General features: G+C 71.0%; 51 protein-coding genes and 1 tRNA gene (1 of these 52 running past the window's edge). 33 read left to right on the top strand and 19 right to left on the bottom strand.

Annotated elements, in window-relative coordinates; genetic code table 11:
• The 7 genes from ACFWDI_RS31975 to lgt all read left to right on the top strand — a co-directional run.
• Window positions 1-431 carry the 3' portion of a DUF2752 domain-containing protein gene (locus ACFWDI_RS31975; RefSeq protein ID WP_385309408.1) on the top strand. 61 nt of this gene lie to the left of the window's left edge, so only the last 431 of its 492 coding nucleotides appear in the window; the start codon falls outside the window, past its left edge; it ends in the stop codon at window positions 429-431.
• Window positions 432-545: 114 nt separating this feature from the next.
• Complete coding sequence (gene trpC, locus ACFWDI_RS31970; protein ID WP_385309361.1) at window positions 546-1,355, top strand: indole-3-glycerol phosphate synthase TrpC; 810 nt, start codon at window positions 546-548, stop codon at window positions 1,353-1,355.
• A 166-nt stretch (window positions 1,356-1,521) separates the two neighbouring features.
• Complete coding sequence (gene trpM, locus ACFWDI_RS31965) at window positions 1,522-1,728, top strand: tryptophan biosynthesis modulator TrpM (protein WP_385309406.1); 207 nt, start codon at window positions 1,522-1,524, stop codon at window positions 1,726-1,728.
• Between the two features lie 302 nt (window positions 1,729-2,030).
• On the top strand, window positions 2,031-3,329 hold the full coding sequence (gene trpB / locus ACFWDI_RS31960; protein ID WP_385309360.1) for a tryptophan synthase subunit beta: 1,299 nt from the start codon (window positions 2,031-2,033) through the stop codon (window positions 3,327-3,329).
• Window positions 3,326-4,141 (top strand): tryptophan synthase subunit alpha, encoded by an 816-nt coding sequence (trpA, locus tag ACFWDI_RS31955; protein WP_385309358.1) that lies wholly within the window; start codon window positions 3,326-3,328, stop codon window positions 4,139-4,141. Before trpB ends, trpA begins: the two co-directional genes overlap by 4 nt.
• A 63-nt stretch (window positions 4,142-4,204) precedes the next feature.
• Window positions 4,205-5,041: a DsbA family protein gene (locus tag ACFWDI_RS31950; RefSeq protein ID WP_385309356.1), complete on the top strand. Its 837-nt coding sequence runs from the start codon at window positions 4,205-4,207 to the stop codon at window positions 5,039-5,041.
• 98 nt (window positions 5,042-5,139) lie between these two features.
• Window positions 5,140-6,156, top strand: coding sequence for a prolipoprotein diacylglyceryl transferase (gene lgt, locus ACFWDI_RS31945; RefSeq protein ID WP_385309355.1), 1,017 nt, complete (start codon window positions 5,140-5,142; stop codon window positions 6,154-6,156).
• 115 nt (window positions 6,157-6,271) lie between these two features.
• Here the strand turns inward: lgt and ACFWDI_RS31940 are convergent, their stop codons facing one another.
• From ACFWDI_RS31940 to ACFWDI_RS31910, 7 genes are all read right to left on the bottom strand, one after another.
• Window positions 6,272-7,072, bottom strand: a complete 801-nt coding sequence (locus tag ACFWDI_RS31940; RefSeq protein WP_385309353.1) for an HpcH/HpaI aldolase/citrate lyase family protein — start codon at window positions 7,070-7,072, stop codon at window positions 6,272-6,274.
• Window positions 7,069-8,259, bottom strand: coding sequence for a CaiB/BaiF CoA transferase family protein (locus ACFWDI_RS31935; RefSeq protein ID WP_385309351.1), 1,191 nt, complete (start codon window positions 8,257-8,259; stop codon window positions 7,069-7,071). Before ACFWDI_RS31935 ends, ACFWDI_RS31940 begins: the two co-directional genes overlap by 4 nt.
• Window positions 8,256-9,140: a ribokinase gene (rbsK, locus tag ACFWDI_RS31930; protein WP_385309349.1), complete on the bottom strand. Its 885-nt coding sequence runs from the start codon at window positions 9,138-9,140 to the stop codon at window positions 8,256-8,258. Before rbsK ends, ACFWDI_RS31935 begins: the two co-directional genes overlap by 4 nt.
• Entirely contained in the window at window positions 9,137-10,735 is a 1,599-nt protein-coding gene (locus ACFWDI_RS31925) for an ADP-ribosylglycohydrolase family protein (RefSeq protein ID WP_385309347.1), read from the bottom strand. The genes rbsK and ACFWDI_RS31925 overlap by 4 nt, the downstream gene beginning before the upstream one ends.
• Window positions 10,732-11,898, bottom strand: a complete 1,167-nt coding sequence (locus tag ACFWDI_RS31920; RefSeq protein ID WP_385309346.1) for an ADP-ribosylglycohydrolase family protein — start codon at window positions 11,896-11,898, stop codon at window positions 10,732-10,734. Before ACFWDI_RS31920 ends, ACFWDI_RS31925 begins: the two co-directional genes overlap by 4 nt.
• Window positions 11,861-13,060 carry an ADP-ribosylglycohydrolase family protein gene (locus ACFWDI_RS31915; RefSeq protein WP_385309404.1) on the bottom strand — a complete coding sequence of 400 codons (1,200 nt, stop codon included), beginning with the start codon at window positions 13,058-13,060 and terminating at the stop codon, window positions 11,861-11,863. Before ACFWDI_RS31915 ends, ACFWDI_RS31920 begins: the two co-directional genes overlap by 38 nt.
• 515 nt (window positions 13,061-13,575) lie before the next feature.
• Window positions 13,576-14,613 (bottom strand): ADP-ribosylglycohydrolase family protein, encoded by a 1,038-nt coding sequence (locus tag ACFWDI_RS31910; RefSeq protein ID WP_385309344.1) that lies wholly within the window; start codon window positions 14,611-14,613, stop codon window positions 13,576-13,578.
• A 291-nt stretch (window positions 14,614-14,904) separates the two neighbouring features.
• On the opposite strand from ACFWDI_RS31910, the gene ACFWDI_RS31905 reads away from it, so the two are divergent.
• From ACFWDI_RS31905 to ACFWDI_RS31880, 6 genes are all read left to right on the top strand, one after another.
• Window positions 14,905-15,633 carry a VIT1/CCC1 transporter family protein gene (locus ACFWDI_RS31905; protein ID WP_327322968.1) on the top strand — a complete coding sequence of 243 codons (729 nt, stop codon included), beginning with the start codon at window positions 14,905-14,907 and terminating at the stop codon, window positions 15,631-15,633.
• Between the two features lie 428 nt (window positions 15,634-16,061).
• Complete coding sequence (gltB, locus tag ACFWDI_RS31900; protein WP_385309341.1) at window positions 16,062-20,621, top strand: glutamate synthase large subunit; 4,560 nt, start codon at window positions 16,062-16,064, stop codon at window positions 20,619-20,621.
• Window positions 20,614-22,074, top strand: a complete 1,461-nt coding sequence (locus ACFWDI_RS31895) for a glutamate synthase subunit beta (protein ID WP_327322966.1) — start codon at window positions 20,614-20,616, stop codon at window positions 22,072-22,074. The genes gltB and ACFWDI_RS31895 overlap by 8 nt, the downstream gene beginning before the upstream one ends.
• A gap of 229 nt (window positions 22,075-22,303) precedes the next feature.
• Window positions 22,304-23,023 (top strand): vWA domain-containing protein, encoded by a 720-nt coding sequence (locus ACFWDI_RS31890; RefSeq protein WP_385309339.1) that lies wholly within the window; start codon window positions 22,304-22,306, stop codon window positions 23,021-23,023.
• On the top strand, window positions 23,020-23,580 hold the full coding sequence (locus tag ACFWDI_RS31885) for a HutD family protein (protein WP_385309337.1): 561 nt from the start codon (window positions 23,020-23,022) through the stop codon (window positions 23,578-23,580). The genes ACFWDI_RS31890 and ACFWDI_RS31885 overlap by 4 nt, the downstream gene beginning before the upstream one ends.
• Window positions 23,581-23,625: 45 nt before the next feature.
• Window positions 23,626-24,099, top strand: a complete 474-nt coding sequence (locus tag ACFWDI_RS31880; RefSeq protein ID WP_385309335.1) for a pyridoxamine 5'-phosphate oxidase family protein — start codon at window positions 23,626-23,628, stop codon at window positions 24,097-24,099.
• A 9-nt stretch (window positions 24,100-24,108) separates the two neighbouring features.
• Here the strand turns inward: ACFWDI_RS31880 and ACFWDI_RS31875 are convergent, their stop codons facing one another.
• Window positions 24,109-25,623 (bottom strand): acyl-CoA dehydrogenase family protein, encoded by a 1,515-nt coding sequence (locus ACFWDI_RS31875; protein WP_385309334.1) that lies wholly within the window; start codon window positions 25,621-25,623, stop codon window positions 24,109-24,111.
• Window positions 25,623-26,861: an acyl-CoA dehydrogenase family protein gene (locus tag ACFWDI_RS31870; protein ID WP_385309332.1), complete on the bottom strand. Its 1,239-nt coding sequence runs from the start codon at window positions 26,859-26,861 to the stop codon at window positions 25,623-25,625. Before ACFWDI_RS31870 ends, ACFWDI_RS31875 begins: the two co-directional genes overlap by 1 nt.
• Window positions 26,862-26,907: 46 nt before the next feature.
• Between ACFWDI_RS31870 and ACFWDI_RS31865 the strand changes: the two genes are divergently transcribed.
• The 5 genes from ACFWDI_RS31865 (at window position 26,908) to ACFWDI_RS31845 (ending at window position 31,571) form a co-directional block, all read left to right on the top strand.
• Window positions 26,908-27,696 carry an SDR family oxidoreductase gene (locus tag ACFWDI_RS31865; protein WP_362675286.1) on the top strand — a complete coding sequence of 263 codons (789 nt, stop codon included), beginning with the start codon at window positions 26,908-26,910 and terminating at the stop codon, window positions 27,694-27,696.
• A 15-nt stretch (window positions 27,697-27,711) separates the two neighbouring features.
• Window positions 27,712-28,329, top strand: a complete 618-nt coding sequence (locus tag ACFWDI_RS31860) for a TetR/AcrR family transcriptional regulator (RefSeq protein WP_385309330.1) — start codon at window positions 27,712-27,714, stop codon at window positions 28,327-28,329.
• A gap of 17 nt (window positions 28,330-28,346) precedes the next feature.
• Window positions 28,347-29,504: an acetyl-CoA C-acetyltransferase gene (locus ACFWDI_RS31855; protein WP_385309329.1), complete on the top strand. Its 1,158-nt coding sequence runs from the start codon at window positions 28,347-28,349 to the stop codon at window positions 29,502-29,504.
• 195 nt (window positions 29,505-29,699) lie between these two features.
• A complete protein-coding gene (locus ACFWDI_RS31850) occupies window positions 29,700-29,903 on the top strand; it encodes a cold-shock protein (protein WP_003969786.1) in 204 nt (67 codons plus the stop codon).
• A gap of 93 nt (window positions 29,904-29,996) precedes the next feature.
• Entirely contained in the window at window positions 29,997-31,571 is a 1,575-nt protein-coding gene (locus ACFWDI_RS31845) for a DEAD/DEAH box helicase (protein WP_385309327.1), read from the top strand.
• Window positions 31,572-31,757: 186 nt separating this feature from the next.
• Here ACFWDI_RS31845 and ACFWDI_RS31840 read toward each other — a convergent pair whose 3' ends face one another.
• Genes ACFWDI_RS31840 through ACFWDI_RS31825 form a run of 4 tightly spaced genes read right to left on the bottom strand, consistent with a single transcriptional unit; the run spans window position 31,758 to window position 35,168 of the window.
• Window positions 31,758-32,828, bottom strand: coding sequence for an NAD(P)H-dependent flavin oxidoreductase (locus ACFWDI_RS31840; RefSeq protein WP_385309325.1), 1,071 nt, complete (start codon window positions 32,826-32,828; stop codon window positions 31,758-31,760).
• Window positions 32,828-33,559, bottom strand: coding sequence for a CoA-transferase subunit beta (locus ACFWDI_RS31835; protein ID WP_385309323.1), 732 nt, complete (start codon window positions 33,557-33,559; stop codon window positions 32,828-32,830). The genes ACFWDI_RS31840 and ACFWDI_RS31835 overlap by 1 nt, the downstream gene beginning before the upstream one ends.
• Window positions 33,556-34,407 carry a CoA transferase subunit A gene (locus ACFWDI_RS31830; protein ID WP_385309321.1) on the bottom strand — a complete coding sequence of 284 codons (852 nt, stop codon included), beginning with the start codon at window positions 34,405-34,407 and terminating at the stop codon, window positions 33,556-33,558. Before ACFWDI_RS31830 ends, ACFWDI_RS31835 begins: the two co-directional genes overlap by 4 nt.
• Complete coding sequence (locus ACFWDI_RS31825) at window positions 34,404-35,168, bottom strand: enoyl-CoA hydratase family protein (protein ID WP_385309319.1); 765 nt, start codon at window positions 35,166-35,168, stop codon at window positions 34,404-34,406. Before ACFWDI_RS31825 ends, ACFWDI_RS31830 begins: the two co-directional genes overlap by 4 nt.
• 56 nt (window positions 35,169-35,224) lie before the next feature.
• On the opposite strand from ACFWDI_RS31825, the gene ACFWDI_RS31820 reads away from it, so the two are divergent.
• The 4 genes from ACFWDI_RS31820 (at window position 35,225) to ACFWDI_RS31805 (ending at window position 37,843) form a co-directional block, all read left to right on the top strand.
• A complete protein-coding gene (locus ACFWDI_RS31820; RefSeq protein WP_385309317.1) occupies window positions 35,225-35,989 on the top strand; it encodes an SDR family oxidoreductase in 765 nt (254 codons plus the stop codon).
• Between the two features lies 1 nt (window position 35,990).
• Window positions 35,991-36,881 carry an SDR family oxidoreductase gene (locus ACFWDI_RS31815; protein WP_385309316.1) on the top strand — a complete coding sequence of 297 codons (891 nt, stop codon included), beginning with the start codon at window positions 35,991-35,993 and terminating at the stop codon, window positions 36,879-36,881.
• A gap of 167 nt (window positions 36,882-37,048) precedes the next feature.
• On the top strand, window positions 37,049-37,438 hold the full coding sequence (locus tag ACFWDI_RS31810) for a ribonuclease (protein WP_385309315.1): 390 nt from the start codon (window positions 37,049-37,051) through the stop codon (window positions 37,436-37,438).
• Window positions 37,439-37,456: 18 nt separating this feature from the next.
• The gene (locus ACFWDI_RS31805) at window positions 37,457-37,843 is read left to right on the top strand and encodes a barstar family protein (RefSeq protein ID WP_385309313.1); all 387 of its coding nucleotides are present in this window, start codon (window positions 37,457-37,459) and stop codon (window positions 37,841-37,843) included.
• A 6-nt stretch (window positions 37,844-37,849) separates the two neighbouring features.
• Here the strand turns inward: ACFWDI_RS31805 and ACFWDI_RS31800 are convergent, their stop codons facing one another.
• Entirely contained in the window at window positions 37,850-39,379 is a 1,530-nt protein-coding gene (locus ACFWDI_RS31800; protein ID WP_385309311.1) for an ankyrin repeat domain-containing protein, read from the bottom strand.
• A 23-nt stretch (window positions 39,380-39,402) separates the two neighbouring features.
• On the bottom strand, window positions 39,403-40,302 hold the full coding sequence (locus tag ACFWDI_RS31795) for a hypothetical protein (RefSeq protein ID WP_385309309.1): 900 nt from the start codon (window positions 40,300-40,302) through the stop codon (window positions 39,403-39,405).
• A 236-nt stretch (window positions 40,303-40,538) separates the two neighbouring features.
• Here ACFWDI_RS31795 and ACFWDI_RS31790 point away from each other — a divergent pair, with 236 nt between their 5' ends.
• Window positions 40,539-41,297, top strand: a complete 759-nt coding sequence (locus ACFWDI_RS31790) for a S1 family peptidase (RefSeq protein ID WP_385309307.1) — start codon at window positions 40,539-40,541, stop codon at window positions 41,295-41,297.
• Between the two features lie 95 nt (window positions 41,298-41,392).
• Here the strand turns inward: ACFWDI_RS31790 and ACFWDI_RS31785 are convergent, their stop codons facing one another.
• Entirely contained in the window at window positions 41,393-43,141 is a 1,749-nt protein-coding gene (locus ACFWDI_RS31785; RefSeq protein ID WP_385309305.1) for a beta-galactosidase, read from the bottom strand.
• Between the two features lie 156 nt (window positions 43,142-43,297).
• Between ACFWDI_RS31785 and ACFWDI_RS31780 the strand changes: the two genes are divergently transcribed.
• From ACFWDI_RS31780 to ACFWDI_RS31750, 7 genes are all read left to right on the top strand, one after another.
• The gene (locus ACFWDI_RS31780; protein ID WP_327322945.1) at window positions 43,298-44,176 is read left to right on the top strand and encodes an AraC family transcriptional regulator; all 879 of its coding nucleotides are present in this window, start codon (window positions 43,298-43,300) and stop codon (window positions 44,174-44,176) included.
• A 20-nt stretch (window positions 44,177-44,196) separates the two neighbouring features.
• Window positions 44,197-44,502 (top strand): chorismate mutase, encoded by a 306-nt coding sequence (locus ACFWDI_RS31775; protein WP_385309402.1) that lies wholly within the window; start codon window positions 44,197-44,199, stop codon window positions 44,500-44,502.
• Window positions 44,503-44,586: 84 nt separating this feature from the next.
• Complete coding sequence (locus ACFWDI_RS31770; protein WP_327322943.1) at window positions 44,587-44,883, top strand: type II toxin-antitoxin system prevent-host-death family antitoxin; 297 nt, start codon at window positions 44,587-44,589, stop codon at window positions 44,881-44,883.
• The gene (locus ACFWDI_RS31765; protein ID WP_385309303.1) at window positions 44,880-45,281 is read left to right on the top strand and encodes a type II toxin-antitoxin system VapC family toxin; all 402 of its coding nucleotides are present in this window, start codon (window positions 44,880-44,882) and stop codon (window positions 45,279-45,281) included. Before ACFWDI_RS31770 ends, ACFWDI_RS31765 begins: the two co-directional genes overlap by 4 nt.
• A 70-nt stretch (window positions 45,282-45,351) precedes the next feature.
• Window positions 45,352-47,841 (top strand): aminopeptidase N, encoded by a 2,490-nt coding sequence (gene pepN / locus ACFWDI_RS31760; RefSeq protein ID WP_385309301.1) that lies wholly within the window; start codon window positions 45,352-45,354, stop codon window positions 47,839-47,841.
• Between the two features lie 315 nt (window positions 47,842-48,156).
• The gene (locus ACFWDI_RS31755) at window positions 48,157-49,557 is read left to right on the top strand and encodes a pyridoxal phosphate-dependent decarboxylase family protein (protein WP_385309299.1); all 1,401 of its coding nucleotides are present in this window, start codon (window positions 48,157-48,159) and stop codon (window positions 49,555-49,557) included.
• Window positions 49,554-50,966 (top strand): lysine N(6)-hydroxylase/L-ornithine N(5)-oxygenase family protein, encoded by a 1,413-nt coding sequence (locus tag ACFWDI_RS31750; RefSeq protein ID WP_385309297.1) that lies wholly within the window; start codon window positions 49,554-49,556, stop codon window positions 50,964-50,966. Before ACFWDI_RS31755 ends, ACFWDI_RS31750 begins: the two co-directional genes overlap by 4 nt.
• Before the next feature lie 19 nt (window positions 50,967-50,985).
• On the opposite strand, the gene ACFWDI_RS31745 is transcribed toward ACFWDI_RS31750, so the two are convergent.
• On the bottom strand, window positions 50,986-52,791 hold the full coding sequence (locus ACFWDI_RS31745; protein ID WP_385309295.1) for a bifunctional metallophosphatase/5'-nucleotidase: 1,806 nt from the start codon (window positions 52,789-52,791) through the stop codon (window positions 50,986-50,988).
• 168 nt (window positions 52,792-52,959) lie between these two features.
• Between ACFWDI_RS31745 and ACFWDI_RS31740 the strand changes: the two genes are divergently transcribed.
• Window positions 52,960-53,673 carry an SIMPL domain-containing protein gene (locus tag ACFWDI_RS31740; protein WP_327322937.1) on the top strand — a complete coding sequence of 238 codons (714 nt, stop codon included), beginning with the start codon at window positions 52,960-52,962 and terminating at the stop codon, window positions 53,671-53,673.
• 143 nt (window positions 53,674-53,816) lie between these two features.
• Window positions 53,817-55,250 carry a pyruvate kinase gene (pyk, locus tag ACFWDI_RS31735; RefSeq protein ID WP_385309293.1) on the top strand — a complete coding sequence of 478 codons (1,434 nt, stop codon included), beginning with the start codon at window positions 53,817-53,819 and terminating at the stop codon, window positions 55,248-55,250.
• Between the two features lie 31 nt (window positions 55,251-55,281).
• Here the strand turns inward: pyk and ACFWDI_RS31730 are convergent, their stop codons facing one another.
• Both ACFWDI_RS31730 and ACFWDI_RS31725 read right to left on the bottom strand, forming a co-directional pair.
• Complete coding sequence (locus ACFWDI_RS31730; protein ID WP_385309292.1) at window positions 55,282-56,070, bottom strand: helix-turn-helix domain-containing protein; 789 nt, start codon at window positions 56,068-56,070, stop codon at window positions 55,282-55,284.
• Window positions 56,071-56,157: 87 nt separating this feature from the next.
• Window positions 56,158-56,240 (bottom strand) — tRNA-Leu (locus ACFWDI_RS31725).
• Between the two features lie 93 nt (window positions 56,241-56,333).
• Here ACFWDI_RS31725 and ACFWDI_RS31720 point away from each other — a divergent pair.
• Window positions 56,334-56,987, top strand: coding sequence for a response regulator (locus ACFWDI_RS31720; protein ID WP_327322934.1), 654 nt, complete (start codon window positions 56,334-56,336; stop codon window positions 56,985-56,987).
• Window positions 56,988-57,029: the final 42 nt, after the last annotated feature.

Genomic DNA, 57,029 nt, shown 5'->3' with positions numbered 1-57,029 from the left:
GCGAGCCCGGCCCGGCACGCGAGCCCCGCCCGGCCCCGCTCGCGCGGCGCCTGGCCACTCCGCTGGCGACCCTCGCCGGGGTCGCGGCGGCCTTCGCGTACGTCGGCACGGTCGATCCCAATGAACCGGGCCACTACCCGGTCTGCCCGCTGTTCCGCTTCACCGGGATCTACTGCCCCGGCTGCGGCGGGCTGCGCAGCGCCCACGCGTTCATCCACGGGGATCTGGGGACTGCCCTCGGGTCCAACGCGGTGGCCGTCGTGGGCTACGGAATCTTCGCCGCGGTGTGGGTGATGTGGCTGATTCGGGCGGTACGGGGAGTGCCCCTGCGGATTACCCTCGGGCCCGCGTGGTGGTGGTCGCTCGGCGGTGTTCTGCTGATCTTCAGCGTGGTCCGGAATTTGCCATTCGGCTCCGCGCTGGCTCCGTAAAGTCCCAGGTAGTGGGACAGCCGTCCACCGGATGCGAGCCCGAGGCCATCCTGCGGATACCATCGACATGGCTGATCCTGATCCATCTCCACGTCCCGGAAGGGGGCCGCTCGCGTGAGTGTGCTCGACGAGATCATTGAAGGCGTACGCGCCGACCTCGCAGAGCGGCAGGCGCGTGTCAGCCTCGACGAGCTCAAGGAGCGTGCCGCCAAGGCTCCTGCGGCCAAGGACGGCGTCGCCGCGTTGCGCGGCGAAGGCGTCAATGTGATCTGCGAGGTCAAGCGCTCCAGCCCGTCGAAGGGCGCGCTCGCCGCGATCGCCGATCCGGCCGCGCTCGCCGCCGACTACGAGGCGGGCGGCGCGGCCGTCATCTCCGTGCTGACCGAGCAGCGCCGCTTCGGAGGATCGCTCGCCGACCTGGAAGCCGTTCGCGCCAAGGTCGACATCCCCGTGCTGCGCAAGGACTTCATCGTCACCGCGTACCAGCTGTGGGAGGCCAGGGCCTACGGCGCCGACCTCGTGCTGCTGATCGTGGCCGCCCTCGAGCAGGAGGCGCTGGTCTCGCTGATCGAGCGCGCCGAGTCGATCGGGCTCACCCCGCTGGTCGAGGTGCACGACGAGGACGAGGTCGAGCGCGCGGTCGAGGCCGGTGCGAAGATCATCGGCGTCAATGCCCGCGATCTGAAGACGCTCAAGGTCGACCGCTCGGTTTTCGAGCGGGTCGCCCCAGAGATCCCGGCGCATATCGTCAAGATCGCCGAGTCCGGTGTACGCGGTCCGCACGATCTGATCGCCTACGCCAACGTCGGTGCCGATGCGGTGCTCGTCGGCGAGTCCCTGGTCACCGGCCGCGACCCGAAGTCGGCCGTCGCCGACCTGGTCGCCGCGGGCGCCCACCCGGCTCTGCGGCACGGCCGGAGCTGACCGCCCCATGACCGCCGCCGCCCGCACCACTGTCGCACCGCCGTACCGGACACCCTCGCGTCCGGCGACGGCGGACGCGGCCCTGTGCGTATCGGCGGCAGACTTCGGCGCCCCTCGGGGCACGAGGACCGGCACGGTTTCCCGCGGCACGGCCTCCCGCGGCGCGGTGCTCGCCGCAGTGCCGGGGACGAGCCTGGCAGCGAGCGCCGCGCGCGACCCCTACGCCAGGCTCGCCCGTGGCTGCAAGCCCCGCGGCTGCCGGGCCCCGGCCCGCCGGGTGCACGGCCGCCGGGTGCGCTATGTCATCGGGTCCGAGCCGGGACAGGTCAACGGCATGCGATGGCGCGCGGTCCGCGCGTGCGACTGCCACTAGGCGGTCTCCGGCGGGTGCTTTCCCCTAACCCGCCCCCTTCCTGAACCGGCGCTCCGCTCCGGACCCGCGTACGCCCTTCGGGCGTGTCCTCAATCGCCGGACGGGCCTGAGTTTCCGCCCGTCCGGCGGAAACTCAAGCCTCGCCGGCGATTGAGGCGCGGGGTCCGGGGCGGCGGAGCCCCGGGTTACGGGACGGGGCGGGTAGGGGAGCAACGCCCCGCCAGTCAGCCGCGCACGCGCATACCGTGACCAATGTCAGCCAGACTTCTGGGGCATACGGCCCCGACAAGGAGCACGTCGCAATGTCGAGCGACTTCTTCATCCCGGACCCGGAGGGTCAGGTTCCCAGCGCCGAGGGCTACTTCGGCGCGTTCGGCGGCAAGTTCATCCCCGAGGCGCTCGTCGCCGCGGTCGACGAGGTAGCCGTCGAGTACGACAAGGCCAAGGCCGACCCCGCCTTCGCCGCCGAGCTCAACGACCTGATGGTCAACTACACGGGCCGCCCGAGCGCGCTCACCGAGGTGCCCAGGTTCGCCGAGCACGCCGGCGGTGCGCGGGTCTTCCTCAAGCGGGAGGACCTCAACCACACCGGATCGCACAAGATCAACAACGTGCTCGGCCAGGCGCTGCTCACCAAGCGGATGGGCAAGACCCGGGTCATCGCCGAGACCGGCGCCGGACAGCACGGCGTCGCGACCGCGACCGCCTGCGCCCTCTTCGGTCTCGAGTGCACGATCTACATGGGTGAGATCGACACCCAGCGCCAGGCCCTGAACGTGGCCCGGATGCGGATGCTCGGCGCCGAGGTCATCCCGGTGGCCTCCGGCAGCCGGACCCTGAAGGACGCCATCAACGAGGCGTTCCGCGACTGGGTCGCCAATGTGGACCGTACGCACTATCTCTTCGGCACGGTCGCCGGACCGCACCCCTTCCCCGCCATGGTCCGCGACTTCCACCGGGTCATCGGCGTCGAGGCCCGTCGCCAGATCCTGGAGCGGGCCGGCCGGCTGCCGGACGCGGCCGTCGCCTGCGTCGGCGGCGGATCCAACGCGATCGGGCTGTTCCACGCCTTCATCCCGGACGCGGATGTACGCCTCGTGGGCTGCGAGCCCGCGGGCCACGGCATCGAGACCGGCGAGCACGCGGCCACCCTGACCGCGGGCGAGCCCGGCATCCTGCACGGCTCGCGCTCGTACGTCCTGCAGGACGAGGAGGGCCAGATCACCGAGCCGTACTCGATCTCCGCAGGGCTCGACTACCCCGGCATCGGCCCCGAGCACTCGTACCTCAAGGACAGCGGCCGGGCCGAGTACCGCGCGGTGACCGACGACGAGGCCATGCAGGCGCTGCGCCTGCTGTCCCGCACCGAGGGCATCATCCCGGCGATCGAGTCCGCGCACGCGCTGGCCGGGGCCCTGGAGGTCGGCAAGGAGCTGGGCAAGGACGGACTGATGGTGGTCAATCTGTCCGGCCGCGGCGACAAGGACATGGACACAGCCGCCCGTTACTTCGGGCTGTACGACGGCGAGGGGGACGCGAAGGTCGCCGCCGACGCCTCCGCGGAGAACGGCTACGCCGAGATCAGGAGGGACGCGAAGTGAGCGGCAACATCCAGCTGTTGAGCGACACCCTGGCGCAGGCCAGGAACGATAACCGGGCCGCGCTCATCGCGTACCTCCCGGCCGGCTTCCCGACCGTCGACGGCGGGATCGAGGCCGTCAAGGCCGCCTTCGAGGGCGGCGCGGACGTGGTGGAGGTCGGGCTGCCGCACAGCGACCCCGTCCTCGACGGCCCCGTCATCCAGACGGCCGACGACATCGCGCTGCGCGGCGGCGTCAAGATCGCCGATGTGATGCGTACGGTCCGCGAGGCGCACGAGGCCACCGGCAAGCCGGTCCTCGTCATGACGTACTGGAATCCGATCGACCGGTACGGCATCGAGCGCTTCACCGCCGAGCTGGCCGAGGCGGGCGGCGCGGGCTGCATCCTGCCCGACCTGCCGGTCCAGGAGGCGGGCGGATGGCGCGAGCATGCCGAGAAGCACGGCCTCGCCACCGTCTTCGTCGTCGCGCCGAGCAGCCAGGACGCACGGCTGGCAAAGATCACTGAGGCCGGTTCCGGCTTTGTGTACGCGGCCTCGCTGATGGGTGTCACGGGCACCCGCGAGTCCGTGGGCGCGCAGGCTCAGGACCTGGTGCGGCGTACCCGGGCCACCACCGACTTGCCGGTCTGCGTGGGCCTCGGGGTGTCCAACGCCGAGCAGGCCGCGGAGGTCGCCTCGTTCGCGGACGGCGTGATCGTCGGCTCGGCGTTCGTGAAGCGGATGCTCGACGCACCGGACCGTGCCGCGGGCCTTGAGGCGGTACGGGAGCTGGCGGGCGACCTCGCCAAGGGTGTACGCAGGGTCGAGTAGCTCATACGGGTGGAAATGGGACCGGGGAGGCATGCACATGCCTCCCCGGTTCGTTTGCGGGATGTGAGCGAGAAGAACCAGGGACAGAAGCAGACCGCGCGCGAGCGGCTCCAGCAGGAACGTGAGCGGGACAAGGTGCGGGAGAAGCGCCGCCGGACCCTGATCGTGGCGGCGGCGGTGGTGGGCGTACTGGGCCTCGCCGCCGTGGTCGGCGTGGTCGCCGCCAACGCCGGCAAGAAGGGCAGCGGCTCCGATGCCGGTCCTCTCCTCGCGCCCGCCGGAGTGCAGGGCAAGGACCAGCTCGCGATCCCCGTGGGCGCGAGCGACGCCCCCTCCACGCTCACGGTGTGGGAGGACTTCCGCTGCCCGATCTGCGCGAAGTTCGAGAGCGTCGCCCGGGGCACCCTCCACGAGCTGGAGCAGACGGGTCAGGCCAAGATCGAGTACCACCTCGCCACCATCATCGACGGGAACATGAGCGGCACCGGCTCGCTTCGCGCCGCGAATGCCGCGGCATGCGCACAGGACGTCGGGAAGTTCGCCCCGTACCACGATGTCCTCTACCAGAACCAGCCTGCGGAGACGGACGACGCCTTCGGCAAGAACAGCAGGCTGATCGAGCTCGCGGGGAAGGTCGAGGGACTCGACACCCCGGAATTCCGCAGCTGCGTCGAGGACGGCAAGCACGACGCCTGGGTGGCGAAGTCGAACACCGCCTTCCGCAACAGCGGCTTCCGCGGTACACCGACCGTGCTGCTCAACGGGGAGTCGATCTTCCCGGACAAGGGCGGCGAGCCGATCACCACAGCCAATCTGAAGAAGTGGGTCGCAGAGGCGAACAAGGGCAAGAAGCCGGGCACCAAGCGGTCGACGCCGAGCCCGACTTCGCCGGCCTCCTGACGCGGCCCGACAGACTGCCTCGAGCCGCGGCTCGTTACCCAGCCGTTGCCGGGTGGGTTGCCGCACGTCCCACCCGGCAGGGTAGCGTCGGTCCTGCCATGGATATCGCCTACATTCCCAGCCCGTCGACCGGAGTGCTCCATCTCGGACCGCTCCCGCTGCGCGGCTACGCGTTCTGCATCATCATCGGTGTCTTTGTGGCCGTCTGGTACGGCAACAAGCGCTGGATCGCGCGGGGCGGCAAAGCCGGCACCGTGGCCGACATCGCCGTCTGGGCGGTGCCCTTCGGTCTCGTCGGCGGCCGGCTCTACCACGTGATCACCGATTACCAGCTGTACTTCAGCGAGGGTGAGAACTGGGTCGACGCCTTCAAGATCTGGGAGGGTGGCCTCGGTATCTGGGGGGCGATCGCGCTGGGCGCGGTCGGTGCCTGGATCGGCTGCCGCCGCCGCGGGATCCCACTGCCGGCCTGGGCGGACGCCCTGGCACCCGCCATCGCCTTCGCGCAGGCGATCGGCCGCTGGGGCAACTGGTTCAACCAGGAGCTGTACGGCAAGCCGACGGATCTGCCGTGGGCCCTCAAGATCACCGAGGGCACCAACCGCGAGGCCGGCCTCTACCACCCCACATTCCTGTACGAGTCGCTGTGGTGCGTCGGCGTCGCGGTGCTCGTCATCTGGGCCGACCGCCGCTTCAAGCTGGGACACGGCCGGGCGTTCGCGCTGTATGTCGCGTCGTACTGCGTGGGCCGGGGCTGGATCGAGTACATGCGCGTCGACGAGGCGCACCACGTACTGGGGCTGCGCCTCAATGTGTGGACCTCGATCGTCGTCTTTGTGCTGGCGGTGACCTACATCGTGATCTCGTCGCGGGTGCGGCCGGGGCGCGAGGAGATCGTCGAGCCGGAGACGGCGAAGTCGGAGGTGGCGAAGTCGGAGGTGGCGAAGCCCGCGGCGGACGCCGGAGGCGACGACTCTGCGGCAGACGGGTCGGAAGGCACGTCGGAAGGCGCGTCGGACGGGACGGCGGAAGGCGCGTCGGACGGGACGGCGCAGGACCCCGCCGACGGGGACGAGAAGACTGACGCGGACGCGGAGTCGGCCAAGAAGGGCTGACGGCACGAGCCGTACGCAGGGGCCGCCGGAATCGAAAGGATTCCGGCGGCCTTTGCATGTCGGGGGATGAACACGAGCCGGAGGCCGGACGACGAGTACGCCGAGCCGTACGGAATCAGGGTTCCTCGCGTCGTGCGAGGGCGAGGGTGCGCTGCGCCGCGGCCACGACCGCCGCGTCGACGAAGCGGCCGTCCGGCAGGGCCAGCGCGCCCTCGTCCGTGGCGGCCGCTTTGACGATCTCCTCCGCCGCCTCGATCTCCTCGGGCGTGGGGCGGAACGCCCGCTCGATGACCGGGAGCTGGTCGGGGTGGATGGCCGCCCGGCCCAGGAAGCCGAGCGAGCGGCCGTGGGTGCAGGAGGCGTAGAGGGCGTCCAGGTCGCGGATGTCGGGGAAGACGGACTGGGCGGGTGGCGGGAGTTGCGCGGCACGGGCGGCGATCACGATGCGGGTGCGTGGCCAGTCGAGGCCGGTGCCGTCCCGTACGCCGAGATCGGCCCGGAGATCGGACTCGCCGATGGCGATGCCGCGGACGGCGGGGTGGGCGGTGGCGATCGTGTACGCGTGCTCCACGGCGAGCGCGGATTCGAGGAGCGGGTAGAGCGGGACGCCCGGGGCCCGGGCCGCGATCCGCTGAATGTCAGAGGCGTGTGCGACCTTGGGGATACGCAGCGCACAGAGGCCCGGAAGTCCGGTGAGGGCCTCGATGTCATGGGGGGTGTTGATACGGACATGGACCGGGAGGGGATGGCGGGAGGCGAGGAGTTCGACGGTGGCGGCCAGTGCGTACTTCTTGCGGCCCGGGGACACCGCGTCCTCCAGATCGACGATCACGACGTCGGCGGCGGAGGCGAGGGCTTTGTGCACGACCTCGGGTCGGTCCCCGGGGGCGTACAGATAGGTGAGGGGGATGGTCATAGGGCGCCCTGGGTGCGGAGAGCGGTGATATCGGCCAGGGACAGACCGAGTTCGGTGAGCACCGCGTCCGTGTCGGCGCCGTGCGGGCGGCCTGCCCAGCGGATGGCGCCGGGGGTGTCGGAGAGGCGGAAGAGGACGTTCTGCATACGGAGGGGGCCGAGCTCGGGGTCGAGGACTTCGGTGATGGTGTCCAGCGCCCGGTACTGGGGGTCTTCCATGACATCGCGGATGTCGTAGATCGGAGCGATCGCCGCTTCGGCCTTCTCGAATGCGGACATGGCTTCGGAGCGGGTGCGGCGGGCGATCCAGTTGCCCACCGCGTCGTCGAGTTCGTCCGCGTGCTCCGCGCGGCCGCTGCCGGTGGCGAACCACGGCTCGTCGATCAGCTCGGGGCGGCCGACCAGATGCATGACGCGTTCGGCGATGGACTGGGCCGAGGTGGAGACGGCCAGCCAGCAGCCGTCGGCCGTGCGGTAGGTGTTGCGCGGTGCGTTGTTGCGGGAGCGGTTGCCGGTGCGCTGCTGCATGTAGCCGAGCTGGTCGTACCAGAGGGGCTGCGGGCCCAGCACGGTCAGGATCGGTTCGATGATCGCCATGTCGACGACCTGGCCGCGGCCCGTCGCGGTGCGGGCGGTGAGCGCGGTCATCACGGCGTAGGCGGTGGCGAGCGCCGCGATCGAGTCGGCGAGGCCGAACGGAGGGAGGGTCGGCGGACCTTCGGGCTCGCCGGTGATGGAGGCGAAGCCGCTCATCGCCTCGGCGAGGGTGCCGAAGCCGGGGCGGTGGGAGTACGGGCCGAACTGCCCGAAGCCGGTGACGCGGGTGAGGACGAGTCGGGGGTTGGCCGCGCTCAGTTCGTCCCAGCCGAGCTGCCACCTCTCCAGGGTGCCGGGGCGGAAGTTCTCGATGATCACGTCGGCGGTGCTCGCGAGGAGGAGGAGGGTCTCGCGGCCACCGGGGCTGGACAGATCGAGGGTGACGGTGCGTTTGTTGCGGCCGAGCAGCTTCCACCAGAGGCCGACGCCGTCCTTGGTGGGGCCGTGGCCGCGGGAGGGGTCGGGCCGGGTGGGGTGCTCGATCTTGATGACCTCCGCGCCGAAATCGCCGAGCATGGTGGCGGCGAGCGGGCCCGCGAAGAGAGTGGCCAGGTCGAGGACGCGCAGTCCCTGCAGGGGAGTGGGGGTCATGAGGCGTCGATCTCGGAGCGGTACGGCATGGAGGTGGATGCGCCCGCGCGCTGGACACAGAGGGCTGCGGCGGCCGAGGCCCAGCTGAGGGCCTGCTGTACGGGGCGGCCCTCGACGAGCGCGACGGCGAGAGTGCCGACGAAGGTGTCGCCCGCCGCCGTGGTGTCCACGGCGGTGACCCGGGGTGCCGGGACGGTGAGGGGCGCGGCCCCTCTCCGCGCGTACAGGCTGCCTGCCGCGCCGAGCGTGATCACGACCTCGGGGACCTGACGCAGCAGCGCCTCGGCCGCGGCGTGCGGGTCGGCGATGCCGGCGAGGGTGGCTGCCTCGTGCTCGTTGGGGACCAGCAGATCGGTGGCGGCGAGGAGTTCGGGAGGGAGGGGCTGGGCAGGGGCGGGGGTGAGCACGGTCCGTACACCGTGGCGGCGGGCGGCTTCGGCGCCGTCGAGCACGGCGCTCAGCGGGAGTTCGAGCTGGAGCAGCAGCGCGTCGGCGGTGGCGATGAGGGCTTCGTCCCCGGGGACGAGGTGGATGACGGTGCCGTTCGCGCCGGGGATCACGACGATCGAGTTGCCTCCTTCGTCGTCGACGACGATGTGCGCGGTGCCGGAGGGGCCGTCGGCGGTCCGCAGGAGGTCGGTGTCGACGCCGGAGGAGACGAGCGTCTGCCGCAGGCGTACGCCGAAGTCGTCCGAGCCGACCGCGCCGATCATCGCGACGTCGCCGCCGGCGCGGGCGGCGGCTACGGCCTGGTTGGCGCCCTTGCCGCCGGGGATCGTACGGAACTCACGTCCCGTGACGGTCTCTCCGCGTTTCGGCGCGTGCGCGACGTACGCGACGAGGTCCATGTTGGTGCTGCCGAGCACCACGATGCCGGTCATGGGCGGAGCGCCTCCTGGTGGGTGAGGTGGGCGAGGGTGTCGAAGCCGATGCCGTCGAAGCCGGCGACGGAGGTGGCGAGACGGTTCTTGAGCGGTGCGGTCCAGCGGTCGGGGATGGCGTCGGGGTGGCCGGCGAGCAGCCCGGCGATGGAGCCTGCGGTCGCACCGGTGGAGTCGGTGTCCCAGCCGCCGGACACGGCTCGGCAGATGGAGCCGGTGAAGTCGCCGTCGGCGTGGGTGAGAGCGGCGGCGAGAAGGGCGACGTTGGGGATGACATGGACCCAGTGGTGCTGGCCGTAGACGGTGTGGAGCCGGTCGACCGCTTGGTCGAAGTGCGGTTCCTTGTGGGCGGTGTCGATACCGAAGCGGACGGCTTGGGCGAGGCGGGAGCTCGGGGGGACGACGCGGAGGCCGGTCCGTAGGCACTGGTGGATGTCGCTCCGGCCGCCGGCCGCGGTGGCGATGGTGGCTGCGATGAACATCGCACCGTAGACGCCGTTGGCGGTGTGGGTGAGCACGGCATCGCGGTGGGCCTGCGCGGCGGCGGCCGCGGGGTCGCCGGGGTGCGTCCACCCGTGGATGTCGGCGCGGATGGCGGCGCCGATCCACTCCCGGAAGGGGTTGCGGTGGCGGGCGGTGAGCGGGGGCTCGATGCCGGAGAGGAGGTTGCGGTAGGCAACGCGCTCGGCGGTGAAGGTCCGGCCGGCCGGGAGCTCGTCGAGCCAGAGCCGGGCGACGTGGTCGGTGGTGAAGCTCCTTCCGTGGCGCTGGAGGAGGACCAGATTGAGGAGGGGGTAGTTGAGGTCGTCGTCCTCGGGCATGCCGTCGATGTTCTCGGCGAGGGAGGTGGCGGCGGACCGGCGGTTCCAGGGGTGGGCGGCGGCGAGCTCGGCGGGGAGGCCTTTGGCGGTGAACCAGGTGTTGAGGGGCCAGTTGCCGGTGGCGCGGGCGAGGTCGCGGATGGCGGTGAGGGGGAGCTTCTCGACGGGCTTGCCGAGAAGACACCCGACGGCACGGCCGAGCCAGGCGGCCTGCAGGGCGTGGGGGTGGGGATGGGCATGGGCAGGGGCATGGGGGTGGCTTTCCCCCGACCCGCCCGTTCCCGGAGTGGGGGGCGGGCCCCCGGACCCCGTCCAGGCTGCTTCGCGCGAGCCGTGCGGGGGTGGGCTGCCTTCGGGCTCGGGCGCACTCCGTGCCTCGAACGAGTCCTGTGGGGGCGGGCCGTCGGACAGCTGCGCCGGCTCATGGGGTGGGCCGGTCGGCGCCGGGCCGGCAAGGCTTCCCGCTGCGTGCGGGTCCGGCGGTGTCGGCCAGGTGGGGCAGGCCGTGGCGATCGTTGGCAGGTCCGTTGGTTCCGCGTCCTTCAACGGGGAAGGCAGCCGGGCCAGTTCGGCCAGGAGCTCGACCGCCAAGGCGCGGAGATGCGGCGGGGCCGGGGTCGGGGAGGCTCCCGCGTGAGGTGGGGTTTCGGGGCCGCCCGCCGTCTGCCAGCGGGTGCGGATCTCCATCGCGTCGCGGCCGTCCTCCTCCGCCTGGCGCAGTTCGTGGCCCAGCAGGTCCTCCGGCTGGACCCAGGTGAGGCGCAGGCTCGTCATCGTGCCTCCATCAGGCGCGCGAACGCCGACTCGTGGGATCGGTGTCGTTCCGTGTCGCGGGTGAAGACCTCGCGGGTGACCGCCGCCAGTTCCCGCGCCGGCGCGTGCAGGTCGATGCGGCTCGCCTCGGCCACCGTCTTCGCCCAGTCGCTCGGGACCGCGGACTCGCCGTGGAGCGCCCCCGCGATCGCTCCGGCCATTGTCGCGATCGAGTCGCAGTCGCGGCCGTAGTTGACGGCGCCCAGGACCGTACGGCGGTAGTCGCCCCCGCCCACCAGCAGCATTCCGAGCGCGATGGGGAGTTCCTCGATGGAGTGCAGCCGAGAGGGCCGGCGGGCCGCCAGGGACGGGGTGCGGTAGTCCGGACCGACCGTGTCGAAGGGAGCGACCGCCGTACGAAGAGAAGCGAGGGCCGATTCGAAGTCCGAGTAGCCGGCCGCGGCTTCGGCCACCGCCTCGATCGCCGACTCCGTGCCGTCCTTGGCCAGTGAGAGCGCCGTGTCGACGACCGAGGTGGGGGTGGCGTCGGGCAGACAGGCCGCGGAGACCGCCGCCGCGAAGACGCCCGCCGCCTCTCGCCCGTACGAGGACTGGTGCGCGCCCGCGATGTCGATGGCCTCGGCATAAGCGGCCTCGGGATGCGCCGCGTTGACCAGGCCCACCGGCGCCATGTACATCGCCGCGCCACAGTTGACGATGTTCCCCGCGCCTGCCTCGCGCGGATCGTTGTGCCCGTAGTGGAGGCGGGTCACCATCCACTTCTCGGCGAGGAAGACGCGTTGCAGGGGCAGCGCCTCCGCCTCGAGCTCCGGGATCCAGCGGGGGGTCGACATGAGGTCGGGGACCAGGTGGTCGGCGACGGCGTACGCGTCGAGATGGTCGCGTACGGTCGCGTACACGCGGATCAGCGCGTGCGTCATGAGGGTGTCGTCGGTGATGTGGCCGTCGCCCTTGTGGTACGGCGCGATGGGGCGGGCGGTGCGCCAGGCCCCGCCGTTCCACGGGCCGACGATGCCGTGGACGCGGCCGCCGTGCCGTTCCACGATCTGCTCCGGGCTGTAGCCCTCGACCGGGCCGCCGAGCGCGTCACCGACAGCCGCTCCGATGAGGCTGCCGGCGATCCGGTCATCGAGTGCGAGCGTCGTCTCGAGTGTCGTCGTCATGTCGGAATTGTCCACCCGGGGCGGTCAGTTCCGTGTGTGCGAGCAGCCCGGCGAGTTCGACCAGATCCGTGCCGGCGAGCCGGGGGAGCGCGCAGCCCGCGAGGGTGCGGCAGGCGTCGCGCCAGGTGGCGGGGACGGAATCGCCGCCGCCGAGCGCGCCGGTCAGCGCGCCGGCGAGGGCGGGGGCGGAGTCGGCGACGCGGGAGAGGCAGGCGGCCGCGGGCACGGCCTCGGCGACCCGGCCGCGGGCGGCGGTGGCGAGGGCGAGGGCGACCGGGACGGTTTCGGCGGCGGCGATGCCGTAGCTGTAGACGTGGTCGACGATCTGGTGCTCGAGGAGCGGTACGAGTTCGAAGGCGCCGTTCGCGTCGCGGGCGAGTTTCACGGCGTGCTGGGCGTTGCGGCCGATCTCGGTGGCGTCGGGGAGCTCGGCGAGGGCGGCGTCGACCGCGTCGTCGACGGACGCGCCGCCGAGCGCCGCGGCCACGGCGGCGGCCATGGCGCGTGCGCCGTGCACTCCGTCGCCGTCCTGGGTGTAGCGCGCGTCGAACTCGGCGAGCGTGGCGGCGGCGAGCGGGTCGCCGGGGTGGACGACGGCGAGAACGGCGGCGCGTACGCAGGCGGCGTCGTCGAAGTAGTGCGGGTTGTCGTGGCCGGTGGCGGGCGGGCGGAGGCCGGTGGCGAGATTGCCGAGTCCGGCACGTACGGAGATCCGGGCGCGGAGTTGGAGTACGGCGGACTCGACCTCGGGGGCGCGCTCGGCGGCTGCGGCGATCTCGCTGGCGAGGGAGTTCCAGGCGAGGTCGACGGCGGCGCGCATACGGCGGCCGGGGGGCAGGCCGGAGAGGAGGTCACCGGCGGCGGTGAGCACGGTCTCGGCGGCGAAGGCGGCCCACTCGGCGTCGTCGGAGGGGCCGAGGAGGAGGGGTTCGGGGGGCTGGTTGAGGGCGATGGGGACGGGGAGGGTGGTGGTGGCGTTCTGCTCGGCGAAGGTGTCGAGCTCACGGGTGAGACGGCGGGTCCACTCGGGCATCCGGGCGGCGCGATGCCGGGCGGCGGGCCACCCGGCGGCGTCACCGGCGGCGAGGCCGAGGAGGAGACCTTCGATGGGGCGGGGCGGGTGGTCTTCCCCGGCCCCGCCCCTTCCCGAAACCGGGGGCAGGCCCCCGGCCCCCCGCCGGGCCCTCGGCGCTCCGCGCGAGCCCCGGGTTTCGTCGGGTGCGGGTTCGTGCGGTCGTGCGGGGGTCGGTGCTTCGCGCGAGCCCGGGCGCCCGTCGGGTGCGGGGCCCTGCAGCGCTCCGGGGGTCGGGGCTTCGCGCGTGCCGAGGGTTTCGTCGGGTGCGGGTTCGTGCGGTCGTGCGGGGCTGGGCGGTTCGGGCGTGCCGAGGCGCCCGTCGGGTGCGGGTTCGTGCGGTCGTGCGGGGGTCGGTGCTTCGCGTGTGCCCGGGCGCCCGTCGGGCGCGAGGCCCTGCAGCGCTCCGGGGGTCGGGGCTTCGCGCAGGCCGAGGGCTTTGTCGGGCGCGGGGTCGTGCGGTCGCGCGGGGCTCAGGGCGTCGCGCGAGGGCAGGGGGCTGTCGGGGCCTCCGGGGCTCTGCGCTTCGGGCCCGGCCCGGGTGGGCTCCCGGCGGCTCGTCGCGGGTTGGCCTTCAGGCCCGGCCGCCGCCTGGTGCTCGGGTGTCATGACGCCGCCTGCGGGTCGTCGTCCGGGGTCAGGAGTTCCGCGATGTCCAGCACGTGGTAGCCGCTCATCGACGGAAGGCAGCTCCCGCGGACCGGGCCGATCACCGACGACCATTCGGCGGGGATCGCCGTGGCGCCGGACACCGCTCCCGCCAGCGCGCCCGCCACCGCCGCCGTCGTGTCCGCGTCGCGGCCCATGTTGACCGCCGTCAGGACCGACGTACGGAAGTCTCCGCGGGCCGCCGCGAACGCGCCGAACGCCAGACCCACCGCCTCCGGGGCCAGGTCCGTCCACGGGTAGCCGCCGATGACGACCGCCGAGCGGACCGCCCGTTCCTTGGAGAGCGCGTCCGCGTAGGTGTGCTGGGCCGCGACGACCGCGCGGCGCAGGGAGCGGGCCGTCCAGGAGTCCATGGGGACCACGGACAGGGCCGCGCCGATCACCCCGGCCGGGCCCGCTCCCGCCATCGCCGCGGCCACGCCCGCCGCCACCGCCTGGCCGCCGTAGATGCCCTCGCCGTCGTGGCTGACGCTGCCGTCGATCGCGACCAGCCGCGCCGCCTCCGCCGGGTGGCCCGCCGCGAAGACGCCGAACGGCGCCGCGCGCATCGCCAGGCCGTCGCTCCAGGCGTGCCGGTGCTGCGCCGAGATGGGGGCGGCGAGCCCGCGCCGCAGGTTCTCGAGCGTGCCGCGTTCGCTGAACCCCGCGCCCCGGAACGGGCCTTCGTCGAGGTCCGCGATCCATTGGTGCCACGCCTTCTCCACATGGGCCACGGTCAGGGCCGAGCCGTGCCGGGCGAGGAGGAGGCCGGAGAAGATGGCGTACTCCGTGTCGTCCGTGCCCGCCGGATGCTCGCTCACAAAGCCCTCGATACGGCCCCACCGGCGGCGGATCTCGGACGGCCGCATGTTCTCGGCGGGAGCGCCGAGCGCGTCGCCCACCGCGAGACCGAGCATTGCGCCGCAGGCCCGCTCGCGGATATCGGCGGAGGAGGGGCCGGCCGGATCAGCGGGATTGCATGCAATCAACTCCATGGGGCGGGCCCCTTTCGCGCGCACCGAGCCTGTTCCTCCATCTGTGCCACATGTGACGCGCGAGGAGTCTGAGAAACGTGTCTGTCACCCGGACCGCCCTCCGGTTCCGGAACCCCGACCGCCCTCCAGCTCCGGCACCGGACCATCTCCCGCCCGGCGGCCGGACCGTCTCCCGCCCGGCAGCCAGGTAAGTACGGCCTGCCTTGCTGGCGGACCCCTTACATCGTGCGTATTTTCGAGGGTGAAGGGGGAGCGGGACCACCGGGCCCGCTGCAGGAAAAGGGGAGAGCTGTGTCCATCATCGAAACCGAAGCGACGCTCCACGAGGCGCACCGCGACAATCACACGCACCGTGATGTGAACGGCGGCTGGCTGCGCCCCGCGGTCTTCGGCGCGATGGACGGACTCGTCTCCAACCTGGCGCTGATGACCGGTGTCGCGGGCGGCTCGGTCTCCCAGCAGACCATCGTCATCACCGGCCTGGCCGGCCTCGCGGCGGGCGCCTTCTCCATGGCGGCCGGCGAGTACACCTCCGTCGCCTCCCAGCGCGAGCTCGTACAGGCCGAACTGGACGTCGAGCGGCGGGAGTTGCGCAAGCACCCCATCGACGAGATGGAGGAGCTGGCGGCGCTGTACGTCGCGCGCGGCGTGGAGCCCGCGCTCGCCCGCGAGGTGGCGATGCAGCTCTCCAGGGACCCCGAGCAGGCGCTGGAGATCCATGCCCGCGAGGAGCTCGGCATCGACCCGGACGACCTGCCGTCGCCGACCGTCGCCGCGATCTCGTCCTTCGGTTCGTTCGCGCTGGGCGCGCTGCTGCCCGTACTGCCGTATCTGCTCGGCGCGACCGCTCTGTGGCCGGCGGTGCTGCTGGCGCTCGTCGGACTCTTCGCCTGCGGTGCGCTCGTCGCCCGCGTGACGGCACGCAGCTGGTGGTACAGCGGGCTGCGTCAGCTGGTCCTCGGTGGCGCGGCCGCGGCCCTCACCTACGGGCTCGGAGCGCTGTTCGGCGCCGCGGTCTGACACTTTCCGGCAGTCACCCCGCCCCCTCCTCCGACACCTGCGCACCGGCCCCTCGCCAGGGGCCGGTGCGCGGTCGCATGCGCGCCGGTCCCGCAAGTTGTGACGTACATCCTCTCTGCGGATCCGGCGAGGAGTGAGACACTATGCGAGACGCTACATAAGTAGCCGTTTACTCGACGGTTTCGAGTCCTTAACCACCGGGCATGAGCCGTACACACTGCGGGCAATGAGGCCTGCTCTGCGACGGGCTTGCGGACATCGATCTGTCCGACTTGACCCACCTCCACCGCTTCGCGCGGTGTCCGCATGCTGGAACCAGCTATCCACTTTTCGAGAAGCACTCCATCATGTAATCTGCACGAAATTTCGCGGAGGGCCAACGTCGTCCCTCGGTAGCTGTATTTGCCACGACGACGACGGGAGAGCCGATGCGTTCCGACGCCTGGTCGCCCATGGACGGTCGCCCCACCCCCCAGGGGATGTACGACCCCCGTAACGAACACGACGCCTGCGGCGTCGGGTTTGTGGCCACCCTCACCGGTGTTCCCAGCTATGAGCTGGTCGAGCAGGCGCTGACCGTACTGCGGAATCTGGAGCACCGCGGTGCCACCGGTTCCGAGCCCGACTCGGGTGACGGCGCCGGCATCCTGCTTCAGGTCCCGGACGCCTTCCTGCGCGAGGTCAGCGGTTTCGACCTCCCCGAGGCCGGTGCGTACGCCGTCGGAATCGCCTTCCTGCCGGCCGACGACAGCACCAACGCCGTCTCACGCATTGAGACGATCGCCGCCGAGGAAGGCCTGAACGTCCTCGGCTGGCGCGAGGTCCCGGTCACCCCGGATCTGCTCGGCAGCGGCGCCCGCGCCACCATGCCGGCCTTCTCGCAGCTCTTCGTCTCGGACGGTACGAGCACGGGTATCGCGCTGGACCGCAAGGCCTTCGTGCTGCGCAAGCGCGCCGAGCGTGAGGCCGGGGTCTACTTCCCGTCGCTCTCCGCCCGCACGATCGTCTACAAGGGCATGCTGACCACCGGGCAGCTGGAGCCCTTCTTCCCGGACCTCTCCGACCGGCGCTGCGCCACGGCCGTCGCGCTCGTCCACTCGCGGTTCTCCACGAACACCTTCCCGAGCTGGCCGCTGGCCCACCCGTACCGCTTCGTCGCGCACAACGGCGAGATCAACACGGTCAAGGGCAACCGCAACTGGATGCGCGCCCGCGAGTCGCAGCTCGTGTCCGACCTCTTCGGAGCCGAGAAGCTGGAGCGGATCTTCCCGGTCTGCACGCCGGACGCCTCCGACTCCGCCTCCTTCGACGAGGTCCTCGAGCTCCTCCACCTCGGTGGCCGCTCGCTGCCGCACTCCGTGCTGATGATGGTCCCCGAGGCGTGGGAGAACCACGACTCCATGGACCCGGCCCGGCGCGGCTTCTACCAGTACCACTCCACGATGATGGAGCCCTGGGACGGTCCGGCCTGCGTCACCTTCACCGACGGCACCCAGGTCGGCGCGGTCCTCGACCGCAACGGTCTGCGACCCGGCCGCTACTGGGTGACCGACGACGGACTCGTCGTCCTCTCCTCCGAGGTCGGCGTCCTCGACATCGACCCCGCGAAGGTCGTCCGCAAGGGCCGCCTCCAGCCCGGCAGGATGTTCCTCGTCGACACCGCCGAGCACCGCATCATCGAGGACGACGAGATCAAGTCCTCCCTCGCCGCCGAGCAGCCGTACCAGGAGTGGCTGGAAGCCGGCGAGATCGAGCTCGAGGACCTTCCCGAGCGCGAGCACATCGTCCACACCCACGCCTCGGTCACTCGCCGCCAGCAGACCTTCGGGTACACCGAGGAGGAGCTGCGCGTCATCCTCGCGCCGATGGCCCGTACCGCCGGTGAGCCGCTCGGCTCCATGGGTACGGACTCGCCGATCGCGGCCCTGTCCCAGCGCCCCCGGCTGCTCTTCGACTACTTCACCCAGCTCTTCGCGCAGGTCACCAACCCGCCGCTGGACGCCATCCGCGAGGAGCTCGTCACCTCGCTGCGCTCCTCGCTCGGCCCGCAGGGCAACATCCTGGAGCCGACCGCCGCGACCTGCCGCAGCGTCACCCTGCCCTTCCCGGTGATCGACAACGACGAGCTGGCCAAGCTCATCCACATCAACGCCGACGGCGACATGCCGGGCATGACCGCCGCGACGCTCTCCGGTCTCTACCGGGTCAGCGGCGGCGGTGACGCCCTCGCCGCCCGTCTCGAGGAGATCTGCGCCGAGGTCGACGCGGCCATAGAGGACGGCGCCCGACTGATCGTCCTCTCCGACCGGCACTCGGACGCCGAGCACGCGCCGATCCCGTCGCTGCTGCTCACCTCCGCCGTGCACCACCACCTCATCCGCACCAAGCAGCGCACCCAGGTCGGTCTGCTGGTCGAGGCCGGCGATGTCCGCGAGGTGCACCATGTCGCGCTCCTCATCGGCTACGGCGCCGCCGCCGTCAACCCGTACCTGGCGATGGAGTCCGTCGAGGACCTGGTCCGCGCCGGTACGTTCATCCAGGGCCTGGAGCCCGAGCAGGCCATCCGCAACCTCATCTACGCCCTCGGCAAGGGCGTCCTGAAGGTCATGTCCAAGATGGGCATCTCGACGGTCGCCTCCTACCGCGGCGCGCAGGTCTTCGAGGCCGTCGGTCTCGACGACGCCTTCGTGGAGAAGTACTTCAACGGCACCGCCACGAAGATCGGCGGAGCCGGTCTCGAGGTCGTCGCCAAGGAGGTCGCCGCCCGCCACGCCAAGGCCTACCCCGCCTCCGGCATCTCCGCCACGCACCGTGCGCTGGACATCGGGGGCGAGTACCAGTGGCGCCGCGAGGGCGAGCCGCACCTCTTCGACCCGGAGACGGTCTTCCGGCTGCAGCACGCCACGCGCTCGCGCAGCTACGACATCTTCAAGAAGTACACGGACCGGGTCAACGAGCAGTCCGAGCGCCTGATGACGCTGCGCGGTCTCTTCGGCTTCAGGTCCGAGCGGGAAGCGATCTCCATCGACGAGGTCGAGCCCGTCTCCGAGATCGTCAAGCGCTTCTCCACCGGCGCCATGTCGTACGGCTCCATCTCCCGCGAGGCGCACGAGACCCTCGCCATCGCCATGAACCGGCTGGGTGGCAAGTCCAACACCGGTGAGGGCGGCGAGGACGCGGACCGGCTGTACGACCCGGAGCGCCGTTCCTCCATCAAGCAGGTCGCCTCCGGCCGCTTCGGTGTGACGAGCGAGTACCTGGTCAACGCGGACGACATCCAGATCAAGATGGCGCAGGGCGCGAAGCCCGGCGAGGGCGGCCAGCTGCCCGGTCACAAGGTCTACCCGTGGATCGCCAGCACCCGGCACTCCACCCCGGGTGTCGGTCTGATCTCGCCGCCGCCGCACCACGACATCTACTCCATCGAGGATCTGGCTCAGCTGATCCACGACCTCAAGAACGCCAACCCGGCCGCGCGTATCCACGTGAAGCTGGTCTCCGAGGTCGGTGTCGGCACGGTGGCCGCGGGTGTCTCCAAGGCGCACGCGGACGTCGTCCTCATCTCCGGCCACGACGGCGGTACCGGCGCCTCGCCGCTCACCTCGCTGAAGCACGCGGGCGGCCCGTGGGAGCTCGGCCTCGCCGAGACCCAGCAGACCCTGCTGCTCAACGGGCTGCGCGACCGCATCGTCGTACAGACCGACGGCCAGCTGAAGACCGGCCGCGATGTCGTCATCGCCGCGCTGCTGGGCGCCGAGGAGTTCGGTTTCGCGACCGCGCCGCTCGTCGTCTCCGGCTGCGTCATGATGCGCGTCTGCCACCTGGACACCTGCCCGGTCGGCATCGCCACACAGAACCCGGTGCTGCGCGACCGGTTCTCCGGCAAGGCCGAACACGTCGTCAACTTCTTCGAGTTCATCGCCGAGGAGGTCCGCGAGCTCCTCGCCGAGCTGGGCTTCCGTACGATCGAAGAGGCCGTCGGCCACGCCGAGCTGCTGGACACCGAGCGGGCCGTGGACCACTGGAAGGCACAGGGCCTCAACCTCGAGCCCCTCTTCTACGTCCCCGAGCTGCCGGACGGCGCCGTACGCCACCAGCTGGTCGAGCAGGACCACGGTCTGGAGAAGGCGCTCGACAACGAGCTGATCGAGCTCGCCGCCGAGGCTCTGAACGCCGCCTCCGCCGAGGACGCCCAGCCGGTGCGTGCGCAGGTCGCGATCCGCAACATCAACCGCACCGTCGGCACGATGCTCGGCCACGAGGTGACCAGGAAGTTCGGCGGTGCGGGCCTGCCCGACGACACCATCGACATCACCTTCACCGGATCGGCCGGCCAGTCCTTCGGCGCGTTCGTGCCGCGCGGTGTGACGCTGCGGCTGGAGGGCGACGCCAACGACTACGTCGGCAAGGGCCTCTCCGGCGGCCGCGTCATCGTCCGCCCGGACCGGGGCGCCGACCACCTCGCCGAGTACTCCACCATCGCGGGCAACACCATCGCCTACGGTGCGACCGGCGGCGAGCTGTTCCTGCGCGGCCGGACCGGCGAGCGGTTCTGCGTCCGAAACTCCGGTGCCACGGTCGTCTCGGAGGGCGTGGGCGACCACGGCTGCGAGTACATGACCGGCGGTCACGCGGTGGTGCTCGGCGAGACCGGACGTAACTTCGCGGCCGGTATGTCCGGCGGCGTCGCGTACGTCATCGACCTCGACCGCGACAACGTCAACGTGGGCAACCTCGGCGCTGTCGAGGCCCTCGACGACTCCGACAAGCAGTGGCTGCACGATGTCGTGCGCCGCCACCAGGAGGAGACGGGCTCGACCGTCGCGTCGAAGCTGCTGGCCGAGTGGTCCATTGCGGTGGACCGCTTCAGCAAGATCATCCCGACCACGTACAAGGCAGTGCTCGCCGCCAAGGACGCCGCTGAGCTCGCCGGTCTCTCCGAGCAGGAGACCACCGAGAAGATGATGGAGGCGGCGACCAATGGCTGACCCCAAGGGCTTCCTGACCACCGGCCGAGAGGTCGCCGAGACCCGCCCCGTCGCGGATCGCGTCAAGGACTGGAACGAGGTCTACGTTCCCGGTTCGCTGCTGCCGATCATCAGCAAGCAGGCCGGGCGCTGCATGGACTGCGGTATTCCGTTCTGCCACAACGGCTGTCCGCTGGGGAACCTCATCCCCGAGTGGAACGACTATGCGTACCGCGAGGACTGGTCGGCGGCGAGCGAGCGGCTGCACGCGACCAACAACTTCCCGGAGTTCACCGGGCGGCTGTGCCCGGCGCCCTGCGAGTCGGCCTGCGTCCTCGGCATCAACCAGCCGGCCGTCACCATCAAGAACGTCGAAGTCTCGATCATCGACAAGGCGTGGGACACCGGCGACGTCAAGCCGCAGCCGCCGGAGCGTCTGTCCGGCAAGACAGTCGCGGTCATCGGCTCGGGCCCGGCGGGCCTCGCCGCCGCCCAGCAGCTGACCCGGGCGGGTCACACGGTCGCCGTCTACGAGCGCGCGGACCGTATCGGAGGCCTTCTCCGGTACGGCATCCCCGAGTTCAAGATGGAGAAGGTGCACATCAACCGCCGTATCGAGCAGATGCGCGCGGAGGGCACCAAGTTCCGCACCGAGATCGAGATCGGCCGTGACATCGACGCCGCGAAGCTGCGCAAGCGGTACGACGCGGTGGTCATCGCGGCCGGCGCGACCGTCTCGCGCGATCTGCCGGTCCCGGGCCGTGAGCTGAACGGCATCCACTTCGCCATGGAGTACCTGCCGCTCGCCAACAAGGTGCAGGAGGGCGACTTCGTCGCTCCTCCGATCACCGCGGAGGGCAAGCACGTCGTGGTCATCGGCGGCGGTGACACGGGCGCGGACTGTGTCGGTACGGCCCACCGCCAGGGCGCGGCCTCCGTCACACAGCTGGAAATCATGCCGCGACCGGGCGACGACCGTCCGGCGGGTCAGCCGTGGCCGACCTTCCCGATGCTCTACAAGGTCACCTCGGCGCACGCGGAGGGCGGCGAGCGGGTCTACTCCGTCTCCACCACCCACTTCGAGGGCGACGAGGACGGCAACGTCCAGTTCCTCCACCTCGTGGAGGTGGAGTTCAAGGGCGGCAAGCTGGAGCAGAAGCCGGGCACGGAGCGGAAGATCCCGGCGCAGCTGGTCACGCTGGCGATGGGCTTCACGGGCACGGACCAGGAGAACGGGCTGGTCCAGCAGTTCGGCCTGGCGCTGGACGAGCGCGGCAACATCGCGCGGGACGCGGACTTCGCGACCAGCGTGGGCGGCGTGTACGTCGCCGGTGACGCGGGCCGCGGCCAGTCGCTGATCGTGTGGGCGATCGCCGAGGGCCGCTCGGCGGCGCGCGGTGTGGACCGCTTCCTGACCGGTGTCAGTGAGCTGCCGGCCCCGATCCGCCCGACGGACCGTTCGCTGACGGTCTGATCACCGCTTCAACCCCTCATACGGTCCCGTACAACGGCGTACGGAACTCAACGCGGCGCCTGCCCTGTCCCCGACCGGACACTGGGTGGGCGCCGCGGCACGTTCAGCCGGGGGCGGCATACGAGACGAAGTCGCCCCGTGCGGCGGGGCACGCTGCCGAGCGCGAAGGGTCCCCGTACGGGTGACGTAACCTCAACTCTCCCGTCCCGGTGAACGAATGGAGCCCCGCATGGCGGCCATCAGTCTCCGCAAGATCGAGGAGACCGCGCCCGCGCTCGTCAGCCTCTACAAGAGCGCCGGTGTCTCCTTGGAGAAGCACCGGTTGAACGAGGAGCGCGCCGCCGTCTACCTGGTGCTCGACTACTCCGGCTCCATGAAGGAGTACTACAAGGACGGCAGCGTGCAGGCCCTCGCCGACCGGGTGCTCGGTCTGTCCGCCCATCTCGACGACGACGGCCGGGTGCCCGTCGTCTTCTTCTCGACGGACGTCGACGCAGTCACGGACATCGCCCTGGACAACCACCACGGGCGGGTCGACCGGATCGTGGCGGGCCTCGGGCACATGGGCAGGACGAGCTACCACCTGGCCATGGACGCTGTCATCGACCACTACCTCGACAGCGGCTCGACCGCGCCCGCGCTCGTCGTCTTCCAGACGGACGGCGGTCCGATCAGCAAGCACGCCGCGGAACGCTATCTGTGCAAGGCGGCGAAGCTCCCGCTGTTCTGGCAGTTCATCGGCTTCGGCAACAAGCGCAGCTCGCAGTTCGACTTCCTGCACAAGCTCGACGAGCTGGCCGTACCCGCCAAGCGGGCCGTCGACAACGCCGGCTTCTTCCACGCCGGACTCGATCCGCGCCAGGTCCCGGACGCCGAGCTGTACGACCGGCTGGTCGCCGAGTTCCCGCTCTGGCTGGCCGCGGCGCGTGCGCAGGGCATCGTGCGATGACGGTACGGGTGCTGCGCGCGGCCGACCGTACGGCCGTGCCCTGGAAGAACGGCGGCGGCGTCACCCGCGAGATCACCGCCTCGCCCGAAGGCGCGCCCATGGACGCCTTCGACTGGCGGATCAGCCTCGCGGACGTCGGCGCGGACGGACCGTTCTCCGCGTTCCCGGACGTGGACCGGACCCTGACCGTGGTCGAGGGCGCGGGGATGGACCTCACGGTCGGCGGGAAACGCACGCTCGCGGACGAGCGGTACCGGCCCTACGACTTCCCCGGCGATGCGGAGACCGACGGCCGGCTGCTCGCCGGGCCCGTCGTCAACTTCAACGTCATGCGCCGCAGGAGCCGTACGGCGTGCCTGACCTCGGTGGTACGGGGAGGACTGCTGGTCGTGGTCCCGTCCGGCTCGACAGTGGTGATCGTCGCGCTGGACGGGACGACCGTCCTCAAGGAGGCGCGCGTGACGCTCGCGCAGTACGACGCCGCGGTGCTGGACGCCTCGCCCGGCTCGCTGCACACGGAGGGGCACGCGGCGGTCGTCACACTGTCCGAGCCATAGAGAATCCCGACAGGAGATGTCGGGATTTCGCGGTTCGATAGCGTCATGACATCAAGCACATGGGCAGATTTCCGGGCGGCGGAGCCGGACTTCGCCGAGACCGTTCAGCGGCGGTTCCAGCAGTACAAGCACCATGTCCTGGCCACCCTGCGCAAGGACGGATCCCCGCGGGTGACCGGACTCGAAGTGGACTTCCGCTTCGGCGAGCTGTGGCTCGGCATGATGCCGAACTCCCGCAAGGCGCAGGACCTCCAGCGCGATCCACGCTTCGCGGTACAGGCGAATCCCGGCCCCGACGACTCCATGGCCGGCGGCGACGTCCGGATCGGCGGGCGTGCGGTGGAGGTGACGGATCCTGAGGTGCTCGGGCGATTCGTGGCCGAGGTCAAGCCGCCGGAGCCGTTCCATCTGTTCCGGGTCGAGCTGGGCGAGGTGGTGCAGACGTCCGTCGACGGAGATGAGCTGGTCGTACGGTCCTGGCGGCCGGGCGGAGCCGTACGCACCGTCCGGCGTCGCTGAGCCCTCCGCTCATGCCGCCAGCACCCGCGCCCGGCACTGGGCGGGTGTGCCCCAGGCGTCCCGCAGCGGTCGTGCCTTGCGCAGCCAGAGCGAGAGGTCGAGCTCATCGGTGTAACCGACCGCGCCGTGCAGCTGCAGAGCGGTGCGGGCGGCGGCGTACGCGGCCTCGCCCGCGGTGGCCTTGGCCGCGGCGATATCGGCGGCAGCCATCGAGAGGGCGGCTCCGTAGAGGAGCGGCCGGGCGAATTCGAGACCGATCAGAGTGTCGGCCAGCCGGTGCTTGACCGCCTGGAAGGAGCCGATGGCCGCGCCGAACTGATGGCGCCGCTTGGCATGGGCAACGGTCCGGTCGAGCAGCGCGAGCCCGACGCCGAGGGCCTGCGCGGCGGTGGCCAAGGCGGCGACATCCGCCGCATACGCGGCGGCGGCGGCCACATGGGGCCCTTCGGCAAGAACCTCGCCCCCGGCGCCGGGTCTCGCCAGCCGCCGCGCGGGGTCGGCGGACGTGTGTACGGGGCCGTGCCCGGGGGCGATGAGCAGCTGCGCGTACGGAGAGCCGTCTGTCGCGTCCGCGCGGGGAGTGGCCGGCCCGGTGCGGGCGCTCATGCCCGCACCGGTGCGGGCACCTGTACCGGCGCCGACGGCGGCTGTCGCGTCCGCGCGGGGAGTGGCCGGCCCGGGGGCGGTGCCCCTGCCCGTACCGGTGCCCTCGGCGGCGGCTGGCTTCGTGCCTGTGCGGGCTGTCGTCCGGCCGGGGACGGTGGCCGGGTCGCCGAACACGCCCGTCGCGTCCGCGAGGGGGGTGGCCGGCCCGGGGGCGGCGCGCCTGCCCGTACCGGTGTCCGCGGCGGCTGGCGTCGCGGCTGTGCGGGCTGTCGTCCGGCCGGGGACGGTGGCCGGGTCGCCGAACACGCCCGTCGCGTCCGCGCGGGGAGTGGCCGGCCCGGGGGCGGTGCCCCTGCCCGTACCGGTGTCCGCGGCGGCAGGCGTCGCGCCCGCGCCGGCTGTCGCCAGGCCGGGGACGGTCGCCGTGTCGCCCAACACGCCCGACGGGTCCGCCGCGTCCCCTCCCGACACCACCAAAGTCACCGTCGCCGCGTCCGCGTCCAGCGCGTACGGACCGCACCCCGTCAGCGGCAGCGTCATCGCCAGCGTCGCCGTCGACTCACCCGTCGCCAGCCCCGGCAGCAGCCGCTTCGCCGGTGACGCGTCGCCGTGCTCGGCCAGACGCGTCAGCAGCGCCGCCGTCGCGACCGTCTCGACCACCGGGCCCGGCACCGCGTGGCGGCCCAACTCCACGAAGGCAGCCGCCAGTTCCACCGGTAGCAGCCCCACGCCCTCGTACGCCTCCGGGGCCGCAAGCGCGAAGACCCCCGCCTCCGCGAGGCGCGACCACAGCGCCCGGCCCGGGGCGTGGTCGCCCGCCGACCACGCCCGTACCGCCGACGGTGTGTCCGCGGCGGTCAGCATCGCGTCCAGCGAGCGCGCGAACGCCTGTTGCTCATTGGTGAGCAGAAAACGCATCAGCGGCGGCCCTTCGGGAGGCCGAGCAGCCGCTCGGCGATGATGTCGCGCTGGATCTCGTTCGTACCGGCATAGATGGGGCCCGCCAGCGAGAAGACATAGCCCTCGGACCAGTCGGAGTCGGCCAACTCCCCCTCCGCGCCCAGCAGATCGAGCGCGGTCTCGTGCAGCGCGATGTCGTACTCGGACCAGAAGACCTTGTTCAGGCTGGACTCGGCGCCGATGCTCTCGCCCGCCGCGAAGCGCGACGCGTTGGCGTAGGTGAAAAGCTGATAGGCACGCGCGCCGATCACCGCGTCCGCCACCCGGTCGCGCAGCGCGGTGTCGTGGCCTTCCGGCCGGTCGGCCGACGCGTGCCACTGCCGTACGAGACGCTCCGCCGCAGCCAGGAAACGGCCGGGCGACCTCAAGGTCAGCCCTCGTTCGTTGCCGGTCGTGGACATCGCGATCCGCCAGCCCTGGCCCGGCTCGCCGATCACGTCCTCGTCGGGGACGAAGACATCGTCGAGGAAGAGCTCGGCGAAGGCGGGCTTGCCGTCGAGCCTGCCGATCGGCCGGACCGTCACACCCGGCGCCGACAGGTCGAACATCAGATACGTCAGACCCTGATGCGGCCGCGACGCCTTTGGACCGGCGACCCCCGCCCCCGGACCGGCGACCCCCGCCCCCGGACCGGCGACCCCCGCCCCCGGACCGGCGACCCGCGCCTCCGAACCGGTGCGGAAGATGCCGAACGCGCGGTCGGCGAAGGCGGCCCGCGAGGACCAGGTCTTCTGGCCGCTGAGCAGCCAGCCGCCGTCCGTCCGTACGGCCCGCGACGTCAGCGACGCGAGGTCCGAGCCGGACTCCGGCTCGGACCAGGCCTGTGCCCAGACGACCTCGCCGCTCGCCATCGCGGGCAGCACCCGGGCGCGCTGCTCCTCGGTGGCGTGGTCGAAGAGCGTCGGGGCGAGGAGGTTGATGCCGTTCTGCGAGACCCGTCCCGGCGCGCCCGCCGCGTAGTACTCCTCCTCGAAGGCCAGCCAGCCGAAGATGTCGACGCCCCGCCCGCCGTACTCCCGCGGCCAGGAGACGACCGACCAGCGGTCCGCGTACAGCCGCGCCTCCCACGCGCGGTGGGCCGCGAAGCCCTCCTCGGTCTCCAGGGAGGGGAGGGGCTCGGCGGGCACGTTCGCGGCGAGCCAGGCGCGGGCCTCGGCCCGGAAGGCTTCCTCGTCGGCGGAGTGGTCCAGGTCCATTCGCGCATCCTTCCCTAACAAGTGTTTGGTAGGTTAACGTGCCGCTGTGACGAACAACAGGGCGCAGTACGTACCCGGTCACGGCCTTCTGAAGGGCCGTACCGCCGTCATCACCGCCGCGGCCGGAGCCGGGATCGGCGGAGCGACCGCCCGGAAATTCCTGGAGGAGGGCGCGCGCATCCTCATCAGCGACGCGCACGCCCGCCGCCTGAAGGAGTCGCAGGAGGCGCTCGCCGAGGAGTTCGGCGCGGCGGCCGTGACCTCACTGCCCTGCGACGTCACCGACGAGGCCCGGGTCCAGGCGCTGTTCGACACGGCCGTACGGCAGCACGGCGGCCTCGACATCGTCGTCAACAACGCCGGCCTGGGCGGCACCGCGGCCCTCGTCGACATGAGCGACGACCAGTGGGGCAAGGTCCTCGACGTCACCCTGAACGGCACCTTCCGCTGCACCCGCGCCGCCCTGCGCTCCTTCCGGGCAACCGGACGCGGCGGAGTGATCGTCAACAACTCCTCCGTCGTCGGCTGGCGCGCCCAGGCCGGTCAGGCCCACTACGCCGCCGCCAAGGCCGGAGTCATGGCGCTCACCCGGTGCGCGGCGGTCGAGGCGGCCGAGTACGGCGTACGCGTCAACGCCGTCGCCCCCAGCCTCGCCATGCACCCGCACCTGGTGAAGGTCACCTCGGCCGAACTGCTGACAGAGCTGACCGCCAAGGAGGCCTTCGGGCGGTACGCCGAACCCTGGGAGATCGCCAACGCCATCGTCTTCCTCGCCAGCGGCTACTCCTCGTATCTCACCGGCGAGGTCGTCTCCATCAGCAGCCAGCATGCGTAGGACGAGAATGGTCCCGTGCCGACCAACAGCAAGAAGAAGACCCAGGTGAGCGCCACGCCCGAGCGCCGCCGCGAGCTCCTCGACACCGCCGCCGAGGTGTTCGCCGCGCAGGGTTACAACGCCACCACCGTCCGCAAGATCGCGGACCAGGCCGGAATGCTCGCCGGCAGCCTCTACTACCACTTCGATTCCAAGGAATCGATGCTCGACGAGATCCTCTCCACCTTCCTGGACGAGCTCTGGCAGGGCTACGACGCCGTGCTCGCCGCCGTGCTCGGGCCCAGGGAGACCATCGAGGCGCTCGTCACCGAGTCCTTCCGGGAGATCGACCGGCACCGCGCCGCCGTCGCCATCTACCAGAAGGAGTCCAGGCATCTGGCGGCTCAGCCGCGCTTCCACTACCTCACGGACTCGCAGCAGAAGTTCGAGAAGGCGTGGCTGGGGACGCTGGAGCGCGGGGTCGCGGGCCACGTCTTCCGCGCCGACCTGGACATCCGCCTCACGTACCGGTTCGTCCGCGACACGGTGTGGGTCGCGGCGTCCTGGTACCGGCCGGGTGGGCAGCACAGCCCGGAGGAGATCGCCCGTCAGTACCTGTCGATGGTGCTGGACGGTATCGCCGTACGCAGCTGACCGATCGAGGAGCCGTCATGGCCGAGGCATACATAGTCGAAGCGGTACGCACGCCGGTGGGCAGGCGCGGAGGGGGACTGGCCGGTGTCCACCCGGCCGACCTCGGCGCGCATGTCCTCAAGGCCCTGGTCGCACGGACCGGTGTGGACCCCGCGGCGGTCGAGGACGTCGTCTTCGGCTGCCTGGACACGGTGGGCCCGCAGGCCGGCGACATCGCCCGTACGGCATGGCTGGCGGCCGGTCTGCCCGAGGAGGTGCCGGGCGTGACGGTCGACCGGCAGTGCGGCTCCTCGCAGCAGGCGGTCCACTTCGCCGCACAGGGAGTGCTCTCCGGCACCCAGGACCTGGTGGTCGCCGGCGGCACCCAGAACATGACGCAGATCCCTATCGCCTTCGCGTCCCGGCAGGCGGCCGAACCGCTCGGGCTGACGGTGGGTCCCTTTGCGGGCAGCGAGGGCTGGCGGGCCCGCTACGGCGACCTGCCGGTCAACCAGTTCCACGGCGCGCAGCTGATCGCCGAGAAGTGGGGGATCTCGCGGCGCGCCATGGAGGAGTTCGCCCTCCGTTCCCACCGGCGGGCGGTCCGCGCCGCCGACGAGGGCCGCTTCGAACGGGAGCTGGTGGCGTACGGCGAGGTCACGGCGGACGAAGGGCCGCGCCGCGACACAACGCCGGAGAAGATGGCGGGCCTGAAGCCCGTCATGGAGGGCGGCACCATCACGGCGGCCTGCTCCTCCCAGGTCTCGGACGGCGCGGCGGCGATGCTGATCGCGAGCGAACGGGCCGTCGCCGAGCACGGCCTTGTGCCGCGCGCCCGCATCCACCACCTCTCGGTGCGCGGCGAGGATCCGATCCGGATGCTGTCGGCCCCGATCCCGGCGACGGCGTACGCGCTGAAGAAGACCGGCATGTCGATCGGCGACATCGACCTGGTCGAGATCAACGAGGCCTTCGCGCCCGTGGTACTCGCCTGGCTGAAGGAGACCGGCGCGGACCCGGACAAGGTCAATGTGAACGGTGGAGCGATCGCGCTGGGACATCCGCTGGGCGCGACGGGCGTGAAGCTGATGACGACGCTGCTGCATGAACTCGAGCGCACCGGTGGGCGATACGGACTGCAGACGATGTGTGAAGGCGGAGGTCAGGCGAACGTGACGATCATCGAGCGACTGTGATCACGGGCCTTTCCGGCCGGGTCGTGCTACGGTAGCGGCGTTGCAGTTTTGGTACCCATGAACTTCGTGTGCGCCTGACGGGAATGCTTCCTCAGGCGCACATTTTGTTTCCGGTTCTCCGGATGGGGCTCAATGCAGCGACGGGAAACTCACGAGGTGTGAGTTTCCGGCTTGCCCCTGTTTTAGGAGAATGACATGGCTACTGGAACCGTGAAGTGGTTCAACTCGGAAAAGGGCTTCGGCTTCATTGAGCAGGACGGCGGCGGCGCCGACGTCTTCGCCCACTACTCGAACATCGCCACCTCGGGCTTCCGTGAGCTCCAGGAAGGCCAGAAGGTTTCCTTCGACGTCACGCAGGGCCAGAAGGGCCCGCAGGCGGAGAACATCGTCCCGGCCTAATATCCGGACGCGAACCTCGCAGCCGGGGCCCGCACCGTCAAGGTGCGGGCCCCGGCTTGTGCTGTCTCACATGCCCAGGAGGGCAATATCCGCATGACTCGCTCCGAACGCCCGGCCCGCCCGACCCGAAAGCGCCCGGTCAATTCCCGCGCCCAGGGCCCTGCTAAGGGCTCCGGCAAGGCTCCCGCCCGCAAGGTGGCGGCCCCGCAGGAATTCACGCTGCCGGAATCCACCACCCCCGCGCTGCCTGTCGTCGAGGCGTTCGACGAGCTGGACATGCCGGCCGCCCTGCTGAAGACCCTCGTGGCCCAGGGCGTGACCGAGCCCTTCCCGATCCAGGCCGCCACGCTGCCGAACTCTCTCGCCGGCCGCGACATCCTCGGCCGCGGGCGCACCGGCTCGGGCAAGACCCTGGCCTTCGGGCTTGCGCTGCTCGCCCGCACCGCCGGCCGGCGGGCCGAGCCGCGGGCACCGCTCGCGCTCGTTCTCGTACCGACCCGTGAGCTGGCGCAGCAGGTCACCGACGCACTCTCGCCGTACGCGACCTCGGTGCAGCTGCGGCTGGCCACGGTCGTCGGCGGTCTGTCGATAAGCAAGCAGGCGGGCACGTTGCGGCGTGGCGCCGAGGTGCTCGTGGCCACGCCCGGGCGGCTCAAGGACCTCATTGAGCGCGGCGACTGCGCGCTCGACCGGGTGTCGATCACCGTCCTCGACGAGGCCGACCAGATGGCTGACATGGGCTTCATGCCGCAGGTCACGGCGCTGCTCAAGCAGGTCGAGCCGGACGGTCAGCGGATGCTCTTCTCGGCGACGCTGGACAAGAACATCGACCGGCTCGTACGGATGTTCCTGACCGACCCCGTCGTGCACTCCGTCGACCCGTCCGCGGGCGCGGTCACCACGATGGAGCACCATGTGCTGCACGTCGCGGACGAGACCGACAAGAAGGCCGTGGCCACGCGTATCGCGGCCCGTGACGGCCGGGTGATCCTCTTCGTGGACACCAAGCGCGCGGCGGACCGTTTCGCCAAGCGGCTGCTGTCCAGCGGCGTACGGGCGGCGGCGCTGCACGGCGGCCGTTCGCAGCCGCAGCGCAACCGCACCCTCGACCAGTTCAAGAACGGGCAGGTCACCGCGCTGGTCGCCACCAATGTGGCGGCCCGCGGCATCCATGTCGACGATCTCGACCTGGTCGTGAACGTCGACCCGCCCGTCGACCACAAGGACTATCTGCACCGAGGCGGGCGCACCGCCCGGGCCGGAGAGTCCGGCAGCGTCGTGACGCTGGTGCTGCCCGAGCAGCGCCGCGAGATGACCCGGCTGATGTCGGACGCGGGCATCAGCCCGCGCACGGCCAGGGTCAAGTCCAGCGACGAGGAGCTCAGCCGCATCACCGGGGCGCGCGAGCCCTCCGGTGTCGCCATCACCATCGAGGTGCCGCAGCCGGTCGTGCAGCAGCAGCGGCCGCAGCGACGTCGTGCGCAGGTTCCGGCCCAAGGGGGCCGGTCCGCGCAGGGCGGTGGCAGTGGCAGCGGCCGCAGCCGTGGCCGGCGTGGTGGACAGGGCGGGCAGGGCGGGCAGGGCGCTCAGGGCGGACAGGGCGGACAGGCTCGTCAGGGCGGTCGTCCGGCGCGGGGCGGTCAGGGCGGTCGCCGCACCGCGGCGTAGCGCCGGCCTTGTCGGGGCTCCGCCCGAACCCCGCGCCTCAATCGCCGGCGGGGCTCTTGTTGGGGCTCCGCCCCAAACCCCGCTCCTCAAACGCCCGAGGGGCTGGGATGTCCGGGAAACCCAGCCCGTCCGGCGATTGAGGACACGGCCGAAGGCCGTACGGGGGGCTGGGGGCTTGGCCCCCGGTCACGGGACGGGGCGGGGTGGGGGAGCAGTCCGCGGCAGCGCGTCGAGTACCCGCGCCGCCTCGGTCACCACACGCCTGACCAGCTCCTCGCAGCTCGGAAGGTCCTCGATCAGCCCCGCCACCTGCCCCGATGCCATCACGCCGAGGTCCGTGCGGCCGTCGACCATCGAAGCCTTCAGCAGCATCGGGGTGTTGGCGGCCAGCAGGACCTGGCTCCAGCTGAGCTCCCTGCCGTGCCTCATCGCCAGACCGTCGCGGATCATCTGCGACCAGGACAGACCCGAGAGCTTCTTGAAGCCGGCGGCACGGCGTACGGCCTGCGTCAGCGCTCTTGTACGGCCTGCCCCCTCGATCGAATCGACCAGCTCCGTACGGAGCATGCGGTGCGGGAGCCCGTCGACGGCCGTGGTCACCGTGATGTCCTTGACGGTCGCTGCGAGGTAGCGGGCCTTGACCGCGTCCGGCACCGTCGAGTCCGAGGTGAGCAGGAACCGGGTGCCCATGGCGATGCCCGCCGCTCCGTAGGCGAGCGCCGCGATCAGTCCCCGCCCGTCGTGGAAGCCGCCCGCCGCGATCACCGGAATATCGACCGCGTCGACAACTTGCGGCAGCAGCACGGTCGTTGCGACATCGCCGGTATGGCCGCCGCCCTCACCGCCCTGGACGATCACCGCGTCCGCGCCCCAGGCCGCCACCTTCTCCGCGTGCCGGCGGGCCCCGATGGACGGGATCACGACCACGCCCGCGTCCTTCAGCTCGGCGATCAGCTCGCGGGACGGCGCGAGAGCGAAGGAAGCGACTTTCACGCCCTCGTCGATGATGATCCGGACCCGGTCGTGGGCATCCCCGGCGTCGGCGCGGAGATTGACCCCGAAGGGCGCGTCCGTACGGGACATGACCTCGCGGACGGCCTGGCGCAGCTGGTCGGTGGTCATTGTCGCGGAGGCGAGGATGCCGAGTGCGCCGGCGTTGGCGGTGGCGGAGACCAGGCGGGGCCCCGCGACCCAGCCCATGCCGGTCTGCACGATGGGATACCGGACACCGGTGAGTCCGGTGAGGGCCGTCTCCACTATGCCGGGACCTCGCGCTCGCGCCTGCCCTTCGGGTCGATCACCTCGCGGATCAGCCGCAGCTCCGCAGCGGTGGGCTCGCGGGTGCAGGGGACGTCGGCGGGGATCGTGAGCGCGAAACCGGTCGCCTGCCGGACCTGCTCGACCGTGACACCCGGGTGCAGGGACGCGAGCCGCATCGAGCGGTCGGGGGTCGCGAAGTCGAAGACGCCCAGATTGGAGACGACGCGCGGGATGCGGTGGTAGCGGGCCGCGGACGGGCCCGCGGCGGCCGCGTTGTCGTAACCTACGCCGCTGACCATGTCGACGCGCTCGACGAAGACGCGGGCGGAGTGCCTGGGCACCCAGTAACTGACCGGATTGTTGAGGGTGTTGACGGGTGCCCCGCGTACGCCGAGCAGCTGGCGGGCGGGCCGCTCCCAGTCGCCGATGCAGGAGATGTTCTGGTTGCCGAAGCGGTCGATCTGGCTCGCGCCCATCATGACGTGCCGCTTTCCGCCGGTGACCATGGCCAGGTGCCGGCGGTACGGCAGCCAGCCCTCCGTCGCGCCGTCGAGGTCGACGAGCATCGCCTCGCCGTCCGTGAGAAGGAGGTCGGGGGAGAAGGTGCGCTTGGCCAGCCGGGCGCCGAAGGAGGAGACGGGGGCCATGGTGGCGGCCAGTACTTCGCCGTTCTCCCGCCAGGCCTCGGCGCAGGCGACGACGCAGTACTCGGAACGGCTGACGGTCACTGCTGCTCCTTGTGCCAGGTCCGGACGGCGGACTGGTAGTCACGCTCGGTCGTGCCGGAGAGGAAACGCTCGGCGAACTCCGGCCAGGGGGTGGACGCGTACAGCTTCTGGAAGGCCTCGTCGCGGCCGTAGTCGGGGTCGCAGGAGGTGAAGTGCGCGCCGTTCGGTGTCTCGACCACGCCGGTCACCGAGTGACGTCCGACCAGCAGGGTCTGCGGTACGGCGTCCTTGGTGAGCTCGGCGGTCTCGACGAGCTGCTCGCAGCAGACGTACGCGGAGTCGGCGGCCTCGCAGAACAGATCGTCGAAGTACGGATCGGGGCCCAGATACTGGCCGTTGCCGAGCCGGTCGGCGCGGTTGAGGTGGACGAGCGCCGCGTCCATCCGCAGGGCCGGTACGGCGACGAATTCCTCGCCGTCGTCGTACGGTGAAGTGACCGTCCGCAGCCCGGGGTTGACCCGCATGACATCGGATCCGATACCGGCCCGGACCGGGAGGAACGGCAGCCGGTTGGCGGCCGCGTGCAGCCCCCACATGAACATCGCCTCGTCGATCTCGGTGAGCGCGAAGTCGCCGCGCTCGCGGGCGGCGCGGAAATGCGGTTCGAGCGGGATCGAGTCGAGGGTGACGAACGCCGTGACCAGTCTGCGGATCCGGCCGGCGGCGGCGAGGAGGCCGATGTCGGGGCCGCCGTAGGACACGACGGTGAGATCAGTGATCTCGGTACGGAGCAGTGCCCGCACCAGCGCCATCGGCTTGCGGCGCGAGCCCCAGCCGCCGATGCCGATCGTCATTCCGCTGCGGAACCCGGACACCGCCTCGTCGGGCGTCATGGTCTTGTCGGTCACGCTCGGTCCTCCTCGCCGAAGGTGTCCTTGCCGAAGGTGTCGCGGATGCGGTCGGCGACACCGCTGAGGTTGGCCTCGAAGGTGAAGCCCTGCTCGAAGCGGTAGCTGCGGCGTACGTCGACGGGGTCGATGCCGTTGATGGCGGCCTTGGCCAGCCGGATCAGAGAACCGTCCTTCCGGGCGATCTCCCGCGCCAACTCCAGGGCCGCGGCCGCCAGTTCCTCGCGCGGGACGACCTTCCAGACCGAGCCGTGGGCGTGCAGCTCCCGCGCGGTGGCGGTGCGCGAGGTGTAGTAGAGGGCGCGCATCAGATGCTGGGGGACGAGACGGGCGAGATGGGTGGCCGCGCCGAGCGCGCCCCGGTCCAGCTCCGGCAGGCCGAAGGTGGCGTCGTCGGAGGCGACGATCGCGTCCGCGTTGCCGACAAGGCCGATACCGCCGCCCAGGCAGAAGCCGTTCACCGCCGCGACGACCGGCACCTCGCACTCGTAGACGGCGGCGAAGGCCTCGTAACAGCCGCGGTTGGCGCCGACGAGCGCGGTGTGTCCGGTGTCGCGCTGCATCTCCTTGATGTCGACGCCCGCGTTGAAGCCGCGGCCCGCGGCGGCCAGGACGACACAGCGGATCCCGGGGTCGCGGCCCGCCGCGCGGAGGGCGTCGGCGAGGTCGTACCAGCCCTGTACGGGAAGGGCGTTGACGGGTGGGAAGTCGGCCGTGACGACACAGATGCCCTTCTCGGGGCGTGCGGTGGAGACACCCATGAGCGGATCAGCTACCTTTCCACCAAACATTTGTTAGGTGAGGAAGGTAGCAGCCGATGGAGCTGGACGGGAGGGTCGCCGTCGTCACCGGCGGCACGCGGGGCGTGGGCGCGGGCATCGCGCGGGCCTTCCTGCGGGCGGGCGCCGAGGTGGTGGTCTGTGCGCGCAGACCACCGGAAGTCCCCGTCGCCGGAGCCGAGTTCGTACCGGTCGATCTGCGCGATCCCGCCGCGGTGGGGGAGTTCTTCGACTTGGTCGTGGCGCGGCACGGCCGGCTCGACGCTCTCGTCAACAACGCGGGCGGGACACCGTACCGGCTGCTCGGCGACGGCGACGGCGACGGCGACGCGGCCCGCCATGCCCGCGTGATCGAGCTCAATCTCACCGCGCCACTGACCGCCTCGCTCGCGGCGTACGGACATCTCAAAGCGGCCCGCGGATCGATCGTCATGATCGGCAGCGTCAGCGGCGGCCGGCCGTCCCCGGGCACGGCGGCGTACGGGGCGGCGAAGGCGGGACTGGAGAACCTGGCCCGGTCCATGGCCGTGGAGTGGGCACCCGAGGTACGCGTGAACACGCTCGTCCTCGGGATGGTGCGTACCGAACTCTCCCATCTGCACTACGGGGACGAGGAGGGCATCGCGGCCGTCGGCCGCACCGTGCCGCTGGGGCGGCTGGCCGAGCCGTCGGAGGTCGGTGACGCGGCGGTCTTCCTCGCCTCGGAGCGGGCGGCGTACGTGAGCGGAGCCTCGCTGCTGGTGCACGGGGGCGGGGAGCGTCCCGCCTTCCTCGATGCCGCAACTGTCAACAAGGAGACGTGAGATGACTGGGACAGCCGGAATCTGCGAAGGACGCGTCGTCATCGTCACGGGTGCCGGGCGCGGTCTCGGACGGGCCCATGCGCTCGCCTTCGCCGCCGAGGGGGCGAAGGTCGTCGTCAACGACCTCGGCGTCGGACCGGACGGGGCGGGCTCCTCCGCGGACCCGGCCCAGCAGGTCGTCGACGAGATCACGGCGGCGGGCGGTGCCGCGGTGGCGCACGGAGGCGACATCGCCACGACCGACGGTGCCGCTTCTCTCGTCGCCGCCGCGCTGGAGTCGTACGGCCGCCTCGACACCCTCGTCAACAACGCCGGGTTTCTGCGCGACCGGATGCTCGTCAACCTCGACGAGGACGACTGGGACGCCGTCATGCGGGTGCATGTGAAGGGCCACTTCCTGCCGCTCAAGCATGCCGCCGCGCACTGGCGTTCCGAGGCCAAGGCGGGTCGGCCGGTGGCGGCCCGGGTGGTCAACACCACCTCCGGAGCCGGGCTGTTGGGCAGTGTCGGCCAGGGCAACTACGCGGCCGCCAAGGCCGGGATCATCGGCCTGACGCTGGTCGCCTCGGCGGAGATGGGCCGGTACGGAGTCCAGGTCAACGCCATCGCGCCGGCGGCCCGTACCCGTATGACCGAGGAGACCTTCGCCGGCCTCTCCGCCCTGCCCGAGGATGTCTCGCCGCTCGTCGTCTGGCTCGGCTCCGCCGCCAGTACGGGTGTGACCGGCCGGGTCTTCGAGGCCGAGGCGGGCCGTATCACTGTCATGGAGGGCTGGCGGCCGGGACCCACCGCGGACAAGGGGACGCGCTGGACTCCCTCCGAAGCGGGCCGGGCCGCGCTGAAGCTGCTGGCGGACGCCGAGACTCCGCAACCGGTCTACGGGGCTCGGTGACGGTGCGGGCAGGAGCGGTGACGATGCCACCGGCCCGGGGGGCTTGGCCGTGCCGCGCGCCAGGTCCTTCACAGCCCCGGAGTCTGGAGTCCACCCAGGTTAACTTGTAGAAAACTCAAGGACGTTGGGGTTGACGCGTTCATGTCTACGCGCGTCATGATGTCGGTATGCGAATCCCCCCACGTATCGCCACTCTCGGCGGCATCGTCGCCCTCGCCTCCACCCTCCTCATCGGCGGACAGGCCACGGCCGCGCCCACGACCGTGGCCACGGTCGGTGACATCTGCTACTCCGACCTCCCCTCCCAGGCGCACGACACGCTCGACCTGATCGAGTCCGGCGGGCCGTTCCCGTACAGCCAGGACGGCACCGTCTTCTCGAACCGCGAAGGCGTCCTGCCGTCACACTCGTCCGGCTACTACCACGAGTACACCGTCAAGACGCCGGGCTCCTCCACCCGCGGCGCCCGCCGTATCGTCACGGGCGACGCGGCCCAGGAGGACTACTACACCGCCGACCACTACGCCTCGTTCGACCTCGTCGACTACGGCTGCTGAGCCGGTATCCTCCGCCCCGTGACGAAGACCTATGTGATCGACGGGGCGGAGGTCACCGGCCTGGAGAGCTTCTGGCGGGTGATCGGCGAAGCCGTGAACGGGACCGGCGGATACTTCGGCCGCAATCTGGACGCCTTCGCCGACTGCCTCAGCGGCGGCTTCGGCACGCCGGACGACGGCGACTTCGTCATCGAATGGCGCGACCACGAGCTCTCCCGCCGGGCGCTCGGGCGCGACGAGACCGTACGCCAGCTGCGGCTGCGGCTGGAGCGTGGCCATCCGCTGAACAGGGCCGCCATCCAGGCGGAGTTGGACGAGGCGGAGGCCGGTCGTGGCGCGACCGTATTCGACTGGCTGGCGCAGATCATCGAGGAGCGGGTACCCGGCGGGCTGCGGCTGCGCTGAACCGGGTCAGCGGCAGCGCGGTGACGTCTGTTCCAGCCGACGCCTGAGCTGCATGTCCTGCAGATGCCGCACCGCGTCCACCGCCGTGTCCCGGGCATACCCGTCCGGATCCTCGTCCGCGAGAATCCTGGCCAACGCCGCAGCCGCACGCGGATCCTGACGCATCGCCAGGCCCCGGGCCGCCTCCGCGGCCGTGTCCGCGTCCGGGTCGTTGAGCCGTGCCGCCAGTGCCTCGCGGATCTCGTGCGTATCGGCCTCAACGCCCGCCAGCGCCATCGTCGCCCAGTCCCTGACATGGGTGTCCGCGTCCCGGCTCAGCGCGATCACCGCCTCGATGCCCTCCGCATGGCCACCGGGAACCAGCCCGCACAGCGCCAGCGCCACCCGGTGGCGCACCTCCGCGTCCGGATGCCCGGCATGCCGCAGGATCTCGGGCAGCGCGGCCGGATCCCCGTGGTGCCCGAGACCGAGGACGACCGCCTGGATCAGCTCTGGATCCCGCGCCTCCCGGGACAGCTCGCGCAGCAGCGGCAACGCCCGCGCGGCGAACGGCCGCCAGGCGTCCACGTCCGGCCCCGGACCCACGAACCCCAGTTGCGCCAGCACATCCGCCGCGAACGCCTGCCGCAACGGATCGTCGCTCGCGCACCACGCGGCCGCCGCCTGGAAGGTCTCCTCGTCTCCCCGGCTCCACAGCGCCGTCACCGACTCGACCCAGTCGTCCTGATCGGGATCCCCGCAGCGCAGGGCCCGTTCGGCCAGTTCCGCATACGGAGTCAGGATCCCCAGCTCGCCTTCCAGCACCGTCGCGATCGCACCGTGGCCGGTCTGCTGCTCGGTGCCGGCCAGCGGCCTGCCGTCCTTCAGCAGCTCGACGACGACGGTCACCCCGCCGTCCTCCTCGACCCGGCGCGCGAAGGTCTCGTACTCCTCGCCGTCCCGCACCCCGTACGCCTGCAGCAGTCCCTCCCGCAGCTCCCGCTCCACATCCCGTACGAGCCACTGCCTGGCCTCCGCCAGCGCCGCCTCCGTCGCGTCGGCGCCGTGCCGCAGCAGGGCCCGCACCGTCGAAGGAGAGCCGCGCCGGGCGGCAAGCACCAGCGGCGGCTCGCCGCTCGGGCCCGGCAGATCGGGGTCGGCGCCGTACTCCAGCAGCACCTCCACCGTCCCGGCGTGCCCCTGCCCGACCGCCCAGACCATGGCCGTGAAGCCGTACGCCTCCGGAAGATCGGGCCTGGCGCCCGCGGCGAGCAGCGCCCGTACCACTTCGGTGTGTCCGCCGACCGCGGCCCCGCACAGCGGCAGATCCCCGGCCTCGGGGCCGCCCGCGCGCTCGGGCGCGGCTCCCGCGGCCAGCAGCAGCCGCACGATGCCCACCTCGTCGCTCACCGCCGCCAGATAGAGCGGCGTCTGCCCGTCCTCGTCGGTCACATCGGCGGGGGTCCCGGCCCTCAGCAGCCCTACGACAGCGTCGTCCGCGCCGCCGTGCACCGCCTCGAACAGTTCGCGGGCGCCCGCTGTCGGCTCTTTCGTCATGGTTCGACACTACGGAAGATCGGTCAGGTGTCGCATTCCAGAATCGTGCGGCACAGCCCGCAGCGGACCCGCACCCGTCCCCGTACGGGAACGCGGATGCGCTGATGGCAGGTGGGGCACGAGAAGGAGACGAGCAGCCCGTCCGGCCCGTGCTCGAAGGCGTACGGGGACGATGTGGCAGCCGGGTGGGCGGGGCCCGGGTGCTCCCGGGCGTAGCGCCGGTCCTTGGCGTAGCGATGGCGGCCCGTCCAGCCCGCGGTCGTGAGCGGCGGCTGCTGTGCGTCGCGCAGTGCCTGGGCGCGGCCCTTGGTGTAGGCGGTGTATCCCTGCGGGCTGGTGAACCAGGGGGAGGGGTCCTCGTCGAAGGCGATCGCCCGCTTGGCGAGGACGTAGCCGAACTCCTCCGGGGTGAGGTAGCCGAGCTTCTGGCTGGAGACGCTGTCCTCCCGGAACGCGTCGAGGAGCAGCCAGCCCGCGCCGAGATACGTGGTCGCGGTGTCGGTGAGGATCTCGTTGTCGCGGGTGCCGGGGAAGGACAGGTCGATCCGGTGCAGCAGCACATGCATGATCTCGTGGGCGAGGGCCGCCCCGATGTCCCTGCGATGAGCGCGGAAGCGGTCGTTGAGCTCGATGAAGTACTCCGGTCCCGCGGCCAGTTCGACGCTCGCGGCATGGTGCATCTCGCGGAAACTCACAATCATCCGGGCCTCCGGCAGCCGCAGATGCTGGACCAGGGCGCGGGCGACGCGTTGCGCGCCGAGATGCAGATCGTCCTGGTCGGAGAAGGCCACATCGGCCGGGACGACGCTCGGGGCGTAGGAGAGCACGGTCTCCCGCGAGAGGCGTCGGTAGAGCGCGGTGATCGCCGCCCGCACGGTGTCGAGGTGCGGAAAGCCGTGTACGACCTCGTTGCCGTTCGCCACCACTGCCCGTACCCCCCATGCACGACGGTCGGCCCGATTCAACTGTACGGGGAGGCGAGGTCGAATCCTCGCTGGTGACATGGCCGAAAACTGCTCCTTGTGGCGTGGTGATCCACTCTTCATAATCCGGACCACGCTTGTCCGGCACATGACAGCGCGCGCGATGCTGAGGTGGACTCCGGCGCAGGCGTAAGTCTCAACCCCCCACGAAAGGCATTCCGTTGAAGAAGCAGTTTGTGCGAGTGCTCCAGAGATGCGCCGCCGCCGGCGCTGTCGTCCTCGCCGCCATCAGCCTTCAGCCCACCTCGTCCTCGGCCGCCACGGCGCCCGTCGTCGGCGGAACCCGCGCCGCTCAGGGCGAATTCCCGTTCATGGTCCGGCTCTCCATGGGCTGTGGCGGTGCGCTGTACGCCAAGAACATAGTGCTGACCGCCGCCCACTGTGTGAACGGTTCCGGCAACAACACCAGCATCACCGCGACCGCCGGCGTCGTCGACCTGCAGAGCTCCAGCGCCATCAAGGTCAAGTCGACCAAGGTCCTGCAGGCCCCCGGCTACAACGGCACCGGCAAGGACTGGGCGCTGATCAAGCTCGCCAAGAACATCGACCTCCCGACCCTGAAGATCGCCGACACGAAGGCGTACGACAACGGCACCTTCACGGTCGCCGGCTGGGGCGCGGCCACCGAGGGCGGCGGCCAGCAGCGCTACCTCCGCAAGGCCCAGGTGCCGTTCGTCTCCGACGCCAGCTGCAAGCAGGCGTACCCCGAGCTCGTGTCCGGCGAGGAGATCTGCGCCGGGCTCAAGCAGGGCGGCGTGGACACCTGCCAGGGTGACTCCGGCGGCCCGATGTTCCGCAAGGACAACAACAACGCGTGGATCCAGGTCGGCATCGTGAGCTGGGGCGAGGGCTGCGCACGGCCCAACTTCCCGGGTGTCTACACCGAGGTGTCCACCTTCGCCGCCGCCATCAAGTCCGCGGCGGCAGGCCTCTAGTCACCGGGGCTTCGCCGGCTACCGGGGCTTCGCCCCGGACCCCCGTACGGTCTGCGGCCGTGCGCGGGGTCCGGGGCGGAGCCCCAGGGAAAAGGTCACCCCAGACAGACGGACGTCCCCGCCGTCTCCAGCTCCAGCACCCACACCTCGTTCGTGCCCACGCGCAGCACCGGCCCGGGAACGTACAGCGTGTGCTGCGGGCCCGCCGACCAGTATCTGCCGAGATTGAAGCCGTTCACCCAGACGAAGCCCCGTGTCCAGCCCGGCAGTTCCAGCGACGCGTCGCCGGGCTCGCTCACCTCGAACGAGGCCCGGTACAGGCCCGTCGACCCCTCCTCGGCCGCCGCGCGGAACGGCACCTTCGCGACCGCGTCCGCCTCCTCGAAGGCATCCAGCCGCAGCCCCCGCGCCCGTACGCCGTGCAGATACTGCCGCTCGTGCAGTACACCTCCCGCTATGCCCTTGGCTCCGCCCGTCCGCGGCCCGTAGTTGACGCGCCCCAGCGACTCCACCCAAAGCTCCACCGCGGCGGGCCCGGCCACCGGCTCCTCGAGCGTGGCGTCCTCGCCGCTCAGCACCCCGGCCCGCACCCCGTCGACATACACGACGGCCAGGTCCCGCAGGCCGGACACGCCCAGCGGGTACGGCTGCCGCGGGCCCGGAACACCGACCCGGTAGCGGATCAGACCGCGGTCCACGCCCAGCTCCTCGAACGTGGCCGGAACAGGCCCCTCCGACTCATCGTCGCCGAGCGTCTCCAGTACCTCCTCGAGCGGCGCCCACTCGGTGAGCTCGGCCCGCACCGGCGCACCCAGAGCGGCGGGCGCCGGCGGCAGCTCCGGCAGCGGACCCGCCTGGAACAGCGCGAGCACGTCCCGGAACAGCCCGAACTTCTCCGTCGGCCGCCCGTACTCGTCGATCGGCGCGTCGTAGTCGTACGACGTGACGTCCGGCTGGAGCCCGCCCATGTGCAGCGCGCCGCCACCCCGGTTGGCCCCCGCCCAGCCGGCGAAGTTCGTGCCGCCGTGCGCCATATAGACATTGACCGAGGCGCCGCACTCAAGGATCTCGCGCAGCGCCGCCGCGGCATCCGCCGCATCCCGTACGACATGCTCCCCGCCCCAGTGGTCGAACCAGCCGCACCAGAACTCCATGCACATCAGCGGCCCCTGCGGCTGATGGCGGCGCAGCGTCCGGAAGCTCTCACGGGCCCCCGACCCGAAGTTCACCGTTGCCAGCACCCCGGGCACCGAGCCGCCGGTGAGCATATGGTCCTCGGGCCCGTCGGAGGTGAACAGCGGCACGGTCACCCCGCAGCCCCTCAGCAGATCCACGAGATGGCGCAGATAGCCCTGGTCGGAGCCGTAGCTGCCGTACTCGTTCTCGACCTGCACCATGATCACCGGGCCGCCGAGCCCGATCTGCCGCTCCACCACCTGCGGCAGCAGCCGGGTGAACCACCGCTCCACATGCCCCAGATACTCGGCGTCGTCCGTGCGCACCCGCCGTCCGAGCCGTCCGGTCAGCCAGTACGGCAGCCCGCCGTTCTCCCACTCGGCGCAGATGTACGGCCCCGGCCGCACGATCGCCGACAGGCCTGCCGCCTGTGCGGCGTCCAGGAACCGGCCCAGCGCGTCGGCGTCCGCGTACCGGCCGGGCTCCGGCTCATGCAGATTCCACGGGACGTACGTCTCGACGCAGTTGAGGCCCATGGCCCGCAGCATCGCCAGCCGGTGGTCCCACTGCGCCTCGTGCACCCGGAAGTAGTGCAGCGCTCCCGACAGCAGCCGCACGGGCCGCCCGTCCACCAGGAAGTCCGTATCACCCACAGTGAACTCAGCCACCATCCACCCCCTTTTGCGCTCGGTTCACCTCCGGGCGCCCGCGCCCACCATCGCCCCCTGGCGGCGAGCCGGTCCATGGACAAAGATCGGCGCTGTTTGGACGCAACGTCGGACGCAAGGTTCGGCAGCCGGCGCCCAGGGAGAGGACGGAAGCGGATGTACCACACCTGGATGCGCTATTTCACCCCGAGCCCCGTCCAGCACCGCCTCGGTCTGGCCTGTCTCGGCGTCGGCCTCCAGCACGGTGTCCTGCCCACCGTCGGACCCCGCACCCTCGACCACCATGTCGCCGTCGTGATCAGTGCCGGCCGCGGCTGGTTCCGCGGCCCCGACGGACGGCGCGCCACCGTGACCGCGCCCGCTCTGATCTGGCTCACGCCCGGCGTTCCGCACCACTACGGTCCCGATCCGGCAGGCGGTTGGGACGAGAGTTTCGTCGACTTCACCGGGCCCGCGACCGCCACCTACACCGAACTCGGCTACATCGAGCCGGACCGGCCCGTCGTCCCGCTCTCCGACGCCGCCGGGGCCCGCGCCGCCGTCGGCCGTATCGCCCGCGCCGCACGCCGCGGCAACCCGCTCCTGGAGGTCGAGACCGGCGCCGCCGTCCATGAACTCCTGGTCGCCCTGCGCCGCGCCCGCGCCGACACCAACACCGAGGGCGACCCGGTGCTCACCGCACTCGCGCGCGACGCCTTCCAGCCGCTGTCCGTCGCCGAACACGCGGCTCGGCACGGAATGACCCCCGCCGAACTGCGCAGCGCCGTTCGCCGCGGCGCGGGCTGCAGCCCCAAGGACTACCTGCTCGGCATCCGCCTCGGCCGCGCGAAGGAACTGCTCGCGGCCACCGAACTGCCCGTCGCCGCCGTCGCCCGCCGCATCGGCTACGAAGACCCGGCCTACTTCTCCCGGCTGTTCACCCGCCGTGTCGGCATCGCGCCCATCCGCTTCCGTGAGCAGCAGGGCCGCACCGTCCCCGGCGGCTGGAGCAACCAGATCCCGGACCCCGAACACCCCCCGACGATCACCACGTGATCGACGTAAGCTCGCTGACCATGACCACGAGGGACTCCGACGAGACCGTACGCGCCGAACTGAACAGGCTGCGCGAGAGCATCGACAACATCGACGCGGCGGTCGTCCATATGCTCGCCGAGCGCTTCAAGTGCACCCAGCAGGTCGGCCACCTCAAGGCGCGGCACCATCTGCCGCCCGCCGACCCGGCCCGCGAGGCCCGCCAGATCGAGCGGCTGCGGCAGCTGGCGGAGAGCGCCAAACTGGATCCGGCGTTCGCCGAGAAGCTGCTGAACTTCATCATCGCCGAGGTCATCCGCCACCACGAGACGATCGCCCGCTCCTGACCGCACCGCCCCTACGTACTTCGTACGGGCGAAAGGGCCGCACGCTGCTGGAAAGTGCCGCACGCTACTCGTAGCGTGGGTGCTATGACCACAAGAGTGCCGATCCGCCAGCTTCAGCAGCACGCGAGCGAACTCATCGAGAGGGTCGCGGCCGGGGAGCGCGTGGAGATCACGCGCAACGGCAGGCTCGTTGCGGTGCTCGCCCCGCCGGACCCGGAGCAGCGGGTGATGGAAGACCTCGTCCGCACGGGCACCGTCGACCCGGAGAACGCGGAATCCGCCCGCGGGCTCGGCGACTGGCAGCCACTGGCCGCCCGTCCCGGTCCGCCCGCCCGGCTCTCCGAGGTTCTGCTGGCGATGCGAGAGGAAGAGGACCGTTGATCTACCTCGATACCTGCGCGCTGCTGAAGCTGCTCCTCCCCGAGCCCGAGACGGACGCGCTGCGCACCTTTCTGGCCGCACGGGCCGCGGAAGGCCATGTCACCGCCGCGCTCACCCAGACCGAGGTGGCCCGCACACTCGTACGCGTAGGGGCGGAGCCCGAAGTGGGGGACGCCGCAGAGGAGATGCTCGACCGCGTACTGCGCATCCGTCTCACCGACCCGATCCTGCGCGCAGCCGGCCAGTTCCCGCAGCGCCACCTGCGCAGCCTCGACGCGATCCACCTGGCGTGTGCCGAACACCTCGAACAGGCGCTGACCGCGTTCGTCACCTACGACAAGCGGCTGGCCGCGGCGGCCACGGAGCGGGACCTGCCGGTCGAGGCCCCCGGCGCGTAGAAGCGCGTGCGCTGACAGCGCAATCAATACCCCGTGTGCGGAGCAGGACCCATCGGGCAGCATGGCCCCCATGCCCGTACTGACGCGCGACGAAGCGCAGACCCGAGCCCAGCTCCTCGACGTCCAGCGGTACACGATCGACCTCGATCTCACCACCGGCGAGGAGACCTTCGACTCCCGAACCGTCATCCAGTTCACCGCACGTGCGGCCGGGGACACCTTCGTCGAACTCAAGCCCGCCGTACTGCGCTCCGTCACCCTCGACGGGCAGCCGCTCGACCCCGAGAAACTGGCCGAGAACCGGCTCGCGCTCACCGGCCTCACCGCCGGCGAGCACGAGCTGCGCGTCGAGGCGGACATGCGCTACTCCCGCACCGGCGAAGGCATGCACCGCTTCACCGACCCCACCGACGGTGAGACGTACGTCTACACCCAGCTCTTCATGGAAGACGTCCAGCGCGTCTTCGCCGCCTTCGACCAGCCCGACCTCAAAGCCGTCTTCGAGCTCTCCGTCACCGCCCCCGAGGGCTGGAGCGTGCTGGGCAACGGCATCGCCACCCCGAACGGCGAAGGCCGCTGGACCTGCGCGGAAACGCCGCCGCTCGCCACCTACTTCGTCGCCGTCGCCGCCGGCCCCTGGCACTCCGTGCACAGCGAGCACGCCGGACTGCCCTTCGGCATCCACTGCCGCCGCTCGCTGGCGCCGTACCTCGACGCGGACGCCGAGGAGATCCTCGAGATCACGCGCCAGTGCTACGACCGGTACCACGAGAAGTTCGAGGAGCCGTACCCCTTCGACTCGTACGACCAGGCCTTCGTGCCCGAGTTCAACGCCGGCGCGATGGAGAACCCGGGCCTGGTCACCTTCCGCGACGAGTTCATCTACCGCTCCGCCGTCACCGACACCGAGCGGCAGACCCGTGCCATGGTCATCGCCCACGAGATGGCCCATATGTGGTTCGGCGACCTCGTCACCCTCAAGTGGTGGGACGACATCTGGCTGAACGAATCCTTCGCCGAGTACATGGGCTACCAGACCCTCACCGAGGCCACCCGCTTCACCGACACCTGGGTCGACTTCGGAATCGGCCGCAAGTCCTGGGGTTACGACGCCGACCAGCGGCCCTCCACCCACCCGGTCGCCCCCGACCCGGAAGCCGTCCCCGACACCGCCTCCGCAATGCTCAACTTCGACGGCATCTCCTACGCCAAGGGCGCCTCGGCGCTGCGCCAGCTGGTGGCCTGGCTGGGCGAGAAGGACTTCCTCGCCGGTATCAACACCCACTTCGCCCGGCACAAGTTCTCCAACGCCACCCTCGCCGACTTCATCGACTCACTCGCGCATGCCACCGACCGAGATGTGCACGGCTGGGCCGAGTCCTGGCTGCGTACGACAGGTGTCGACACCCTCACCCCGGCGATCGCCGAGTCCGAGGGCGGATGGTCGCTGACGGTCGCGCACGACGGCAGCCGCCCGCACCGCATCGCCGTGGGCACGTACGACGCCGACCCGGTGGACGCGGGCCGGCTGGTGCTGCGCGACCGTATCGAACTGGACATCCCGCAGAGCCGGAACGGCGCCCACCCGGGCCGCCGCCCGGCCCTCGTCGTCCTCAACGACGGCGACCTCAGCTACGCCAAGGTCCGGCTGGACGCCGCCTCCTGGGACACGGCCGTACGTTCCCTCTCCGGCATCCCGGACCCGCTGACCCGCGCCGTCGTCTGGAACGCCGCGCGCGACATGGTCCGCGACGGCGAGCTCGCCCCCACCGCCTATCTGGAGGCGGCCCGCGCCCACCTCCCGCGCGAGTCGGACCTCGCGGTCGTCCAGGGCATCCTCACCTTCGCCGCGACGCAGCTCGCCGACCGCTACCTCCCCGACGAGGACCGGCCCGCCGCCCTCGCCGCACTCAGGGACATCTGCCGCGCACTGCTGCGCCGCACCGAGGACGGCAGCGACCAGGGCCTGCGCCTCACCGCCGTACGCCACTTCATCGACGCCGCCGCACAGCCGGAGACGCTCCAGGAGTGGCTCGGCGACGGCAGCGTGCCCGGCGGCCCGGAGCTCGACCCGGAGCTGCGCTGGCGCATCCTGTACCGCCTCGCCGTCCTCGGCGCGACCGACGACAAGGCGATCGCCGCGGAACTGGACCGGGACCCCAGCGCCACCGGCCAGGAAGGCGCGGCCCGCTGCCGCGCCGCACTGCCCACTCCGGAGGCCAAGGCGGCCGCCTGGGAACGCCTCTTCACCTCCGACACCCTCTCCAACTACCTCTTCACCGCCACAGCCCAGGGCTTCTGGCAGCCCGAACAGGCCGATCTGGTACGCGAGTACGTGCCCCGCTACTACCCCGACTCGGTCGCGCTCGCCGCCCGCCGCGGACCCGCGATAGCGGATGCCGCGGGCCGCTACGCCTTCCCGTTGCACGCCGTGGACGCGGAGACGCTGGGGCTGGGCGAGGAGTGCCTGCGCGACGCGGAGATGATCCCGGCGCTGCGCCGCAAGCTCGTCGACCAACTCGACGATCTGCGCCGGGCGTTGGCGGTACGCGGCGGGTAGCCGGTGGGCCGGGGGCTGCCGCCCCCGGACGCCCCTCGGGCGTGTCCTCAATCGCCGGGCGGGCTGCATCAATCGCCGGGCGGGCTGAATTCCAGCCCGTCCGGCACACGGCGGAACCGCACATCGGCACAGCGGGAAGGGGCGGGACGGGGAAACGGAACCCCGTCCGTCATAGCAGCGACCCTCAACCCAACTCCCCCCTTCCCCAACGCGGTACCACTTTCGGGTTCGGATCGTTGAGCTCTGCGGACACCCCACGGGATCACCCGTACACCCTGGGGTTGTGCCACCTCCGCGCTCCCCGAAGGACCCCGCATGAGTACGCCGCCCCCTGGCCCGGCCCTCGCCGGAGGCACCGCAGGACCCGACGCCCTGCGGCCGCTGCTCGCCGTCGTGCTCGACGCACTCCACGACGGCGCGGCGGAACGCGGCGGGCCGCTCCCGGCAGGCGGCCCCGAGACCGTCGCCGCGCGGCTCCGCGAGGCCGCCGAGCCGCTGCTCCCCGAGCGCGGCACCGGCGCCGAAGAGGCACTCCGCAGCCTCGTCCACGCCGTCGCGCAGGGCGCGGCCGACCCGGCGGACCCGCTGTGCGCCGCCCATCTGCACACCCCGCCACTCGCACTCGCCGTCGCCGCCGATCTCGCCGCGTCCGCGCTCAACCCCTCCATGGACTCCTGGGACCAGGCCCCCGCCGCGTCCGAGCTGGAGGTCGCCGCCACCCGCACCCTCGCCGCCGAGGTCTACCCGCGCGGGCCCGACCCCGACGCCCTGGTCACCACCGGCGGCACCGAGTCCAACCAGCTCGCCCTGCTGCTGGCCCGCGAACGCCACGGCGCCGTCCAGGTCGTCTGCGGAGCCGGCACCCACCACTCCGTACACCGCGCCGCCTGGCTGCTGGGCCTGCCCGAGCCGGTCACCGTCCCCGCCTCCTCCGGCACCATCGACCTCGCCGCCCTGGACGACGCCCTCACCGATCTGTACGGCCCGCTCCTCGTCGCCGCCACCGCGGGGACCACCGACACCGGGCGAATCGATCCGCTGCCCGAGATCGCCGACCTCTGCGAGCGGCACGGCGTCGAGCTCCATGTCGACGCGGCCTACGGCGGACCGCTGCTCTTCAGCGCATCCCGCCGCTCCCTGCTGAACGGCCTGGACCGCGCCCACTCCGTCACCATCGATCTGCACAAAATGGGCTGGCAGCCGGTCGCCGCAGGTCTGCTCGCCGTACCGGACCGGGCCCGCCTCGCCCCACTCGGCCACACCGCCGACTACCTCAACGCCGACGACGACACCGAAGCAGGCCTGCCCGACCTGCTGGGCCGCTCCCTGCGTACGACCCGACGCCCCGACATCCTCAAGATCGCCGTCACCCTCAGAGCGCTGGGCCGCACCGGCCTCGGCGCACTCGTCGACCGCACCTGCGCCGCCGCCCACCACCTCGCCGACCTCATCGAGAAGACCCCCGGCCTCGAGCTGTACGAGCGGCCCACGCTCTCCACCGTCCTGTTCCGACCGGCCACGGCCACCGACGAACAGACCGCCGACATCCGCCGCACGCTCCTCGCCGAAGGCCGCGCGGTCCTCGGCCGGGCCCGCGTGGACGACCGCCTCTGGCTCAAGGCCACCCTCCTCAACCCCCACGCCACCCCCGGCGACCTGGCAGCTCTGATCCAAGAAGTCCTGATCGAACTCGCGGAAGGCAGCACCCCCCGATGACCGGCACGCCCCCGACCGAACGCGCTCAGCCCCAAGACCTCGTGGGCATCGGTATCGGCCCGTTCAACCTCTCCCTCGCCGCGCTCGCCGACCGCGTCCCCGGCGGTATCGCCGCCACCTTCTACGAGCAGCGGCCCGCCTTCCACTGGCATCCCGGCCTGCTGATCGAGGGCGCGACGCTCCAAGTCCCCTTCCTCGCCGACCTGGTGACCCTCGCCGACCCGGCCAGCCCCTGGACGTTCCTCAACTACCTGCGCGCCCGGGACCGGCTCTTCCCCTTCTACTTCGCCGAGCGGTTCCACATCCAGCGCTCCGAGTACGACGACTACTGCCGCTGGGTCAGCGACCGTCTCCCGAGCCTGCACTTCGGCCACCAGATCGACGCCGTCCGCTGGAACCCCGAACGCTCCCTCTTCGAGGTCGACTTCACCCAGCTCGACGCCGACGGCGGGGCGGAGGCGCTGGGCCGCGCGTACAGCCGGCACATCGCGCTCGGCGTCGGCACCGAGCCGTACATCCCCGAGCCGCTCAAGCCCCTCGCCGAAGCCCCCGCCGTCCCGGTCATCCACTCCGCGGACTACCTCGACAACCGGCAGCGGCTGCTGGCCGCCGACCACATCACGATCATCGGCTCGGGACAGTCGGGCGCCGAGGTCTTCCTCGATCTGCTGCGCGCCCGGCCCGAGGGAGCCGAGAAGATCCACTGGCTGGCCCGTTCCGAGGCGTTCGCGCCGATGGAGTACTCCAAACTCGGCCTGGAGCACTTCACGCCCGACTACACCCGCTACTTCCACGCCCTGCCCGAGCGGACCCGCGACGCGCTCGTCCCGCGCCAGTGGCAGCTCCACAAGGGCATCGACGCCGACACCATCGCCGCGATCCACGCCGAGCTCTACCGCCGCACCCTGCACGGCGGCTGGCCAGACGCCGTCCTCACGCCCGGCGTCTGTGTACGCACCGCGGGCCGCGTCGCCACCACCAAGGTCGAACTCCACCTCGAGCACGCCCAGCAGGGCACCCGCTCACGCCTCACCACCGACGCCGTGGTCCTCGCCACCGGCTACCGCGAGCGCCCGCTCGACCGGATGCTCGCCGGTATCGACCCGTATGTGCGCCGCGACGCGGCAGGCCGACCGCACATCGACGACCAGTTCCGGCTCGTCCTCGACGGCTCGGTCACCGGCTCCGTATACGTACAGAACGCCGAACGGCACACGCACGGCGTCGGCGCCCCCGACCTCGGCCTCGCGGCCTGGCGCAGCGCGAGCATCCTCAATTCCCTCACCGGCAAGGAGCCCTACCCGCTGCCGCGCCGCACCGCCTTCACCAGCTTCGGTCTGGAACGACGCGAGGCGCCCGGCATCCCCGCACCGGCGCCGGAGCTGACGCCCCTCGCCCGGGGAATCTGAACGCCTCGCGACGAAACCACTAGAAGACGGGCGCGCCGTCCCGGGTCAGCTTCCAGCCCACCGTCGCGAACTGCGCGGGGTCGACCGTGCCCTTCGCCTTCACCCAGTTGATGATCGTGTTCCGGATCTCCTCCGAATTCGCCCACAGCTGCTGAGACTTGGCGACATGCGGGAAGTTTCCGCCGCCACTCGCCCGGTAGTTGTTGACGGCCAGCACGAACTGCGCCGCCACGTCGATCGGCTTGCCGTCGAAGGACAGATTCACGATCCGCGAACCCGCCGGCTTGGCGATGTCGATCTCGTACGTCAGACCCGAGACCGCGTCGTAGTTGTAGTCCGGAGTGTTGTCGGCGTTGGTCAGCTTGGCGGTGTCGACGGGACCGCCGGCCGGAGTCTGCACGTAGTACCGCGCCGAGAACTCCAGATAGTCCTTGAGCTGCCCGCCCGTCAGCAGCCGCGCCTCCAGAGTGTTCTCGAAGACGTAAAGGCCTGCGGCGTCCCTGATCGTCACCTGGCCGGCCGGGATCGCCGCCGTGCGCGAGAAACAGGACGCCTGCGAGAGGACGGGCAGCGCCGCGTACTGGCCGCCGGCCAGCGCCGCCTTCACCGTCTCCGCCTGGACGTGATTGATCAGATCGATGATCGGCTCGTCCTTCCACGGCGCGTCGGCCGTGGTCATAGCGGTGGTGCAGGTGCCGATGACCTGATTGACGTACGCGACGACCTTCTTGTGCTCGTCGCCGAGCAGCCCCGTGATCTTCGGGTCCTCGTCAGCCGTGTTGGAGTTGAGGACCTGCGCGCCGACCTTCTCGACCGTCCAGCGGCCCTTCTCCCACACCAGATCGAAGTCGAACAGCGTGAGCCGCTGGCCCCACTTCAGCGGCTCGGAGAGCACGACCTTCTTGCCGGTCTCCTTGTTGGCGACGAAGTACTCGGCGATCTCGGTGTGCGCGTGGCCGACGAGGATCGCGTCGATACCGGGCACCTGCTCCGCCACCAGACCGGCGGCGTTCTCGATGTACGGGAGCTGGTCACCGTAGGACGACGTGCCGCTGGAGCCCGAGTGGGCGGAGACAATCACCACGTCCGCACCCATGGAGCGCAGCTTCGGCACCCACTTCGCGGCCTGCTCCTCCAGACCAGGGAAAGTCATCTTCCCCTGGACGTTGGCCTTGTCCCAGATGGCGATGCCGGGGTTGGTGAGGCCGAGGACGGCGACCTTCACATCGCGGCCGCAGGGCGTGCGCAGCCGGTGCATGCTGTACGGGCGGAAGGCCGGCCGGAGCGTCTTGGCGTCCAGCGCGTTCGCACCGAGCAGCGGGAAGTCGCACTGCTCCTCGAACTTGCGCAGCACCGGAATGCCGTAGTTGAACTCGTGGTTGCCGAGCGCCGCGGCGTCATAGCCGATCGCGTTCATGGCCTGCGCCATCGGGTGCACGGGACCGCGCTTCGCCGTGATCGGGTCGACCTTGGCGTAGTAGTACGAGAGCTGGGTGCCCTGGATGGTGTCACCGGCGTCGATGAGGAGCGTGTTGCGCCGGCCCTTCTCCTTGCGGATCTTCTCCACGAGCGTCGAGATCTTCGCCAGGCCCACGTCGTTGTGGGTCTTGTCGTCGAACTCCTTGTCCGTGAAGTAGTCCCAGTTGAAGACATTGCCGTGCAGGTCCGTGGTGCCCATGACGGTGAAGGAGTACCGCTTCGGCGGACGCCCGTGGCTGTGGCCCTGCTCGGCCGCCCCGGCGGGCAGCGCGGTGGCGCCCGCGACGGCAACACCGGCCCCGGCGGCGGCCGACCGCTCCAGGAACGTCCTACGGTTCAGCGGCATTTGGTCTCCCTCGTATCGGTGCACAACGCGCGTAGATTCTGACGCAGGAGCAGTATCCGGCAACACCCCTCGCGAGTTTCGATCTGGTGTCCGCCGGTTGTCCCGCCCGGGATGCGAGAGTGTCCATGACGTCCGCCGGCACCACCACGAAGTACGAGGGAGCCTCCCGTGACCACCGACGCACCCAACACCGCCGCGCCGTACGGCACACCGGAGACGCCGCGCGTCGCCGTGCGCGGCGAGGCGCGCCTGGAGTTCGACCCCGAGATCGCCAGGATCGGCGTCGCGGTCAGCGCGCGCGGCACGGACCGGCGCAGCGCGCTGGAGGACCTCACCCGCCGCAACTCCGCGGTCCTTGACCTGATCAAGTCCTACGGCGAATCGGTGGAGAAGCTGGAGACCGGCGCCTTCTCGATCACTCCGGAGCTCACGCGGCACGGCCGCGGCGAACGCGTCCGCGCCTACTACGGCCGCGTCCACATCACCGCCGAGCTCAGCGACTTCACCGCGCTCGGCGAGCTCACCACACGCCTCGCGGATCTTGAGCTGACCCGAGTGGACGGCCCCTGGTGGGCCCTGCGCCCGGACTCGCCCGCCCATGGCGAGGCCCGCCGCCAGGCGGTGAAGGAGGCCGTCCAGCGAGCCCGCGAATACGCCGAGGCCCTGGGTGCGCGGCTGGCCGCGCTGGTGGAGCTGGCCGACCTCGGCGCGGAGAACGCCGTCGCGTACGGACTGCCTCCGACGCCCGGTGGCATGCGCATGGCCGCATACGGCGGCACCGACAGCGCCGAGATGGCCCCGGCCCTCGATCTGGAGCCGCAGCGCCAGACCGTCTACGCCCAGGTCAACGCCCGCTTTACGATGACGCCGCCGCAGCTGTGACGGGGGCGGCTCCGGCGACTGAAATGCTCATCGGAGCGCCCCCGCGCACAATTCAACACTTGTCAATAAGGCTTCACGTAAAGGTTGTTGAGTAGTCATGCGCGGCCAATTCTCTACCGGCCGGTAAGCCCTACGCTCGAATCATGCGCCGAGCAAAGATCGTCTGTACTCTTGGGCCCGCCACCGACACATACGACCAGATCAAGGCACTGGTCGAAGCCGGAATGGACATCGCCCGCTTCAACCTCAGCCACGGCACCTACGCCGAGCACGAGGAGCGCTACCAGCGCGTACGCAAGGCCTCCGACGAATCGGGCCGCAGTGTCGGCGTACTCGCCGACCTTCAAGGTCCGAAGATCCGACTCGGACGCTTCCGCGAAGGACCCGTACTGCTTGAACGCGGCGATGAATTCACCATCACGGTCGAGGAGACGGAAGGCGACCGCGAAATCTGCGGCACCACCTACCAGGGCCTCGCCGCCGATGTCACCACCGGAGAGCGCATCCTCGTCGACGACGGCAAGGTCGCCCTCCTGGTGACCGCGGTCGACGGCCCCCGGGTCCGCACCACCGTCGTCGAGGGCGGCATGGTCTCCGACCACAAGGGCCTCAACCTCCCCGGCGTGGCCGTCTCCGTGCCCGCGCTCTCCGAGAAGGACATCGAAGACCTCCGCTGGGCCCTGCGTATCGGCGCCGACATCATCGCCCTCTCCTTCGTACGCAGCGGACGCGACGTCGACGACGTGCACCGCATCATGGCGGAGGAGGGCCGCCGGCTTCCCGTGATCGCCAAGATCGAGAAGCCCCAGGCCGTCGAGAACATCGACGACATCGTGGCCGCTTTCGACGGCATCATGGTCGCCCGCGGCGATCTCGGCGTGGAAATGCCTCTCGAGCAGGTGCCGATCGTCCAGAAGCGCGCCATCAAGCTCGCCAAGCGCAACGCCAAGCCGGTCATCGTCGCGACCCAGATGCTCGACTCGATGATCGACAACTCCCGCCCCACGCGCGCGGAGGCGTCCGACGTCGCCAATGCCGTCATCGACGGCACCGATGCCGTGATGCTGTCGGGCGAGACGAGCGTCGGGAAGTACCCCGTCGAGACGGTGCGGACGATGAGCCGCATCGTCGAGGCGGCCGAGGAGGACGTCCTCGCCAAGGGCCTGCCGCCGCTGACCGAGCGCAACAAGCCCCGTACACAGGGCGGAGCGGTGGCCCGAGCGGCAGCCGAGATGGGCGACTTCCTGGGCGCGAAGTTCCTGGTCGCCTTCACACAGTCCGGCGACACCGTCAGGCGGCTCTCCCGCTACCGCTCGCCGATCCCGCTGCTGGCCTTCACACCGGACGCGGCCACCCGCTCCCAGCTCAACCTCACCTGGGGCGTGGAGACCTTCCTCGGTCCGCACGTCGACTCCACCGATGCCATGGTGGCCCAGGTCGACGAGGAGCTGCTGAAGATCGGCCGCTGCGAAAAGGGCGACATCGTGGTCATCACGGCCGGCTCCCCGCCCGGGGTCGCGGGCTCGACGAACCTCGTACGGGTACACCACATCGGCGAGGACGACAGCCCGAAGTAGGTGGCGGGTACGTATCTGTCGGGCCGGGGCGTCAGTACTTCGGCCCGACGTGGGCGTCCATCAGCGCGACAGACGCGCGCTTGGCGACGGAGATGTTGTACGGCTTCCCGGCGCGGGTGCAGTGCTTCCACTCGATGCCGAGCTTGTCGAGAGTGTCCGTGTAGAGCTGCCGGATGTCGTCCGAGACATTGGTGAACCAGTAGCGGGGATATTCGTAGCGCTTCCGCTCGCCGCCGACGAGGCGAGTGGTCCAGTTCATGTTCCGGCATCCGTCGGAGTGGATGAGGCCGCGGACGAACTCCCAAGGGTGCGCGTCCACGATCTCCTGCTGCCAGGACTCCAGGATGATCGGCCGCTCGTGCTTCATGCCTGCTCCGTGCTGGGGGAACATGCACCACAGGTGGTTCGAGTAGACCTTCACGTTGCGGCACCCGGTCCTGCGGACGCGGCAGACTGAGTTGTCCGGGAAGATTGCGCGCATCGCGCGCTCACACTCGTCCATCAGGCCTGGCCAGGACTCGGCGCAGGTGATCATGAGGCTGGGGACTCTGTGTCCTGAGTACTGGATGATGTGCCCGTCTCCGAGGTAGAGCCCGAGAAGGTAGGAGTATGCGGCCTCATCGAGCTCTCGGCCATCGCACCGAGGGCACTTGGGATCGTGTTTGCCTGGACACTCTCCGCGCTTGGCGCGATCCATGTGCAGCCAATAGCTGACGGTGCCGGGCGGGACATCCAGCCGGCGGGCTACCTCGGCATTCCTCGTCCCGCCTCGCAGCAGCGTGAGGGCTTGCTGTCGCACCTCTGTGCCATGGAAGCTCATGCCGCCACTCTGTGTGACTGATTGTGGCGACGAGCAGCAAAAAGCGGATGTTCACGAGAACGTGGACATCCGCTTTCTGGGAAGAAGTGCCGGGTGCGGGATTCGAACCCGCAAGCCCTCTCAGGCAGAGGTGTTTGAGACCTCCGTGTATACCGTTCCACCAACCCGGCGCGATCAGCTGCCCGGAAGTGTACCGGGTCACCACACGCCGCTGCTGCTGGGTAGGCTCATGGTGAGCACCCTGCCTTTGAATGAGGAGTCCCGTGACCGCCCCCGACTCGCCCCAGCCCGTCGCCGATGACGACAAGTCGCACGTCCCTCCGCTGACGACCCGCGTCGTGATCGCCGAGGACGAGGCGCTCATCCGGCTCGACCTCAAAGAGATGCTCGAGGAAGAGGGCTACGCGGTCGTCGGCGAGGCCGGTGACGGTCAGCGGGCCGTCGAGCTCGCCCGGGAGCACCGCCCCGACCTGGTCATTCTCGATGTGAAGATGCCCGTCCTCGACGGGATCTCCGCGGCGGAGAAGATCGCCGAGGAGTCCATCGCCCCCGTCCTGATGCTGACCGCGTTCTCGCAGCGCGATCTCGTGGAGCGGGCCCGGGACGCCGGAGCCATGGCGTATCTGGTGAAGCCGTTCAGCAAGAGCGACGTCGTGCCGGCGATCGAGATGGCCGTCTCCCGGTTCGCCGAGCTGAAGGCGCTGGAGCAGGAGGTCGCGGACCTCTCCATGCGGCTGGAGACGCGGAAGCTGGTCGACCGCGCGAAGAGCATTCTGCAGACGCAGTACGGGCTGACGGAGCCCGCGGCGTTCCGGTGGATCCAGAAGACCTCGATGGACCGGCGGCTGTCGATGCAGCAGGTCGCCGAGGCGGTCATCGAGGACGCCGAGGAGAAGAAGGCCGCGAAGGGCGAGTAGGGCATACGGAGAGGCCCGCACCCCGAGCTCGGGGTGCGGGCC

Source organism: Streptomyces sp. NPDC060064 (genome assembly GCF_042736455.1).
In the GTDB taxonomy this organism is placed as follows: domain Bacteria; phylum Actinomycetota; class Actinomycetes; order Streptomycetales; family Streptomycetaceae; genus Streptomyces.
This window is presented reverse-complemented; position numbering and strand designations above follow the sequence as displayed.

Excerpts from the sequence above, each read along its gene's own strand:
- ACFWDI_RS31880 (WP_385309335.1), top strand. The coding sequence starts at position 23,626 with ATGACATCAAGCACATGGGCAGATTTCCGGGCGGCGGAGCCGGACTTC.
- lgt (WP_385309355.1), top strand. The coding sequence starts at position 5,140 with ATGGATATCGCCTACATTCCCAGCCCGTCGACCGGAGTGCTCCATCTC.
- ACFWDI_RS31935 (WP_385309351.1), bottom strand. The coding sequence starts at position 8,259 with ATGACCCCCACTCCCCTGCAGGGACTGCGCGTCCTCGACCTGGCCACT.
- rbsK (WP_385309349.1), bottom strand. The coding sequence starts at position 9,140 with ATGACCGGCATCGTGGTGCTCGGCAGCACCAACATGGACCTCGTCGCG.
- ACFWDI_RS31875 (WP_385309334.1), bottom strand. The coding sequence starts at position 25,623 with ATGCGTTTTCTGCTCACCAATGAGCAACAGGCGTTCGCGCGCTCGCTG.
- ACFWDI_RS31920 (WP_385309346.1), bottom strand. The coding sequence starts at position 11,898 with ATGACGACGACACTCGAGACGACGCTCGCACTCGATGACCGGATCGCC.
- ACFWDI_RS31820 (WP_385309317.1), top strand. The coding sequence starts at position 35,225 with ATGGAGCTGGACGGGAGGGTCGCCGTCGTCACCGGCGGCACGCGGGGC.
- ACFWDI_RS31885 (WP_385309337.1), top strand. The coding sequence starts at position 23,020 with ATGACGGTACGGGTGCTGCGCGCGGCCGACCGTACGGCCGTGCCCTGG.
- ACFWDI_RS31825 (WP_385309319.1), bottom strand. The coding sequence starts at position 35,168 with ATGGGTGTCTCCACCGCACGCCCCGAGAAGGGCATCTGTGTCGTCACG.
- ACFWDI_RS31855 (WP_385309329.1), top strand. The coding sequence starts at position 28,347 with ATGGCCGAGGCATACATAGTCGAAGCGGTACGCACGCCGGTGGGCAGG.
- ACFWDI_RS31895 (WP_327322966.1), top strand. The coding sequence starts at position 20,614 with ATGGCTGACCCCAAGGGCTTCCTGACCACCGGCCGAGAGGTCGCCGAG.
- ACFWDI_RS31815 (WP_385309316.1), top strand. The coding sequence starts at position 35,991 with ATGACTGGGACAGCCGGAATCTGCGAAGGACGCGTCGTCATCGTCACG.
- pepN (WP_385309301.1), top strand. The coding sequence starts at position 45,352 with ATGCCCGTACTGACGCGCGACGAAGCGCAGACCCGAGCCCAGCTCCTC.
- ACFWDI_RS31775 (WP_385309402.1), top strand. The coding sequence starts at position 44,197 with ATGACCACGAGGGACTCCGACGAGACCGTACGCGCCGAACTGAACAGG.
- ACFWDI_RS31730 (WP_385309292.1), bottom strand. The coding sequence starts at position 56,070 with ATGAGCTTCCATGGCACAGAGGTGCGACAGCAAGCCCTCACGCTGCTG.
- ACFWDI_RS31780 (WP_327322945.1), top strand. The coding sequence starts at position 43,298 with ATGTACCACACCTGGATGCGCTATTTCACCCCGAGCCCCGTCCAGCAC.
- ACFWDI_RS31870 (WP_385309332.1), bottom strand. The coding sequence starts at position 26,861 with ATGGACCTGGACCACTCCGCCGACGAGGAAGCCTTCCGGGCCGAGGCC.
- ACFWDI_RS31745 (WP_385309295.1), bottom strand. The coding sequence starts at position 52,791 with ATGCCGCTGAACCGTAGGACGTTCCTGGAGCGGTCGGCCGCCGCCGGG.
- gltB (WP_385309341.1), top strand. The coding sequence starts at position 16,062 with ATGCGTTCCGACGCCTGGTCGCCCATGGACGGTCGCCCCACCCCCCAG.
- ACFWDI_RS31850 (WP_003969786.1), top strand. The coding sequence starts at position 29,700 with ATGGCTACTGGAACCGTGAAGTGGTTCAACTCGGAAAAGGGCTTCGGC.
- ACFWDI_RS31845 (WP_385309327.1), top strand. The coding sequence starts at position 29,997 with ATGACTCGCTCCGAACGCCCGGCCCGCCCGACCCGAAAGCGCCCGGTC.
- ACFWDI_RS31800 (WP_385309311.1), bottom strand. The coding sequence starts at position 39,379 with ATGACGAAAGAGCCGACAGCGGGCGCCCGCGAACTGTTCGAGGCGGTG.
- ACFWDI_RS31810 (WP_385309315.1), top strand. The coding sequence starts at position 37,049 with ATGCGAATCCCCCCACGTATCGCCACTCTCGGCGGCATCGTCGCCCTC.
- ACFWDI_RS31940 (WP_385309353.1), bottom strand. The coding sequence starts at position 7,072 with ATGACCATCCCCCTCACCTATCTGTACGCCCCCGGGGACCGACCCGAG.
- ACFWDI_RS31890 (WP_385309339.1), top strand. The coding sequence starts at position 22,304 with ATGGCGGCCATCAGTCTCCGCAAGATCGAGGAGACCGCGCCCGCGCTC.
- ACFWDI_RS31910 (WP_385309344.1), bottom strand. The coding sequence starts at position 14,613 with ATGGAGTTGATTGCATGCAATCCCGCTGATCCGGCCGGCCCCTCCTCC.
- trpB (WP_385309360.1), top strand. The coding sequence starts at position 2,031 with ATGTCGAGCGACTTCTTCATCCCGGACCCGGAGGGTCAGGTTCCCAGC.
- ACFWDI_RS31750 (WP_385309297.1), top strand. The coding sequence starts at position 49,554 with ATGACCGGCACGCCCCCGACCGAACGCGCTCAGCCCCAAGACCTCGTG.
- ACFWDI_RS31770 (WP_327322943.1), top strand. The coding sequence starts at position 44,587 with ATGACCACAAGAGTGCCGATCCGCCAGCTTCAGCAGCACGCGAGCGAA.
- ACFWDI_RS31755 (WP_385309299.1), top strand. The coding sequence starts at position 48,157 with ATGAGTACGCCGCCCCCTGGCCCGGCCCTCGCCGGAGGCACCGCAGGA.
- ACFWDI_RS31925 (WP_385309347.1), bottom strand. The coding sequence starts at position 10,735 with ATGACGAGCCTGCGCCTCACCTGGGTCCAGCCGGAGGACCTGCTGGGC.
- pyk (WP_385309293.1), top strand. The coding sequence starts at position 53,817 with ATGCGCCGAGCAAAGATCGTCTGTACTCTTGGGCCCGCCACCGACACA.